The sequence below is a fragment of the Catenulispora sp. GAS73 genome (assembly GCF_041262085.1).
GTDB lineage: Bacteria > Actinomycetota > Actinomycetes > Streptomycetales > Catenulisporaceae > Catenulispora.
In genome coordinates, this window is record NZ_JBGCCM010000029.1 from 1 (window position 1) to 56535 (window position 56535).

Annotated in this window: 54 protein-coding genes, 1 tRNA gene and 2 pseudogenes; 20 read left to right on the forward strand and 37 right to left on the reverse strand. The window is 65.6% G+C overall.

Annotated elements, in window-relative coordinates; all coding sequences use genetic code 11:
• Positions 1 to 505: 505 nt before the first annotated feature.
• From ABH935_RS35370 to ABH935_RS35385, 4 genes are all read left to right on the forward strand, one after another.
• Positions 506 to 1582: a phosphodiester glycosidase family protein gene (locus tag ABH935_RS35370; protein WP_370382322.1), complete on the forward strand. Its 1077-nt coding sequence runs from the start codon at positions 506 to 508 to the stop codon at positions 1580 to 1582.
• Between the two features lie 138 nt (positions 1583 to 1720).
• Positions 1721 to 3385: an energy-dependent translational throttle protein EttA gene (ettA, locus tag ABH935_RS35375; protein ID WP_370382323.1), complete on the forward strand. Its 1665-nt coding sequence runs from the start codon at positions 1721 to 1723 to the stop codon at positions 3383 to 3385.
• On the forward strand, positions 3385 to 3891 hold the full coding sequence (locus tag ABH935_RS35380) for an acyl-CoA thioesterase (RefSeq protein WP_370382324.1): 507 nt from the start codon (positions 3385 to 3387) through the stop codon (positions 3889 to 3891). The genes ettA and ABH935_RS35380 overlap by 1 nt, the downstream gene beginning before the upstream one ends.
• Positions 3888 to 4559: a hypothetical protein gene (locus ABH935_RS35385; RefSeq protein ID WP_370382325.1), complete on the forward strand. Its 672-nt coding sequence runs from the start codon at positions 3888 to 3890 to the stop codon at positions 4557 to 4559. Before ABH935_RS35380 ends, ABH935_RS35385 begins: the two co-directional genes overlap by 4 nt.
• Before the next feature lie 27 nt (positions 4560 to 4586).
• On the opposite strand, the gene ABH935_RS35390 is transcribed toward ABH935_RS35385, so the two are convergent.
• Entirely contained in the window at positions 4587 to 5087 is a 501-nt protein-coding gene (locus ABH935_RS35390; protein ID WP_370382326.1) for a YceI family protein, read from the reverse strand.
• A gap of 105 nt (positions 5088 to 5192) precedes the next feature.
• Here ABH935_RS35390 and ABH935_RS35395 point away from each other — a divergent pair, with 105 nt between their 5' ends.
• Positions 5193 to 5687 carry a MarR family winged helix-turn-helix transcriptional regulator gene (locus ABH935_RS35395; RefSeq protein ID WP_370382327.1) on the forward strand — a complete coding sequence of 165 codons (495 nt, stop codon included), beginning with the start codon at positions 5193 to 5195 and terminating at the stop codon, positions 5685 to 5687.
• 132 nt (positions 5688 to 5819) lie between these two features.
• Here ABH935_RS35395 and ABH935_RS35400 read toward each other — a convergent pair whose 3' ends face one another.
• Both ABH935_RS35400 and ABH935_RS35405 read right to left on the reverse strand, forming a co-directional pair.
• Positions 5820 to 6173, reverse strand: a complete 354-nt coding sequence (locus tag ABH935_RS35400) for a DUF6204 family protein (protein ID WP_370382328.1) — start codon at positions 6171 to 6173, stop codon at positions 5820 to 5822.
• Positions 6174 to 6217: 44 nt separating this feature from the next.
• On the reverse strand, positions 6218 to 6616 hold the full coding sequence (locus ABH935_RS35405) for a globin (RefSeq protein ID WP_370382329.1): 399 nt from the start codon (positions 6614 to 6616) through the stop codon (positions 6218 to 6220).
• An 83-nt stretch (positions 6617 to 6699) separates the two neighbouring features.
• Between ABH935_RS35405 and ABH935_RS35410 the strand changes: the two genes are divergently transcribed.
• On the forward strand, positions 6700 to 8292 hold the full coding sequence (locus tag ABH935_RS35410; protein WP_370382330.1) for a DUF2079 domain-containing protein: 1593 nt from the start codon (positions 6700 to 6702) through the stop codon (positions 8290 to 8292).
• 74 nt (positions 8293 to 8366) lie between these two features.
• The gene (locus tag ABH935_RS35415) at positions 8367 to 8795 is read left to right on the forward strand and encodes an OsmC family peroxiredoxin (RefSeq protein ID WP_370382331.1); all 429 of its coding nucleotides are present in this window, start codon (positions 8367 to 8369) and stop codon (positions 8793 to 8795) included.
• Positions 8796 to 8909: 114 nt separating this feature from the next.
• Here the strand turns inward: ABH935_RS35415 and ABH935_RS35420 are convergent, their stop codons facing one another.
• From ABH935_RS35420 to ABH935_RS35470, 11 genes are all read right to left on the reverse strand, one after another.
• Positions 8910 to 9857: an N-acetylglucosamine kinase gene (locus ABH935_RS35420; protein ID WP_370382332.1), complete on the reverse strand. Its 948-nt coding sequence runs from the start codon at positions 9855 to 9857 to the stop codon at positions 8910 to 8912.
• The gene (locus tag ABH935_RS35425) at positions 9848 to 11125 is read right to left on the reverse strand and encodes a 6-phospho-beta-glucosidase (protein ID WP_370382333.1); all 1278 of its coding nucleotides are present in this window, start codon (positions 11123 to 11125) and stop codon (positions 9848 to 9850) included. The genes ABH935_RS35420 and ABH935_RS35425 overlap by 10 nt, the downstream gene beginning before the upstream one ends.
• Before the next feature lie 40 nt (positions 11126 to 11165).
• The gene (locus ABH935_RS35430; protein ID WP_370382334.1) at positions 11166 to 12347 is read right to left on the reverse strand and encodes an ROK family protein; all 1182 of its coding nucleotides are present in this window, start codon (positions 12345 to 12347) and stop codon (positions 11166 to 11168) included.
• A 121-nt stretch (positions 12348 to 12468) separates the two neighbouring features.
• On the reverse strand, positions 12469 to 12870 hold the full coding sequence (locus tag ABH935_RS35435) for a TIGR03668 family PPOX class F420-dependent oxidoreductase (RefSeq protein WP_370382335.1): 402 nt from the start codon (positions 12868 to 12870) through the stop codon (positions 12469 to 12471).
• A 7-nt stretch (positions 12871 to 12877) separates the two neighbouring features.
• Positions 12878 to 13630, reverse strand: a complete 753-nt coding sequence (locus tag ABH935_RS35440) for a response regulator (RefSeq protein ID WP_370382336.1) — start codon at positions 13628 to 13630, stop codon at positions 12878 to 12880.
• Positions 13623 to 14996, reverse strand: coding sequence for a sensor histidine kinase (locus ABH935_RS35445; RefSeq protein ID WP_370382337.1), 1374 nt, complete (start codon positions 14994 to 14996; stop codon positions 13623 to 13625). Before ABH935_RS35445 ends, ABH935_RS35440 begins: the two co-directional genes overlap by 8 nt.
• Positions 14993 to 15871 (reverse strand): ABC transporter permease, encoded by an 879-nt coding sequence (locus tag ABH935_RS35450; protein ID WP_370382338.1) that lies wholly within the window; start codon positions 15869 to 15871, stop codon positions 14993 to 14995. Before ABH935_RS35450 ends, ABH935_RS35445 begins: the two co-directional genes overlap by 4 nt.
• Complete coding sequence (locus ABH935_RS35455) at positions 15868 to 16722, reverse strand: ABC transporter ATP-binding protein (protein ID WP_370382339.1); 855 nt, start codon at positions 16720 to 16722, stop codon at positions 15868 to 15870. The genes ABH935_RS35450 and ABH935_RS35455 overlap by 4 nt, the downstream gene beginning before the upstream one ends.
• A 61-nt stretch (positions 16723 to 16783) precedes the next feature.
• Positions 16784 to 17713: a mechanosensitive ion channel family protein gene (locus ABH935_RS35460; protein WP_370382340.1), complete on the reverse strand. Its 930-nt coding sequence runs from the start codon at positions 17711 to 17713 to the stop codon at positions 16784 to 16786.
• Positions 17714 to 17877: 164 nt separating this feature from the next.
• On the reverse strand, positions 17878 to 18807 hold the full coding sequence (locus ABH935_RS35465; protein ID WP_370382341.1) for an LLM class F420-dependent oxidoreductase: 930 nt from the start codon (positions 18805 to 18807) through the stop codon (positions 17878 to 17880).
• Between the two features lie 4 nt (positions 18808 to 18811).
• Positions 18812 to 20974: a prolyl oligopeptidase family protein gene (locus ABH935_RS35470; protein WP_370382342.1), complete on the reverse strand. Its 2163-nt coding sequence runs from the start codon at positions 20972 to 20974 to the stop codon at positions 18812 to 18814.
• Between the two features lie 263 nt (positions 20975 to 21237).
• Here ABH935_RS35470 and ABH935_RS35475 point away from each other — a divergent pair, with 263 nt between their 5' ends.
• The 3 genes from ABH935_RS35475 to ABH935_RS35485 all read left to right on the forward strand — a co-directional run bounded on the left by ABH935_RS35475 (position 21238) and on the right by ABH935_RS35485 (position 22671).
• On the forward strand, positions 21238 to 21780 hold the full coding sequence (locus ABH935_RS35475) for an HNH endonuclease (RefSeq protein WP_370382343.1): 543 nt from the start codon (positions 21238 to 21240) through the stop codon (positions 21778 to 21780).
• A 101-nt stretch (positions 21781 to 21881) separates the two neighbouring features.
• Positions 21882 to 22295 carry a hypothetical protein gene (locus ABH935_RS35480; protein ID WP_370382344.1) on the forward strand — a complete coding sequence of 138 codons (414 nt, stop codon included), beginning with the start codon at positions 21882 to 21884 and terminating at the stop codon, positions 22293 to 22295.
• On the forward strand, positions 22282 to 22671 hold the full coding sequence (locus tag ABH935_RS35485; protein ID WP_370382345.1) for a DUF5130 family protein: 390 nt from the start codon (positions 22282 to 22284) through the stop codon (positions 22669 to 22671). The genes ABH935_RS35480 and ABH935_RS35485 overlap by 14 nt, the downstream gene beginning before the upstream one ends.
• Before the next feature lie 170 nt (positions 22672 to 22841).
• On the opposite strand, the gene pepN is transcribed toward ABH935_RS35485, so the two are convergent.
• Positions 22842 to 25418 (reverse strand): aminopeptidase N, encoded by a 2577-nt coding sequence (gene pepN / locus ABH935_RS35490; protein WP_370382346.1) that lies wholly within the window; start codon positions 25416 to 25418, stop codon positions 22842 to 22844.
• A 114-nt stretch (positions 25419 to 25532) separates the two neighbouring features.
• Here pepN and ABH935_RS35495 point away from each other — a divergent pair, with 114 nt between their 5' ends.
• Both ABH935_RS35495 and ABH935_RS35500 read left to right on the forward strand, forming a co-directional pair.
• Positions 25533 to 26165, forward strand: coding sequence for a DsbA family protein (locus ABH935_RS35495; RefSeq protein ID WP_370382347.1), 633 nt, complete (start codon positions 25533 to 25535; stop codon positions 26163 to 26165).
• 170 nt (positions 26166 to 26335) lie between these two features.
• A tRNA-Pro gene (locus tag ABH935_RS35500) sits at positions 26336 to 26412 on the forward strand.
• 583 nt (positions 26413 to 26995) lie between these two features.
• Here ABH935_RS35500 and ABH935_RS35505 read toward each other — a convergent pair.
• The 9 genes and pseudogenes from ABH935_RS35505 to ABH935_RS35545 all read right to left on the reverse strand — a co-directional run.
• Positions 26996 to 28147: pseudogene (locus tag ABH935_RS35505) on the reverse strand (recombinase family protein); the annotation flags it as partial.
• On the reverse strand, positions 28137 to 28550 hold the full coding sequence (locus ABH935_RS35510; protein WP_370382348.1) for a recombinase family protein: 414 nt from the start codon (positions 28548 to 28550) through the stop codon (positions 28137 to 28139). The pseudogene ABH935_RS35505 and the gene ABH935_RS35510, both read right to left, overlap by 11 nt.
• A 212-nt stretch (positions 28551 to 28762) precedes the next feature.
• Complete coding sequence (locus ABH935_RS35515; protein WP_370382349.1) at positions 28763 to 29806, reverse strand: site-specific DNA-methyltransferase; 1044 nt, start codon at positions 29804 to 29806, stop codon at positions 28763 to 28765.
• On the reverse strand, positions 29807 to 30643 hold the full coding sequence (locus ABH935_RS35520) for a replication-relaxation family protein (protein ID WP_370382451.1): 837 nt from the start codon (positions 30641 to 30643) through the stop codon (positions 29807 to 29809).
• A gap of 98 nt (positions 30644 to 30741) precedes the next feature.
• Entirely contained in the window at positions 30742 to 32910 is a 2169-nt protein-coding gene (locus ABH935_RS35525) for a type IV secretory system conjugative DNA transfer family protein (RefSeq protein ID WP_370382350.1), read from the reverse strand.
• Positions 32911 to 33519: 609 nt separating this feature from the next.
• Positions 33520 to 33723, reverse strand: coding sequence for a hypothetical protein (locus ABH935_RS35530; RefSeq protein WP_370382351.1), 204 nt, complete (start codon positions 33721 to 33723; stop codon positions 33520 to 33522).
• Between the two features lie 104 nt (positions 33724 to 33827).
• Complete coding sequence (locus ABH935_RS35535) at positions 33828 to 33974, reverse strand: hypothetical protein (RefSeq protein ID WP_370382352.1); 147 nt, start codon at positions 33972 to 33974, stop codon at positions 33828 to 33830.
• A 4-nt stretch (positions 33975 to 33978) separates the two neighbouring features.
• Complete coding sequence (locus ABH935_RS35540) at positions 33979 to 34221, reverse strand: hypothetical protein (RefSeq protein ID WP_370382353.1); 243 nt, start codon at positions 34219 to 34221, stop codon at positions 33979 to 33981.
• A 301-nt stretch (positions 34222 to 34522) separates the two neighbouring features.
• Complete coding sequence (locus ABH935_RS35545; protein ID WP_370382354.1) at positions 34523 to 35113, reverse strand: hypothetical protein; 591 nt, start codon at positions 35111 to 35113, stop codon at positions 34523 to 34525.
• A 134-nt stretch (positions 35114 to 35247) separates the two neighbouring features.
• Here ABH935_RS35545 and ABH935_RS35550 point away from each other — a divergent pair, with 134 nt between their 5' ends.
• Entirely contained in the window at positions 35248 to 36768 is a 1521-nt protein-coding gene (locus ABH935_RS35550; RefSeq protein ID WP_370382355.1) for a hypothetical protein, read from the forward strand.
• Between the two features lie 8 nt (positions 36769 to 36776).
• Here the strand turns inward: ABH935_RS35550 and ABH935_RS35555 are convergent, their stop codons facing one another.
• The 3 genes from ABH935_RS35555 to ABH935_RS35565 all read right to left on the reverse strand — a co-directional run bounded on the left by ABH935_RS35555 (position 36777) and on the right by ABH935_RS35565 (position 39263).
• On the reverse strand, positions 36777 to 38198 hold the full coding sequence (locus ABH935_RS35555) for a histidine phosphatase family protein (protein ID WP_370382356.1): 1422 nt from the start codon (positions 38196 to 38198) through the stop codon (positions 36777 to 36779).
• 128 nt (positions 38199 to 38326) lie between these two features.
• Positions 38327 to 38938, reverse strand: a complete 612-nt coding sequence (locus ABH935_RS35560; protein WP_370382357.1) for an ATP-binding protein — start codon at positions 38936 to 38938, stop codon at positions 38327 to 38329.
• Positions 38939 to 38960: 22 nt separating this feature from the next.
• Positions 38961 to 39263 (reverse strand): hypothetical protein, encoded by a 303-nt coding sequence (locus ABH935_RS35565; RefSeq protein ID WP_370382358.1) that lies wholly within the window; start codon positions 39261 to 39263, stop codon positions 38961 to 38963.
• A 336-nt stretch (positions 39264 to 39599) separates the two neighbouring features.
• Here ABH935_RS35565 and ABH935_RS35570 point away from each other — a divergent pair, with 336 nt between their 5' ends.
• Complete coding sequence (locus tag ABH935_RS35570) at positions 39600 to 41051, forward strand: DNA-binding protein (RefSeq protein WP_370382359.1); 1452 nt, start codon at positions 39600 to 39602, stop codon at positions 41049 to 41051.
• Positions 41052 to 41110: 59 nt separating this feature from the next.
• Here the strand turns inward: ABH935_RS35570 and ABH935_RS35575 are convergent, their stop codons facing one another.
• The 4 genes from ABH935_RS35575 to ABH935_RS35590 all read right to left on the reverse strand — a co-directional run bounded on the left by ABH935_RS35575 (position 41111) and on the right by ABH935_RS35590 (position 45272).
• Positions 41111 to 41470: a hypothetical protein gene (locus ABH935_RS35575; RefSeq protein WP_370382360.1), complete on the reverse strand. Its 360-nt coding sequence runs from the start codon at positions 41468 to 41470 to the stop codon at positions 41111 to 41113.
• Positions 41471 to 41501: 31 nt separating this feature from the next.
• Entirely contained in the window at positions 41502 to 43205 is a 1704-nt protein-coding gene (locus ABH935_RS35580) for a hypothetical protein (protein ID WP_370382361.1), read from the reverse strand.
• Between the two features lie 698 nt (positions 43206 to 43903).
• Positions 43904 to 44488, reverse strand: coding sequence for a hypothetical protein (locus tag ABH935_RS35585; RefSeq protein ID WP_370382362.1), 585 nt, complete (start codon positions 44486 to 44488; stop codon positions 43904 to 43906).
• A 76-nt stretch (positions 44489 to 44564) separates the two neighbouring features.
• Positions 44565 to 45272 (reverse strand): HAD family hydrolase, encoded by a 708-nt coding sequence (locus tag ABH935_RS35590; RefSeq protein WP_370382363.1) that lies wholly within the window; start codon positions 45270 to 45272, stop codon positions 44565 to 44567.
• A 329-nt stretch (positions 45273 to 45601) separates the two neighbouring features.
• On the opposite strand from ABH935_RS35590, the gene ABH935_RS35595 reads away from it, so the two are divergent.
• The 3 genes from ABH935_RS35595 to ABH935_RS35605 all read left to right on the forward strand — a co-directional run bounded on the left by ABH935_RS35595 (position 45602) and on the right by ABH935_RS35605 (position 50118).
• The gene (locus ABH935_RS35595; RefSeq protein WP_370382364.1) at positions 45602 to 46534 is read left to right on the forward strand and encodes a DNA adenine methylase; all 933 of its coding nucleotides are present in this window, start codon (positions 45602 to 45604) and stop codon (positions 46532 to 46534) included.
• Between the two features lie 75 nt (positions 46535 to 46609).
• Positions 46610 to 48712 (forward strand): helicase HerA domain-containing protein, encoded by a 2103-nt coding sequence (locus tag ABH935_RS35600; protein ID WP_370382365.1) that lies wholly within the window; start codon positions 46610 to 46612, stop codon positions 48710 to 48712.
• Entirely contained in the window at positions 48712 to 50118 is a 1407-nt protein-coding gene (locus tag ABH935_RS35605; protein WP_370382366.1) for a hypothetical protein, read from the forward strand. Before ABH935_RS35600 ends, ABH935_RS35605 begins: the two co-directional genes overlap by 1 nt.
• Before the next feature lie 45 nt (positions 50119 to 50163).
• Here ABH935_RS35605 and ABH935_RS35610 read toward each other — a convergent pair whose 3' ends face one another.
• From ABH935_RS35610 to ABH935_RS35620, 3 genes and pseudogenes are all read right to left on the reverse strand, one after another.
• A complete protein-coding gene (locus tag ABH935_RS35610; RefSeq protein WP_370382367.1) occupies positions 50164 to 50556 on the reverse strand; it encodes a hypothetical protein in 393 nt (130 codons plus the stop codon).
• Entirely contained in the window at positions 50553 to 51842 is a 1290-nt protein-coding gene (locus ABH935_RS35615; RefSeq protein ID WP_370382368.1) for a hypothetical protein, read from the reverse strand. The genes ABH935_RS35610 and ABH935_RS35615 overlap by 4 nt, the downstream gene beginning before the upstream one ends.
• A 134-nt stretch (positions 51843 to 51976) precedes the next feature.
• Positions 51977 to 52255, reverse strand: a pseudogene (locus ABH935_RS35620) (DUF3892 domain-containing protein).
• A 129-nt stretch (positions 52256 to 52384) separates the two neighbouring features.
• Between ABH935_RS35620 and ABH935_RS35625 the strand changes: the two are divergent.
• Positions 52385 to 53236: a helix-turn-helix domain-containing protein gene (locus ABH935_RS35625; protein WP_370382369.1), complete on the forward strand. Its 852-nt coding sequence runs from the start codon at positions 52385 to 52387 to the stop codon at positions 53234 to 53236.
• A 56-nt stretch (positions 53237 to 53292) separates the two neighbouring features.
• Here ABH935_RS35625 and ABH935_RS35630 read toward each other — a convergent pair whose 3' ends face one another.
• From ABH935_RS35630 to ABH935_RS35640, 3 genes are all read right to left on the reverse strand, one after another.
• On the reverse strand, positions 53293 to 53871 hold the full coding sequence (locus ABH935_RS35630; RefSeq protein WP_370382370.1) for a hypothetical protein: 579 nt from the start codon (positions 53869 to 53871) through the stop codon (positions 53293 to 53295).
• 40 nt (positions 53872 to 53911) lie between these two features.
• Positions 53912 to 54274, reverse strand: coding sequence for a hypothetical protein (locus tag ABH935_RS35635; RefSeq protein ID WP_370382371.1), 363 nt, complete (start codon positions 54272 to 54274; stop codon positions 53912 to 53914).
• Positions 54275 to 54796: 522 nt separating this feature from the next.
• On the reverse strand, positions 54797 to 55024 hold the full coding sequence (locus tag ABH935_RS35640; RefSeq protein ID WP_370382372.1) for a hypothetical protein: 228 nt from the start codon (positions 55022 to 55024) through the stop codon (positions 54797 to 54799).
• A gap of 200 nt (positions 55025 to 55224) precedes the next feature.
• On the opposite strand from ABH935_RS35640, the gene ABH935_RS35645 reads away from it, so the two are divergent.
• Together ABH935_RS35645 and ABH935_RS35650 are read left to right on the forward strand one after the other, a co-directional pair.
• Complete coding sequence (locus ABH935_RS35645; RefSeq protein ID WP_370382373.1) at positions 55225 to 55887, forward strand: lecithin retinol acyltransferase family protein; 663 nt, start codon at positions 55225 to 55227, stop codon at positions 55885 to 55887.
• A 270-nt stretch (positions 55888 to 56157) separates the two neighbouring features.
• Positions 56158 to 56397 carry a hypothetical protein gene (locus ABH935_RS35650; RefSeq protein WP_370382374.1) on the forward strand — a complete coding sequence of 80 codons (240 nt, stop codon included), beginning with the start codon at positions 56158 to 56160 and terminating at the stop codon, positions 56395 to 56397.
• Positions 56398 to 56535: the final 138 nt, after the last annotated feature.

Below are 56535 nucleotides of genomic sequence, written 5' to 3' on the forward strand. Positions count from 1 at the left end.
GAGCCGCCGAGCCGCCGAGCCGCCGAGCCGCCGAGCCGCCGAGCCGCCGAGCCGCCGAGCCGCCGAGCCGCCGAGCCGCCGAGCCGCCGAGCCGCGCAGCTCGCATTGGCCGACGTGTCGCGCGCCGGGCCGCCTTCGCAGCCCTCCCCACTGATGTGCCGCTGATTGACGTCCCCGCCGCAGTGCATCGTGCCCGTACCGCGCCCGCGTTGCGCTGCGGCGGGGCCTGCCCGCGCAGCACCGGCTCTTGCCCTGCTGTGCCCGCGCCGCGCCGCGCCGTCCGTGTCCGCGTCGCACGGCTCGTGCCGCACGGCCCGCACCGGCCGCGCCGCGTCTCACCGCCCGCACCGACGCACCGCGCCGCCCGCACCGCGCTGCTCGTGCCTCACCGCCCGCACCACACCGCACCACATCAGCCATTCGGCGTCGTCTGCCCGCGCGGCGCCCAGGGCAAAACACCGCAGTGGGCGACATGAAGCGCACTCAAGCGCGATGGATACCAGCAGTGGCGGTCGGTGCCGCCGTGGCCGCGGCGGTGACTGGTGCCGTGTGGGCGCACTATTCGTCGAGTTCCGCGTCCGGGCAGCCGCTCGCTGCGTCGGCGGCGTCGCGGCACGGTGCGAAGTCCGGCGCGGGCACCCCGGCGCCCGCAGCAGCAGCGCCGGCCCCGCACACCTACCCGCTGCAGGCCCCGCTCGTCGCGCCCGCGTCTCGCGCCTTCCCGAGCGAGGGCCAGTGGCGCGTCCTCGCCACCGACTCGCGCGGCGAGCCCGTGGTGCAGGGCACGCTCCTGCACGCCGCGGGGACCTCGGCGCCGGTGGCGATCGCGTGGATCAAGGAGTCGGCCGCGCGCTTCGAACTGCATCCCGGCTATGCGCAGCCCGGCGGGAGCTGGTCGCAGCCCGACATGCTGCCGCGCGGTCGGCGGGATGGGCTCATCGCCACCTGGAATGGCGGCTTCCTCATGGGGGACTCGCAGGGCGGCTTCTACCTCGACGGGAAGCAGTACGGTCCGCTTGTTCCCGGTGTCGCGGCCGAGGTGTTCCGGCGTGATGGCTCCTTCACCGTCGGGGTGTGGGGTCGCGACGTCAAGCTCGACTCCGACGTCGTCGGGGTGCGGCAGCAGCGGCAGTTGATGATCGACGGCGGCCGGATCGCCGGCGACATCGACTCGCTCTTCACCTGGGGCGTCACTGACGGCGGCGCCACCTATGTCCGCCGGTCCGGGGTCGGGGTCACCGCTGACGGGGACGTCGTCTTCGCGCTCGGTCCGACGATGTCGCCGCGCTCGCTTGCCACCGCGTTGCAGCAGGCCGGGGCGGTGCGGGCGATGGAGCTCGACATCAACATCAGCTGGCCCTCGTTCATGGCCTACGACGCCTCCGCCAACCCCGGCGATCCGCGCCCCTTCAAGTGGGGCGACTATCCGCGCCCCGCCGAGCGGTACTTCAGCCACTCGGCGCGCGATTTCGTCGCGGTCTACGCTCGCGCCACCGGCGCGCAGGGCGGGTGCGTGGATGCGTCCGGGGCGCCGCGTTCGCGACCGGGCGGCGACACGCTCGTTGCACCGCTGGCCTGCTGAAGCGCCGCTACCGAAGAGGTAAGGCGGGGGAATCAGCATGCTGCGAAGAGGAAAACAGCCGGCGTGACCCCGGTCACATCCCTGCCTTCCGAGTGACGGCGTCATAACCATTACCCCGCGGCAACTAAGCTCTAGGTTATGGCGGAGTACATTTACACCCTGCGCAAGGCGCGTAAGGCCCACGGCGACAAGGTCATCCTCGACGACGTGACCCTGTCGTTCCTTCCTGGCGCGAAGATCGGCGTCGTCGGTCCGAACGGTGCGGGTAAGTCCACCGTGCTGAAGATCATGGCCGGGCTGGAGACGGCGTCGAACGGCGACGCCAACCTCGCCCCCGGCGCCTCCGTCGGGATCCTGCTGCAGGAACCTCCGCTGGACGAGACCAAGAACGTCCTGGAGAACGTCCAGGAGGCCGTCAAGGAGACCCTGGACCTGCTCAAGCGGTTCAACGAGATCGCCGAGCAGATGGCCACCGACTACTCCGACGAGCTGCTCGCGGAGATGGGCAAGCTGCAGGACGAGCTCGACCACCGCAACGCCTGGGAGCTGGACTCGCAGATCGAGCAGGCGATGGACGCCCTGCGCTGCCCGCCCGGCGACGCCGACGTCAAGATCCTCTCCGGTGGCGAGAAGCGCCGCGTGGCGCTGTGCAAGCTGCTGCTGGAGGCGCCCGACCTGCTGCTGCTCGACGAGCCCACCAACCACCTCGACGCCGAGTCGGTGAACTGGCTGGAGCAGCACCTGGAGAAGTACGCCGGGACCGTGGTCGCCGTCACCCACGACCGGTACTTCCTGGACAACGTCGCCCAGTGGATCCTGGAGCTCGACCGCGGCCGCGCCTACCCCTACGAGGGCAACTACTCGACGTACCTGGAGACCAAGGCCTCGCGTATGCGGGTCGAGGGGCAGAAGGACGCCAAGCGGCAGAAGCGCCTGAAGGAAGAGCTGGAGTGGGTCCGCTCCAACGCCAAGGCGCGCCAGGTCAAGAGCAAGGCGCGACTGGCTCGGTACGAGGAGATGGCCGCCGAGGCGGACAAGATCCGCAAGCTCGACTTCGAGGAGATCCAGATCCCGCCGGGCCCGCGTCTGGGCAGCGTCGTGATCGAGGTCAACGACCTGGTCAAGGGCTTCGACGACCGGGTCCTGATCGACGACCTGTCCTTCACGCTGCCGCGCAACGGCATCGTCGGCGTCGTCGGCCCGAACGGCGCCGGCAAGACCACGCTGTTCAAGACCATGGTCGGCATGGAGCAGGCGGACGGCGGGTCGGTCAAGATCGGCGAGACCGTCTCGATCTCCTACGTCGACCAGAACCGGGCCGGCATCGACCCGAAGAAGAGCTTGTGGGAGGTCGTCTCCGACGGCCTGGACTACATCAAGGTCGGCCAGGTCGAGATGCCCTCGCGGGCCTACGTCTCGGCGTTCGGCTTCAAGGGCCCGGACCAGCAGAAGCCGGCCGGCGTGCTGTCCGGCGGCGAGCGCAACCGGCTGAATCTGGCGCTGACGCTCAAGCAGGGCGGCAACCTGCTGCTGCTCGACGAGCCGACCAACGACCTGGACGTGGAGACGCTGACCTCGCTGGAGAACGCGCTGCTGGACTTCCCCGGCTGCGCCGTGGTCATCTCCCACGACCGCTGGTTCCTGGACCGGGTCGCCACGCACATCCTGGCGTGGGAGGGCGACTCGAAGTGGTTCTGGTACGAGGGCAACTTCGAGGGCTACGAGAAGAACAAGGCCGAGCGCCTCGGCCCGGAGTCGCTGCGCCCGCACCGTGCCACCTACCGGAAGCTGACGCGCGACTGATGACCGGCACCGCCGAGACGAGCACGACGACCGACACCGCTTCCCCGCGCCCGGGCGCGGGCCCGGCTCCCGAGCACCGGGGGCCGGGGAAGCGGCACGTCTACCTGTGCCCGCTGCGGTGGTCCGACATGGACGCCTACCAGCACGTGAACAACGTGGTCTACCTCCGGTACCTGGAGGAGGCGCGGGTGGACTGGATGTTCCGCCGCGCCTCCGAGGCCGGGGTGAAGGGCTTCGAGACGTTCGGCACGGTCGTGGCAAAGCACGAGATCGAATACCGGCGCCCGCTGGTCTACCGCCCGGAGCCGGTGCGGGTCGAGGTCTGGGTGACCGGCATCCGCGCGGCCAGGTTCACCGTGGCCTACGAGGTCTGCGACGACGAGGGCGTCTACGCGACCGCCAGTTCGGTGCTGGTGCCGTTCGACATCGCCGGGAACCACCTGCGGCGGCTGTCGCAGGTCGAGAAGGACTATCTCGCCGAGTACTACACCCCGGAGCAGGCGTGAACACTCAGGCGTCGGCGCTGCTGCTGGCAGGCGCGGATGAGGCCGCCGACCTCGGCGGATACCTGACCCGGCTGCTGCGGTTCGACAAGGCCGCGGCGGTGCGGGTGGTGGCGTCGGGTTCGGCGATCGGGGTGTACGGACGGCCGCCGTTCGACGTGCTGACGCTGCGCACGGTGGCCCTGGGCCCCGGCGAGCCCGCGGCCGAGCCGGACCTCGCTGCGGATGTGGACGTCACCGTCTCGGCCGGGGACCTGCTCCACGCCATAGCCGACGACGGTTCACTAGCCCTGCCGCGTCCGCTGGCCGGGGCGACCGCGTGGACCGGCTTCCTGCCGCCGCGCGCCGGCTGGCAGACGGTCGGCGAGCTGCCGGTCGCGGAGGTCGAGACCGCCGCGCTGGCCGGCATCGCCGATTTCAAGGTGCGGGCCGAGGCGATTCCGGATCAGCGGCGGACCCGGGCGGCCGTCGACAGCATCGCCGCGGAGATCTGGGATCAGCCGCTGACGTTCGGGCTGCCGGTGCGGGCCGCGCACGCCGCCCGGGCGATGGCTTTCCTCGGGCAGGCGCAGTCCGCGTCGGCGGTGGTGCGCACGGCCGGGCGGTGGCTGCGGCTGGACGCGCCGTTCGGGACGGTCGTGGTGCGGACCGGGTCCGGTCTGCTGGCCTGAGGGTCTGGTCCAGGCTCGCCGGCCTGCTCAGCTCTGTCGCGTGAACCGCAGCTTCACGCCTATCTCGCCCTTGGCGGCGATCATCCCGAGCTGGTTCCACGTCATCCCGAAGTCCGCACGGACGTAGGGGATGGTCGCGGTCAGCGTGACGGAGTCGCCGTGCCGGTCGGCGTGGGCGATGAACTTCAAGGGCTTGACGGTGTCACGGAGCGTCAGCGTCCCCTCGACCTGCACCTCGCTGCTGTCCGGGGTGACCGGGCCGATCCGGTCGGCGACGAACTGGAACGTCGGGTGGCGCTCGGCGTCGAAGAAGTCCTTCGAGTGCAGGTGGGTATCGCGCTTGCCCAGGCGGGTGCCGAGGGAGCCGGAGTCGACGGTGACGGTGCCCGTGCCGGTGCCGTCCTCGTTCAGCACGCCTTCGGCGCGGACGGTCTTGAACACGCCGCGGACCGTGGCCAGGCCCCAGAACGTCTTGTGCCGGACGACCACTTCGTGTCCGGAGGGGTCGAGGGTCCATTTCTCGCTCATGGCGGGCTCCCGGTGGGGTCGGTGGGCGGATAGGTAGCTCGTAATCTTCTCGCCAGCAATTAGCTAGCTGGCGAGATAGTAGCTCGGTGGCCTATCCTGGTCAACGTGAGCGGGACTGATGGGCACAGCGACGGGGACGGGGCCTGCCCCTCGATGGCTGACCTGGCGCTGCTGCGGCAGTGGAACCAGCTTCAGGGGGCGTTCCGGCGGCTGAACGGGCGCCTACTCGACGACGTCGAGGCCAGCACGGGAGTGTCGCCCTCGGCGTTTCAGGCGCTCTGGTACCTGGTCGGCAGCCCGGAGCGCACGGCGAAGATGAGCCAGCTCTCGGCGGTCCTGGGCTTCTCGACGGCCGGCACGACGAAGGTCGCCGACCGGCTCGCCGAGGCCGGGATGATCGAGCGCGGGCCCTCGGCGGCCGACCGCCGGGTGATCCTGGTGACGCTGACCGAGCACGGGATGGCGGTCGCGAGCGAGGCGATCCGCACCTTCCTCGGGGCGCTGCGCGAGCGCGCGGTCGGGCCGATGGGGGAGGACGGGTTCGCGGGGCTGGTGGCGGCGGTGGCCGGGCTTGATCCGGGCGGCGGCGGGGAGTGCTGACGCGGGCTGGCCGGCGGAGCCGACTACTCGGCCGGGCGCTCGGTCAGACGGTGACGCCCCTGGCGTGCCGCCGACTCGCTGGGTTCTCGGGCGTACCGTTGCCGGAGGCGACTTGGAAGTGCAACTCGCGCCCTACCCCGCCGCCCGAGCCTTCCGCTGCCGCTTTGCCAAAGGCATCAGCGCCATGTCCTCCGCGCTGACCTTCAGCCGCTTGTACCCGTACCCCCGCTCGGCGAGCCACTGCTCGGCCTTCGCCTGCGCCCGCTCGCCGGCCGCGACGATGTCCTCCTCGCGCTCGCCGTGCTCCAGGTACCGGAACGTGAAGAACGGCCGCATCGCCAGGTCGTACGTCAGCCGCCCCTCCGCGGTGAACGCCGCGTTCAGCACGTCGTGCTCCGCCGCCTCGGCCAGCAGCGCCGCGCGCTGGTCGTCGGTCAGGGCGTCGAAGGAGCCACGGACCATGACCCGGAAGGTGCGTTCGCTCATGGCGCCGACGATAACCCGCCCCGACCGGCGCCACGAGTGGATTTCTACTCGGCGTTGACCATGCTGTGCGCGGCGCGCACCAGGTAGTCCCACAGCTCCGCCGCGTACAGCGGCGGCAGTTCGAGCTCGTCCACCGCCACCCGCATGTGGACCAGCCACGCGTCGCGCGCCGCGGGGTCGACCTTGAACGGGAAGTGGCGCATGCGCAGGCGCGGATGCCCGCGTTGGTCGGAGTACGTGGTCGGCCCGCCCCAGTACTGCTCCAGGAACATGCGCAGGCGTTCCTCAGCAGGTCCGAGGTCCTCCTCCGGGTACATCGGCCGCAGCAGGGGGTCGGTCGCCACGCCCTCGTAGAAGCGCGCTACCAGCTTCCGGAAGGTCGGCGCGCCGCCGACCGCCTCGTAGAACGTGACGGGTTCTTCGCGATCACTCACGGGCCCCATTGTCCCACCGCTCAGGGGCCGGGTTCTATGCTTCATACATGCCGGGGGAGTCAAAAGCGCTGGATACGGGGTTCGTCAAGCAAATGCGAGGGATTGATCGCGCGGATTTCCCGATACAGACGTCCCGTGAAGAGACGTTGCAGGACCTCGGAGATCTCTCTGTAGAGCCCCTCGAAACGCAAGCCGAGGAGCATCCAGAGACGCAGCTAGAGGAGCCGCAGACCAAGATCGCGCGCTTCGCGCCCTGGCTCATAGCAACCGGCGCCTTCACCCTCTATGCGCTGATCTCCATCCTCCGCTACGAACGCCGCGAATCCATGTCCTGGGATCTCGGCATCTTCACGGAAGCGGTCCGCGGCTACGCGCACTTCCAGGCGCCCATGGTCGGCATCCGAGGCCAGGACATGAACCTCCTCGGCGACCACTGGCACCCGATCCTGATGCTCCTGGGCCCGTTCTTCCGCGTCTTCCCGACGCCGATCACCCTCCTCGTGGGGCAGTCCTTCCTCCTCGCCGTGGCCGCCGTCCCGCTCACCAGGACCGCCATCGACCTCGTGGGCCGCCACCAGGGATACGCCATAGGGATCGCCTACGGACTGTCCTGGGGCGTCGTCCAGGCCGCGAACTTCGACTTCCACGAGGTGGCCTTCGCGGTCCCCCCTATAGCGTTCAGCCTCTGTGCCTACATCCGCGGCGAGTACCGCAAGACCATCCTGTGGGCGCTCCCGCTGCTGTTCGTCAAAGAAGACCTCGCGCTGTTGGTCCCGATCATCATCGCCTTGGTCGTGGCCCGCACCCGCTTCAGCGGCCGCCGGGTCACCCAGGGAGCGACCCTCGTCTCGGGTGTCGCGCTGGGGGTCCTGACGACCTCCTTCCTGGTGAAAGTCGTCATACCGCACTTCAACCCCAAGGGCGTCTACGAGTACTGGAACGAGGGCGGCTGCCTGGACCCCACAGTCCATGCCGGCGTCGGCAAGCTCCTCACCTGCGTGCCCCAACAGTTCATGAACGGCATCGGCGACAAAGAGCGCACAATCTTCATGACGCTCGTCCCGGTCGCCTTCATCGCGCTCCGCTCCCCGCTGGTCCTGCTCGCGGTCCCGGCACTGGTGGCCCGCTTCGTGAACGTCATGCCGTCCTACTGGGGCACGGACTTCCACTACAGCGTCGTGCCGATGGTCGTGGTCTTCGCCGCCGCGGTACACGGCCTGGTCCTGATGAAGGAGTCCCGCGAGCAAGAGCGAGAGCGGCCGCAGACCTGGCTCCGCTCCCTGGGCGACGCCCAACTCAGGCACGGCGCCGTCGCCATGCTCGCGATGGCCGCGGCGCTGACGCAGTCCTTCCCGCTCCAGGACCTGCTGCACCACCAGACCTGGTTCCCCAGCGCACGTGCCCAGGCCATAAAGCGCGCCGAAGCGAAGGTCCCCTCGGGAGTCACCGTGGAGACCACCATCGAGATGCTGCCCGCGCTTGCGGCCCGCACGCAGACGCAGTGGATCGGCAACCCGAACATCATCGATCCGCCCGAATACGAGGCCTTCGACCTGGATCGCACAGGCTGGTACGGGCAGTCCTCCCCGCTGGAATTCGTCCGCACCCGGCATCCGAGTTACGACTACGAAGAGGTGTTCGCCGACAGTGTGAACAACGTTTACGTGTTCAAACGGATCGGCTGAGCACACCCGACGACCGCGTGAGAGGATCGCGTCAGGAGCTTTCGACTGTTGCAAGGAAGAAGGTAGGGACACCCATGGCGACTACGCGCAAGGCCGACACGCACTGGGAGGGCAGCCTCCTCGACGGCAAGGGCAACGTCACGCTGGCCTCGTCGCACAGTGGCACCTTCGACGTCACCTGGGCGTCGCGCGCCACCGAGGCGGCGGACCAGACCAGCCCCGAGGAACTCATCGCGGCCGCGCACGCCACCTGCTACTCGATGGCGCTGTCGCACGGCCTGGCCGGGGCCGGCACCCCGCCGGAGAAGGTCGACACGCACGCCGAGGTCGACTTCCAGCCCGGCGAGGGCATCACCGCCATCCGCCTCGTGGTCCGCGCCTCCGTGCCCGGCCTGAGCGCCGAGGACTTCCAGGCCGCCGCCGAGAACGCCAAGGCGAACTGCCCGGTGTCCAAGGCGCTGGCCGGCGTTCCGTCGATCACGCTGGACGCCGCTCTCGTCTGAGCCGATCGGTTGGCGAGCGGTACAGAGAACGAACAATGACTTGGGCCCCTGTCGCTATGACAGGGGCCCAAGTCATCTCAGGAGACGAACCCCGGCGTGCCGGGGCCCGTACATCTACCGCCGGGCCAGCTCGTCGAGCCCCAGCAGCACCGCGCCGTGGATCGGCCGCTCTTCCGCCACGGTGAGCACCGCGCGCGGCGCCCGCTCGGCGAACCGCCGGTCGATGCCGGCCGTCAGCAGCGGCTGCCGGGCCCGCAGCACCCCGCCGCCGAGCACCACCTCGGCCTCGGAGTCCATCAGGTCCAGCCGACCCATCGCGGCGAACGCCAGCGCGCAGACCTCGTCGGCCAGCCGCTCCACGATCGACAGCGCCACCTCGTCGCCGAGCCCGGCGACCTCGAACACCAGCGGCGCCAGCTCGCCGAACCGGTCGTCGGCGATCCGGCCGAAGTGGATCGCCTCCACCAGCTCGGCCATCGAGGCGCAGCCGAAGTACTCGGCCACCGCCTTGCGCAGCACCGTCGGCGCCCCGCGGCCGTCCTCGGCGCGCACCGCGTACCAGTGCGCGGTCTCGCCGATGCCCGGGCCGCCGCCCCAGTCCCCGGAGACCGTGCCGATCGCCGGGAACCGCGCGTGTCGGCCGTCCGGGGCGATGCCGACGCAGTTCATGCCGGCCCCGCAGACCACGGCCACACCCCAGGGCCGCGACGTCCCCGAGCGCATCAGCGCGAACGAGTCGTTGTCGACGACGGTGCGCTCGGCCCAGCCACGCCCGGCGAACTCCGCGGTCAGCGCCTCGACCTCGACCGGGAAGTCCGCCCCGGCGACGTAGGCGGCCAGCAGCTCGGCCACCGGCTGGTCGGCCGGCAGCCCGAGCTCGGCGCGGATCAGCGCCACGCCCTGTCCGGCCACCGACACCGCCCCGGCCATGCCGTCCAGGTGCGGCGTGAAGCCGCCGACCTGGACGCAGGCCAGGACCGTGCCGTCCGCCGTCGCCAGCGCCACCTCGGTCTTGCTGTTCCCGCCGTCGATCGCCAGGACGGCCGCCCCGGTCACGCCCACGGCAGGAAATCGCGGTTCTTGGCGACCAGCGAGTCGGCCAGCTTGTCCGCCAGGTCGGCCTGGCCGATCAGCGGGTGCGCGAGCATCGCGGTGCGGACCCGGTCCACGCCGCCCTTGATCGCGGCCTCCACGGCCAGCTCCTCGTAGGCGGAAACGTGTCCGATCAGGCCGCGGTACAAGGGCTCGATCGGCGCGCGCAGCGGTGCCGGGCGGACCCCGGAGGCGTCGACGATCGCGGGGACCTCGATCACCGCGTCGTCGGCGAGGAACGGGAAGGTGCCGGCGTTGCGGACGTTGACGACCAGTTCTTCGCCGAGGTCGCCGTGCAGCGAGGCGAGCAGCTCGACGGCCGCCTCGGAGTAGAAAGCGCCGCCGCGCTTGCTCAGCGCCTCCGGCTTGGTGTCCAGCGTCGGGTCGGCGTACTGCGCCAGCAGCTCGGCCTCCACCGCCGCGACCGCCTTGGCCCGGTTCTCGCCCTTGGCCACCTGGTCGATCTGCTCCTTGACCACGATGTCGTGGGCGTAGAAGTAGCGCAGGTAGTAGGAGGGGATCGCGGCGAGCCGGCTGATCAGCTCGGCCGGCAGCTCGATGTCGTGCGCGACCTCGTCCAGCGCCTCGTCGAGGTACTTCGGCAGGAAGTCCGTGCCGTCCAGGTAGAACCCGCGCTCCCATGTCAGGTGGTTGAGACCGACGTGGTCCAGCTTGATCCGCGACGGCTCCACCCCCAGGTGCGCGGCGGCGCGGCGCTGGAAGCCGATGGCCACGTTGCACAGCCCGACCGCGCGGTGCCCGGCGTCCAGCAGCGCGCGGGTGACGATGCCCACCGGGTTGGTGAAGTCGATGATCCAGGCCTGCGGGGCTATTCGCCGGACGCGCTCGGCGATGTCCAGCACCACCGGCACGGTCCGCAGCGCCTTGGCGAAGCCGCCGGCCCCGGTGGTCTCCTGGCCGACGCAGCAGAACTCCAGCGGGAAGGTCTCGTCGACGTTCCGGATGGTCTGCCCGCCGACCCGCAGCTGGATCAGCACCGCGTCCGCGCCCTCGACGCCGGACTCCAGCCCGTCAAGCCCAGAATGTGTGGTGACCGCGCCCGGATGCCCCTGCTTGGCGAAGATCCGGCGGGCCAGCCCGCCGATCAGCTCCACCCGGTCCGCGGCCGGGTCTATCAGGGCGAGTTCGGTGAGCGGCAGGGTGTCGCGCAGCCGCGCGAAGCCGTCCACCAGCTCCGGCGTGTACGTCGATCCTCCGCCTACGACGGCGAGTTTCATGTCAGGCTCCTGTCCCGGTCCATGGCGTCCATACGCGCGGCTACACCCCGCGGTTGAAGAGGTCTTCGCGTACCGTCCGCAGCGCCGCGTGGATGGCTCCGGCCAGGACCGGGTTGCCCTCCACGGTGGACACCGCGAGCGTCGGGCGGGGGACCGCCACCGCGTGCAGCTCGTGCGTGATCAGGTCTTTGAGGAGGTCGCCGCCGGCGCGCAGGGTGCCGCCGGACAGGACCACGAGCGAGGGGTCCAGGACGGCCAGGACCGGGGCCAGCCCGCGCGCGGTGCGCTGGGCCAGGGTGGTCAGCATCGCCGTGTTGCCGGTCTCCACCGCGCGCCGGACGGCCTCGGCGTGGTCGTCCACGCGGATGCCCTGCTCGCGGGCCAGCTGCAGGACGGCCGGGCGGCCGGCGATGTTCTGGAAGGTGTTCTTCACCGGTTTGGCCGAGCGGGCCAGCGGGTCCTGCGGATCCAGGGCGACCGGCATGTAGCCGATCTCGCCCGCGCCGCCGGTCGCGCCGCGCACGAACCGGCCGTCCTGCACGATCGCCAGCCCGATGCCGTTGCCCATCCAGAACACCACGAAGTCGTCGGCGCCGCGGGCCTGGCCCAGGTGCTGCTCGGCGATGGCGGCGAGGTTGACGTCGTTCTCCACCTCGACCCGCACCCCCAGCAGTTCGCGCAGCCGGCTCAGATTGCCGCCGTGCCAGCCCGGCAGGTCGCGGGCGAAGCCGAGCTGCCCGGTCTGCGGGTGCGGGGCGCCCGGGACGCCGATCACCACATGCCGCACCGCCTCCGGGGCGACCCCGGCGGCCTCGGCGGCGCCGTGCAGGGCGTCGCGCACGCGCTCCACGCTGCCGGCCGCGCTGCGCCCGACCACCGGCACCTCGAACTCGCCGACCACCTCGCCGGCCAGGTCGGCGACGGCGGCGGTGACCCGGGTGTGGGTGACGTCGACCCCGCCGGCGTGGCCGGCGCTCGGATTCACGGCGTACAGCTGCGCGCTGGGTCCGGGGCCGCCGGCGGCGGTGCCGGCCGGGACGATCAGGTCGGCGGTCAGCAGCCGGTCGACGAGCTGGCTGGCGGTGGGCTTGGACAGTCCGGTCAGCGCGCCGATCCGGGTGCGGGTGAGCGGTCCGTGCTCCAGGAGCAGCTCCAGGGCCGACCGGTCGTTGATGGACCGCAACAGGCGGGGGGTGCCGGGGGTGGTGTCAGGATTGGCCACGGCGGCATTCTCCTCCCCGCTTCCCGGTGCCGGTGGGCATCTATTAGGAAAGTTTACTAACGAAAAGGCAGGTTAGCGGTCCTGCTCACACTCGTCAAGAGTCTTTCCCCGGCGGGGCCGATCAGGCCGCCGACCACCCCGACCACCTCGCGACGGCCACCGCGACCGCCGGCCCCTGCGGCGGCGTCGCGCGGTACTGCGCGTACTTCCGCTGGAACGCGGCGAGCACGTCGGGCGTCAGCGGGCTGACGCTTGCGGTGCCGTCCGCGCGGGCCCACCACAAGGCGTCCCAGTCGGCGTCGTAGTACTCCGTCAATAAGGAGACGTGCGGGTTCGCCGCGATGTTCCGCAACCGCTTCAGATCCGTGCTGCGCTTGGGCTTGTGGTCCACCACCAGCGCCAAGCCGCCGTCGATCTCGGCGAACACTACCGGGACCAGATGAGGGACGCCTGAGGCGTCCGCGGTGGCCAGGATCGCGTGCGGTTGCCGCAGGAAAACAGTGCGGGCTTCCTCAGGGGTCATGCCCCCATCAGAGCAGGCCCTGGGCCATCGCCTTCGTCACCGCGGCGGTTCGGTCGTCCACGCCGAGCTTGCCGAACACCCGGACCAGGTGGGTCTTCACCGTCGCCTCGCTGATGAACAGCTCGCGCCCGATCTCGGCGTTCGCCATCCCGCGCGCGACCAGCGCCAGCACCTCGCGCTCGCGCGGGGTCAGCGGCTGCGCGGCGGGTTGGCGCATGCGGCTGACCAGCTTGGCGGCCACCGCCGGGGCCAGGACCGTCTCGCCGCGGGCGGCCAGCCGCACCGCCTCGGCCAGGTCCGCGCGCGGGGTGTCCTTGAGCAGGTAGCCGGTCGCGCCGGCCTCGACGGCCCGGACGATGTCGGCGTCGGTGTCGTAGGTGGTCAGGATCAGCACTTTGACGGCCGGGGCCGCGGCGGCCAGCCGGGCCGTGGCCTCGACGCCGTCCATGCCGGCCATCCGCAGGTCCATCAGGACCACGTCGGGCACCAGCTCCAGCGCCAGGCGCACGGCCTCGGCCCCGTCGGCGGCCTCCGCGACCACGTCCAGGTCCGGTTCGGCGGCCAGCATGCCGGTCAGGCCGGCGCGGACCACCGGGTGGTCGTCGACGATCAGGACCCGGAGATTCGGGGGAGCGGAGCCGAGGGGGGACTCAAGGCCGGCTGAGGTCCGTGCTCTGGCCGGGCCTGCCGCCGACCCGGCTGATCCTGTTGCGGCCTGCCCCGCAGCTCCCGCAGCCCCCGCACGCGCGCCGTCACTCATAAGGCACCTCCGCCTCCACTCGGGTCCCGGCGCCGGGCGCGCTGGCGATCGTCAGGGTTCCGCCGACCTGCTCGACGCGCTCGCGCATCGAGCGCAGTCCGAAGCCTTTGCCCGGGGTCTCGGGCATGCCGGCCCCGTCGTCCTCCACGGCCAGTGTCAGCCGCTCGGCGCCGTAGGTCAGCCAGACCGTCACCGTCGCGGCCCGCGCGTGCTTGCGGACGTTCGCCAGCGCCTCCTGCGCGATCCGCAGCGTCACCACCTGGACGTTCGCGGTCAGCGTGCGCGGGCTCCCGCCGATGTCGACCGAGGTGGCCACCCCCAACTCCTCGCCGATCCGCGCCGCCGCCCGCTGCAACGTCGCGTCCAGCGGCAGCCCGGCGGTCGGGTCGCCACGTCCTTCGGTGTGCCAGATCAGGGCCCTGGCCTCGGCCAGGTTCTCGCGCGCGGTCCGGGCGGCCAGGTCCAGGCGCTCGCGGGTGGTGGCCGGATCGGTGTCCAGCGTGGCGTCGGCGGCCTGGATCAGCATCAGCAGGCTGGTGAACCCCTGCGCCAGGGTGTCGTGGATCTCGCGGGCCAGCCGCTCGCGCTCCTCGCGCACTCCGGCTTCGTGGTGGGCCCGCTCCAGTTCCTCGCGGGTGTCCTCCAGCTCGCGGATCAGCGCGCCGCGCCGGTCGTTGTCGTTCAGCATCTCCACGAAGAAGCCGCCGATGAACAGGTTGATCAGCAGCGCCGACCCGGCGGTAAGGACCCAGCCGGCCAGGCCGCCCCAGCTCACGCCGCCCCGGAGCAGGATCGGCAGGGTCAGCACCGCCGCCGCGCCGGCCATGGTCGCCAGGCCCCGGACCCGGAACCCGGTCAGCGGCGAGAACTGGGACAGGACGATGCTCGCCAGGAAGGTCAGGCTGGGATCGACCCAGGTCAGGACGAAGGAGAGCACGGAGACGACGGCCAGGTGGTAGAAGACCGTCTGGCGGGGGGCCCGGTCGAGCAGCCAGGGGTATTCCAGCAGGAGGTACGAGGCCGACATCGCGGCCACCAGGACCAGCAGCCACAGCGGCTGCTTGCCGGTGAACACCAGCACCACGCTGACCAGCAGTGCGAAGTGCCAGGCCACGGCCCACAGCCGGGCGATGCGCGTCCACGAGCGGAAGGACTCGCGGCTGTCCTCGGCCACCGTCGGGCTGGTCTCGGCCCCGGAGCGGCCGGAGCGGTCGGAGCACTCGGAGCGGTCAGCCGGCCCCGCGTCGGCGCCACCGTCGGCCCCGACGCCGATCTGGCTCGCCGCCGCCGGGACACCCGCCTGCGCGGACACCGGGACGGCGACCGGGCCGTCGGGCCCTGTCGCCGTCCCCGCGCGCTCGGTCACCCGTCGTCCCTCCCCCGCCAGCTGAACGTCTTCAGGCACAGCACCAAGCCGATCACACACCAGGCCGCCAGCACCAGGGCGAGCCGCTCGTGCTCCCAGGACCCCGCGGCCTCGACGGCCTTGAACGAGTCCGGCAGGAACACCGACCGCATCCCCTGGCACAGCCACTTGATCGGGAACATCGCGCCGATCTCCTGGACCGGCTTGGGCAGCTGCGAGAACAGGATGAACACCCCCGAGACGAACTGCAGCACCATGATCGGCAGCCACACGATCGCCGAGCCGTTCTCCGACCGGATCAGGCCGCTCAGCCCGATCCCGAGCAGGCTGCACGCCGTGCAGCCGAGCACCAACACCCAGGCGAAGGTGAGCCACGGGCCCGGCGAGGCGGGCAGCTTCAGCCCCATCACCGTCACCCCGACCAGCAGCATCACGGTGACCTGCGCGATCGTCGCGGCGAGCACCGAAGCCACCTTGCCCAGGAAGTACGAGGCGGCGGGCATCGGCGTGGTCCGCAGCCGCTTCAGCGCCTTGGTGTGGCGCTCGGTGGCGACTTGGAACGCCAGGTTCTGCAGCGCGCCGTTGATGACGCACATGCCGATCATCCCGGTCGCGTAGACCTGCTGGTAGGTCGCCGACGTCCCCTCGATCCGGCCCCGGAAGATCGAGCCGAACAGCAGCAGCATCACCACCGGGAGCGCGAAGGTGTAGATCAGCAGCCCGGTGTTGCGGGTCAGCTGCAGCACCTCGACGGCCATCCGGACCCGGCCGATCCGCCAGATCTCGCTCAGCGTGGCGCGTTGTCGTTCCACGGCCTCGGTCGTCCCGGCCGCGGCCCCCACCGTCTCGACCGACTGCCCCGCCATCGCGCTCATCGCGCACTCTCCTCGTCTGCCCCGATCAGCCCCAGATAGATGTCCTCCAGCGACGGCCGCACGACTGACAGCCCCGGGATCTCGCCCCGGAACAGCGTCGAGAGCTCCGCGACGAACCGCGTCGGTTCCGTGGTGTGCTCCTCGCAGCGGCGGCCGTCCTCCTCCCAGGACACGATCGCGGCGGCCCGGTCCCGGCCGCCGAGCCGCTCCGGCGCGTTCACCTCGACCAGCCGGCCCTCGGCCAGCACGCCGACCCGGTCGGCCAGCGCCTCGGCCTCGTCCAGGTAGTGCGTGGTGAGCAGGATGGTGGTCCCGGCGGTGCGCAGCGAGCGGATGAGCTCCCAGAACTGCCGCCGCGCGGCCGGGTCGAAGCCGGTCGTCGGCTCGTCCAGGAACAGCAGCTCCGGACCGCCGACGATGCCGAGCGCCACGTCCAGCCGCCGCCGCTGGCCCCCGGAGAGCCGCGAGGTGAGGGTCCGGGTCTGCTCGGTGAGCCCCACGGCCGCGATCACCTCGGCGGCGTCGCGCGGGGCCGGGTAGTAGGCGCCGAACTGCCGCACGGCCTCCCCGACCCGCAGCGTCGTGAAGTCCTTGGCCTCCTGCAGCACGACCCCGATCCGGGCCTGCCACCGGTGGTCCGCCCGGGCCGGGTCCACGCCCAGCACCGACACCTCGCCCGCGTCGCGCCCCCGCAACCCCTCCAGGATCTCCACGGCGGTGCTCTTGCCCGCGCCGTTCGGTCCCAGCAGCGCGAAGACCTCGCCGACGGCGACGTCCAGATCGACGCCGGCGAGCGCCGCGGCGTCCCCGTAGTTCTTGCGCAGTCCCCTGACGCGCAGTGCTGTGGTCATGCCTCCTACGGTGGCCCCGCAGGCGGGCACGGCACGAGGTGCTACCGGTTGAACCCGGGGGTCAACCGTTCGATGGACTCTTCAGGGGTTGCGGCACGACCGGAAGCGCTTCCTCGGCGCCGTTGGTCCCGCTCGCGGCGGTGAGGCCGACCTTCACCCCGGCCTCGTCGAAGGCGACGAGCAGCCGCGAACGCAGCTCCCGCGCCACCTCGGAGCTGGCGCGCGGAGCGGTGCGCATGCTGACGCGCATCATCATGTGGTCGCCCTCGATGGACTCGATGCCCGCCACGGTCGGCGCCTCGGACAGGAAGCTGTCCTTCCACATCGGGTCCTCGAACAGCTGGTGCGCGGTCTCGACCATGATGTCGCGGACCCGGGAGGGGGCCTCGGTGTAGGAGACCGGCACGTCCACGATGGCGCGCGCGTGCCCCTGCGACTGGTTGCCGATCCGCTTGATCGTGCCGTTGCGCACGTACCAGACCACGCCGTCGATGTCGCGCAGCTGCGTGACCCGCAGCCCGACCTCCTCCACGGTGCCCCTGGCGTCGCCGGCGTCGATGAAGTCGCCGACCCCGTACTGGTCCTCCATGATCATGAATATCCCGGCGAGCAGGTCGGTGACCACGTCCCGGGCGCCGAAGCCGATCGCCACCGACAGGCCGCCGACCGAGGCCAGGATCGGCCCGGTGGAGATGCGCAGCTGCTGAATGATCATCAGCGCCGCGATGATCATGATGGTGACGCTGGCGATGCTGCCGAGCACGCCGCCCAGCGCCCGGGTGCGCTGCATCCGGCGCTCGGCGCCCATCAGCAGCCCGGACTCCAGGAAGCGGCCCGGCTTGGACTCGGCGCGCATCGCGGCCTTGTCCACGGCCCGCTTGATGAAGGTCAGGGTGACCTTCCGGATGATCAGCGAGACGACGATGATCGACACGATCGCGATCGTGTCGGAGACGATCACTCCCGAGTGGTCGCTGAACCAGTTGCTCACATGCACCACCTTCGTTGTCATCGAGTCGGTCGGGCCGGGCGGCGGATCGCCGGGCGATCCGGGCGTCGCGGCCTTGTGCGCTGCGGCGAGAGGGGAAACTGCGACGGACACGTGGTTCGGGGCCTCACGGGGTCATGGAGATGACGTACGAAAACATCGCCACATTAGAGGATGCGTATGAGCGGAAGTACGTCGTTCGCTATCAGCGCGAGGTGATCCAGGTCGTCGAGGTCGAAGGTGCGCAGGTAGACGCGGCGCGCGCCGGCGGCGTGATATTCGCCAAGTTTTTCGACGAGCTGTGCCGGCGTCAGCCGCAGCACGACCTGGTTCGCCGCGGCCTTCCGGCTGATCGCGTCGGCCCGCCGCTCGATCTCCGCGGCGGTCCGTCCGCAGGCCACGACCAGCGTCACGGACAGCGTCAGGGTGCCGGGATCGCGCCCGATCTCCTCACAGGCCTCCCGCACGCGGACATAACTGTCCGCCACCTGGTCGGACGGCCGGAAGTTCGAGTTGTACTCGGACGCGTACACAGCGGCCAGCCGCGGCGTCCGCTTCGGCCCGCGGCCGCCCACGATGATCGGCGGATGCGGGTACTGCGTCGGCTTGGGGAGCGCGGGGGAGTCGGTGAGTTCGTAGTGCTCGCCCTTGAACGAGTACGCCTCGCCGAGCGGCGTCCGCCACAGACCGGTGACTATCCGCAGCTGCTCCTCAAGCAGGTCGAACCGGCGGTCCGGGAACGGGATCCCGTACGCGGCGTGCTCGGCGGCGTCCCAGCCGGTGCCCAGCCCCAGCTCGATCCGGCCGCCGGACATCTGGTCCACCTGCGCGACCTGGATCGCCAACGGCCCCGGGAGGCGGAACGTCACCGGCGTCACCAGGGAGCCCAGACGGATCCGCTTCGTCTCGCGCGCCAACCCGGCCAGCGTGGTCCAGCAGTCGGTGGGCCCCGGCAGACCGTCGGCCGCGCCGCCGGCCCGGTAGTGGTCGGACCGGAAGAAGCCGCCGAAGCCCAGGTCCTCGGCGGCGCGCGCGACCCGCAGCAGGGTGTCGTAGGCGGCACCCTGCTGCGGCTCGGTGAGTACTCGAAGATCCATACGGTCAGACTTCCACGCCCGCCCCCGTGACTTCCAGTCCCAGCTGGGCGGCGAGGAAGGCCCACATGTCGGCGTAGACGCCCACGACCTTGGACACGCTGCGGCCCGCGTGTCCGGCCTCGGACTCGCGGCGCAGCAGTACCGGCCGGTCCGCGATCGGGGCCGAGGTGGCGTGCTGGAGCGCGGCGGCCAGCTTGCGCGCGTGCAGCGGGTCGACGCGGCTGTCGCTGTCGAAGACCGGGAACAGCGTGGCGGGGTAGGCCGTGCCCTCGTGCACGTGGTGGTACGGCGAGTAGGCGATCAGCCAGCCGAACTGTTCGGGGTCCTCGACCGTGCCGTACTCCTCGTTCCACGTGACGCCGAGCCCGAACCGCTCATAGCGGATCATGTCCAGGAGCGGCGCCCAGCAGACCACTGCGGCGTACTTCTCAGGGTGCTGGGTGAGCGCCGCGCCGACCAGCAGCCCGCCGTTGGAACCGCCGAAGATACCGAGCTGGTCGCGGGTCGTGACGCCGTTCTCGACCAGCCAGTCGCCGGCGGCGTGGAAGTCGTCGAAGACGTTCTGCTTGTTCTCCATCATCCCGGCGCGGTGCCACTCCTCGCCCTCCTCCGAGCCGCCGCGCAGGTTCGCGACGGCATACGTGCCGCCGGCCTGCACCCAGGCCAGGATCCGTGCGCTGTAGGCCGGAGTCTGTGGGACGTTGAAGCCGCCGTAGCCGTAGAGGATGGTCGGCTTGGGGCCGGCGGTGTCAGGGCCGCTGTCCGCGTCGCTGCCGGGCTCGCGCTCGCCGCCGTCGATGACGAACATCCGCACCGCGGTGCCGTCCTTGGCCGTGTACGTGACTTGCCGGGTGCGGACCTCGGGGATCTCCACCTCGCCCGGCGTCCCCTCCCACAGCGTGGTCCGGCCGGTGCGGGCGTCGAAGTGGCGGATCTGAGTCGGGGTGGTGAAGTCGGTGTAGGCGAACCAGATCTCGTGGGCGCCATCGGTCCGGGTGCCGAGCCCGGACAGCGTGCCCAGGCCGGGCAGAGGGATCTCGCCGACCTTCTCGCCGGTGCGGGCGTCGTGCAGCGCCAACTCGCCGACCGCGTGCCGGGTGCGCGCCACGACCAGCAGCGGCCGCTCCAGCTCCGGGCCGTCCAGCAGCGTGTAGGAGTCCAGGACTGCCTCGGGGTCCTCTGGGATCAGCTCGCGCCAGTTCTCATACACGAGGTCGCCGGCCGGGGCCACGCAGATCCGGCCGCGCGGTGCCTCCCGGTCGGTCCAGATCAGCGCGCTGCCGGCCAGCGGGGAGTCGGCCTCGCAGATCGCGACCGCGGTCAGGTTGTCCAGCCCGACCTGCACCGGGACCAGCGCGGGGCGCTCGGGGGAGCTCGTGGTCAGGTCGGCGACGTAGAGGTCGTTGCGCGGGGCCGTGCCGGCGTGCATGTCCACGGTCAGCCACCGGCCGTCCCGGGTGACCGAAGCACTGTAGTAGTTGGTCTTGGGCTGGCCCTCGCCGAAGATCTCGATATCGTCCGCGTCCGGGTCGGTCCCGACCTTGTGCAGCTTGACGCGCCGGTGGTACTGCTCGTCGCCTTCGGGAACCGTGTCGGGGTGCGGCTTGCGGACGTAGTAGTACGCCTCGCCGCCGGGCAGCCAGCCCACTTCTGTATAGCGGGCCCGGGTGATCGGGCCGTCGAGCCGTTCAAGGGTGACCACGTCGATCACGTAAAGGACCGACTCCTCGGTCCCGGCCTCCGAGATCAGGTAGGCCAGGCGGTCGCCCTCCTTCGACGGCTGCCAACCGTCCAGCGTCGTGGTGCCGGACGGGTCCAACGCCGCCGGGTCGACCAGCACCCGCTCGGTGCCGTCGGCGTCGACCACGAGCAGCACCGCGTGCTCCTGGCCGGGCAGCCGCCGGGTCAGGAAGCGCCGCTCGCCGCACCAGAAGGGCGCCGAGACGTCCCCGGTGCCCATCAGCGCGGTCAGCCGCTCGGCGAACGCCGGGGTGGCGGTCCAGCCCTGCCGCGCTTCGGCGAACAGCGTGTCCTGCGCCGCGCTCCACGCGACGGTCCTGGAGTCCTCGGGGTCCTCCAGCCAGCGGTAAGGGTCGGGGACGTCACGACCGTGCAGGTGGTCCACCGCGGCGACGCGCTCAGCCTGCGGGTAAACAAAGGACGACATGCCTCAGAAGACTATGTCTTGTGGTCGATCTGTGTTAACCCACTCGTGACACATGATTTTGAAGATGTGCGTGAAATCTGGTAGCGCGGGAACCACAACAGCGGACAGACTGGATCTACCCGTGAGCCGATCCGTGGACACGCGCTCCGACGTGCGATGATGCGCCTGCTGAGGCATCAGCCGCACCGAGGGGTGCGTTGGAAGCGGGGCGGAAACGTTAGCTCCGGCGCGAGCCACGCGTCGGACTCGGTCAGGAGGCACCAGTGCCGCACGCACTTCTTTTGAACGCTTCATATGAGCCGTTATGCGTCGTGAGCCAACGCCGCGCAGTGGTTCTGATCCTCAGCGACAAGGCCGTCACCCTTGAGGGATCCGGCGACCTGCTCCACGCGGCCACCTGGTCGATGCCCGCACCCTCGGTGATCCGTCTGACCCGCTACATCAGGGTCCCGAACCGCCGGGCGGTGCCGCTCACGCGGCGGGCGATCTTCGCTCGCGACGGTGGCCGGTGCGTCTACTGCGACGCGCCCGCGACCAGCATCGACCATGTGATCCCGCGCTCGCGCGGCGGACAGCACGCCTGGGACAACGTCGTCTCGGCCTGCCGGCGCTGCAACCACGTGAAGGCGGACCGTCCTTTGCCGGACCTGGGGTGGCGCATGCGCAAGCCCCCGGCCCAGCCGGCCGGTTCGGCTTGGCGGATCCTGTCCTCAGGAAGACAGGACCCGCGCTGGTCGCCTTACCTTGAGGCGTATGGCGGTGAGGCTAAAGGGTCAGGGCTGGAGGGCGCGTTCGCGGCCGCCTGACCTGAATCTCTATAGCGCACACCGCGCAGGAGCCGCTCCCGGGTTCGCCGGGGGCGGCCCCTGCTTTTCGGGCGTGAGACCACGTCAGATACCGTGGAGACGTGAAACCACCGACCACCCCCGAAGCGCGGACGCGCCGGGCGTTGCGTACGGCGACCCTCGGCTCGCTGGCGGCGGTCCCCCTGCTGCTGGCGTCCCCGGCGTTCGCCCTGCACAGGGACGCGGGCGACGACCCCGGCCCGGGCATGTCCGCCGTCGCCACCATCCTCGTCTACATCGGCATCCCGGCTGCGATCTTCTGCGTGATCGCGCTGCTGGTGATGGCCCCGTCGATCGCCCGTGGCAGCCGCTACCGGCCGCACCAGCTGAGCTGGTGGGCGGCGCCGGTCTGGTTCGGCGGCCCGCGCGACGAGCACGGCGACTCCGCCGAGCGCGCGCTGACCGGCACCTCGCTGAAGGAACTCGTGGCCTACTCCGAGGCCCTGACCGAAGGAGGCGCCAGTGCCCGCTGGTGACGCTTTCACCGCCGGCCAGGAGCAGGACATCGCCAAGGCGATCGCCACCGCCGAGCAGCAGACCGGCCTGACGTTCTCGGTCTACGTCGGCTCCGTCGAGGGCGACCTGCGCGCCCAGGCGGTCCGGCTGCACCGGCAGCTGCCCGACGCTGACGACGCCGTGCTGGTCGTCGTCGACCCGCGCCGCAACCAACTGCAGATCGTGACCGGCGTGGACGCCAAGCGCCGGGTCGACGACCGCGCCGCCGGCCTGGCCGCGGCCGCCATGGCCTCCACCTTCGCGCTCGGCGACCTCGCCGGCGGCCTTGTCAACGGCCTGGGGTCGCTGATGGAGCACGCGCAGAAGGCTCCGGTGCTGCACGCCGACCAGCCGTAAGCGGCTGTAGGCAGCGGTAAGCAGCCCCACGCGGCTGCGTCGGCGCTCGTCCGCGAGCATCTGGCAGCTTGGAAGTCAGGTACGTCAGGTACATCAGAAAGCGGCCCGGGCGGGTCTCCCCGCCCGGGCCGCTTCGTGTCTCCGGGGTCTCCCGGGCCGGCTCACCGGATTCAGGCCGCCGAGCGGTCCTTCTCCTGAGCCTTCAGGCAGCGCCCGATGGTGTCCGCGGCCTCCACGATCAGCCGCCGCAGCGCCGGCACCGGCTGCGCGGTGTCCAGGAACGCCTGCGTGGCGTCCAGCGTGGCCTGCTCGATCACGAAGGTCGGGTACAGGCCGGTCGCGATCTGCGTGGCGATCTCGTGAGTGCGCGAGTCCCAGGCGCCCTCGACCGAGGCGAAGTACTTCGCGACGTACGGCTTGAGCAGCTCCTCGCGCTTGTCCGCGGGCACCGACTGGAAGCCGCCGATCACCGAGGCGACCGTGTGGTTGGCCAGCGTGTCTCCGTCCACCACCGAGGCCCACGCCTCGGCCTTGGCCTCGGCGGTCGGGCGCCCGGCGCGGGCCTGCAGCGCGTAGCGCTCGCCGGCAGCGGTCTTGTCCCGCTCCAGCTCGGCCTCGATCTCCGGGGCGTCCGCCTTGCCGCCGACCACCAGCGCCATCAGCAGCGTCCAGCGCAGCTCGGTGTCGACGGTCAGGCCCGGCAGCGTCTGCGAGCCGTCCAGCAGGCCGGCGACGTAGGCCAGCTGCTCGTCGGTCACCGCGGTGCCGGCGAAGGAGCGGGCCCAGGCGAGCTGGAAGTCCGAGCCGGCCTCGGAGGCCTTCAGGTGCTCCCAGGAGGCGTCGGCGAGCAGGGCCTGGCCGGTCGGGCGCCAGGCCGGGTCGGCGAACAGCTCGACCGAGGACTTGGCCTGCCGCTGCAGCAGCTGCGCCACGCCGATGTCGGACTCCCGGCCGATGCCGCCGAGGACCAGCTTGAGGTAGTCGCGGGCGGCCAGCTCGGCGTTGCGGAGCATGTCCCACGCGGCGCCCCAGCACAGGGTGCGCGGCAGCGACTCGGCGAAGTCGCCGACGTGCCGCACCAGGGTCGCCATCGAGTGCTCGTCCAGGCGGATCTTGGCGTAGGTGAGGTCGTCGTCGTTGAGCAGGACCAGCGCCGGGCGGGCCTTGCCGATCAGGTCGGCGACCTCGGTGCGGGCGCCGGTGACGTCCAGCTCGACCCGGTCGGTGCGCTCCAGGGCGCCGTCCACCAGGTTGTACAGGCCGATGGCCAGGCGGTGCGGCCGGAGTGTCGGGAACTGCTCGGAGAAGCCCTCCTGCTCCACCGTGAACGAGGTGAAGTTACCGGCGGCGTCGACCTCGTAGACCGGCCGCAGGGTGTTCGGCCCGGCGGTCTCCAGCCAGGCCTTCGCCCACTCCTTCAGGTCGCGGCCGGAGGTCTCCTCCAGCGCGCCGAGCAGGTCCGCGAGCGTGGTGTTGCCCCACTGGTGGCGGTTGAAGTAGGAGCGCACGCCCTCGAAGAAGTGGTCGTCGCCGACCCAGGCCACCAGCTGCTTCAGGACCGAGGCGCCCTTGGCGTAGGTGATGCCGTCGAAGTTGACCATCACGTCTTCGAGGTCGCTGATCTCCGCGACGATCGGGTGCGTGCTCGGCAGCTGGTCCTGGCGGTAGCCCCACGACTTCTCGCCGTTGGCGAAGGTGGTCCAGGCGTCCTTGAAGCGGGTCGCGGCGGACTGCGCGTAGAAGGAGGTGAAGGTGGCGAAGGACTCGTTGAGCCACAGGTCGTTCCACCACTGCATGGTGACCAGGTCGCCGAACCACATGTGGGCCATCTCGTGCAGGATGACCTCTGCGCGCTGCTCGTAGGCGGCGTCGGTGACCTTCGAGCGGAAGATCATCTCCTCGCGGAAGGTGACGCAGCCGGCGTTCTCCATGGCCCCGGCGTTGAACTCGGGCACGAAGAGCTGGTCGTACTTGGCGAACGGGTAGTCGCGGTCGAACTTCTCGGTGAAGAAGTCGAAACCCTGCCCGGTGACCTCGAAGATCTCCTCGGGGCGCAGGAACTCGGCCAGCGAGGTGCGCACCGCGACGGACAGCGGGATCTTCTGGCCCCGCCGGGTGGTGTGCTCGGAACGTGCGACGTGGTACTTCCCGCCGACCAGCGCGGTGATGTACGAGGAGATCCGCGGCGTCGGCTCGAACGCCCACACGGCCGTGCCGTCGCCGCGCGACTCCGGCGCCGGGGTGGGGGAGTTCGAGAAGATCTGCCACGAGTCGGGGCCCTGCACGGTGAACGCGAAGGTGGCCTTCAGGTCCGGCTGTTCGAACGCCGCGAACACCCGCCGCGAGTCCGGCACCTCGAACTGCGTGTACAGATACGCCTCGCCGTCCACCGGGTCGATCATCCGGTGCAGGCCCTCGCCGGTGTTCATGTACGCGCAGTCGGCGACCACCAGCAGCTCGTTGTCCGTCTGCAGGTTCGACAGCGCGATGCGGCTGTCCTTGAAGGCCTCGGCCGGATCGACCGGCTGCCCGTTCAGCGTGATCTCCCGCACGTTCGGGGCGATCAGGTCGATGAACGTCGAGGCGCCGGGGGTGGTCGCCCGGAACCGCACCTTGGTGGCCGATGTGTAGGTCTTCGCCTCCGGATCGGGGGCGCGGGTCCAGTCCAGACTCACGTCGTAGGACTGGACCTCCAGCAGCGCCGCGCGCTCCTGGGCTTCTTCGCGGGTCAGATTAGTACCGGGCACCCTTGCACGGCTCCTTGTCGCTTCGAGTCGAAATACTTGCCATCGATCCTTGCACGATCGCCCTCGTGGGCGCCGCCGGGATTAGCCGCAGGTCCGATGGTGTTGGCATGGGACATGAGCTCTCCTACCCCCGAAACGGCCGCCCCCCGCGCCGTGGCCGACTTCTGGTTCGACCCCCTGTGCCCCTGGGCCTGGATGACCTCCCGCTGGATGCTGGAAGTGGAGAAGTCCCGGCCGGTGGACGTGCGCTGGCACGTCATGTCGCTGTCCGTCCTCAACGAGAAGCGCGACCTGCCCGAGAACTACCGCGAGATGATGGACCGCGGCTGGGGCCCGGTCCGCGTGGTCGTCGCCGCGCAGCAGGAGCACGGCGACGAGTACGTGCTCCCGCTCTACACGGCGCTGGGCACCCGGCACCACCCCGGCGGACGCGAGTACACCCGCGAGGTGATCGTCGAGGCGCTGGAGGAGGTCGGCCTGCCGGCCTCCCTGGCCGACGCCGCGGACACCGACCGTTACGACGAGGCGCTGCGCAAGTCCCACTCCGAGGGCATCACCCTGGTCGGCCAGGACGTCGGCACCCCGGTGGTCGCGGTGAACGGCGTGGCCTTCTTCGGCCCGGTCGTGACCCCGGCGCCGAAGGGCGAGGACGCGGGCAAGCTGTGGGACGGCTGCCTGCTGGTGGCCTCCACCCCCGGGTTCTTCGAGCTCAAGCGGACCCGGACTCAGGACCCGATCTTCGACTGAGCGAAGAGCTCGGTAGCGCCCTGGATAGCCCCTGCGTGGGGCGGCCTATGGGGAGGGCGCCATAGAGGTGCGCAACCGGCGGGGACCGCTTACATGGTTCCCGCCGTCCAGCGCCGAAAGCGCCAGGACTGTAGGACTACCTCAGTGCTAATCTGCTGTCGCGAGGACCGCGGGATGTGGCGCAGCTTGGTAGCGCGCGTGCTTTGGGGGCACGATGTCGCAGGTTCAAATCCTGTCATCCCGACCATATAGGTCTCTTTCACACCACCGACCGGGGTAACCCGGTCGGTGGTTTCGTTCTGTGTCCATCTGGCCAGGTCATCCCTTGTATGGCCGGTGGAGGGCAGGTAAGCCTGCCCTCCACCGAGGAGAGGCTGAAACGGTTCGGTGAGTTCTGCCGTTTCGACTGAGCCGTCATCCCCAATGAGCAACCGCTCGAAAAACCCCTGGTTGATCTGCCGTCGCACACGTTCCGGGGCGATGGCGTAGGCCTGCTCACAGTGGCTGGCAGCGGTGAGGGCTGCTTTCAGAACTCCCTCGACCTGGCTGTTGGTGCTCTTCGCGGCCTGGATCTCGCTGTCGGCGTGGGCCAGTTCCCGGGTCAGCCGGTTCATCTCTTGAGCCAGCAGGTCAGCCGGGACTGCTCCGGCGTAGTGCGCTTGGAGCAGCTTCTGCCGTTCGTTTTGAGCGCGTTCCTTGCGCTTGCGAGCCTTCTCCAAGCCGAGCTTGGCCTCGGCACCCTGAGCGGCCAGTTCCACGGACACCGTCTCCCGGATTGCCTCTGCCTCTCTGGGGTGCAGCTGGAGACAGGAGTAGAAGTTCTCGATGCCGTCTTCGATCCGCTCTAAGCGGACGGCTCGACGCGTGCAGTTGTTGGTCTTGGTCTTCTTCTTGACGCAGGCGTAGTAGCTGTAAGTCCCACCGTTGCCGGTGTTCTCGGAGTAGACCAGCCGCCCGCCGCAGCTCGAACAGAAGATCGTCCCCCGCAAGTAATGCGGGTGGACACGATCTTTCTCGCCTCGGTGGGCATGGGCGGCGAGCAAGTCCTGAACCGCGAGCCAGACATCCGGCTCAACGAGAACCGGATGCTTGCCCTCGTAGTGGATGCCCCGGTATGACACGACGCCCATGTAGTAAGGGTTCTGGAGGATGTGGTACATCCCGGTCAAGGTGATCGGGTGACATGTCTTGCTGCCCCGCGGCCGGCTGGTGAGACCCTTGGCCTCAGCGGCCAATGTGAGGTTGATACCGCTCCACTCGCCGGTGGCGTACTGCTCGAAGCACCACCTGATGATCTCCGCCCGCTCCGGGTCGAGTTCCACCCATGAGATGTCCGCTCCATCCCGCATCTCGCGGTGGTTGAGGTAGCCCAGGGGTGCGCGGAAGGGCGTACCGCCCTCCTCGGCCTTGCGAACCAGGCCCTTCATGACCTCCTGGGCAAGGTTGCCGGCGTAGAACTGAGCGATCTCGGCCATGAGCCCGTAGAGCAGCCGGCCGCTGGGCGTGTCGTCGATGTTCTCGGTGCAGGAGATCAGGGTCACGCCGTACTTCTTGAGCATGAGGTTGATCGCGATGTCGTCGGCGCGGTTGCGCGCCAGGCGGTCGATCTTGTGGACGAACACGTAGTCCGGCCGCACCGTCTTGATGTCGTGCAGCATCCGCTGCAACTCATCGCGGTCAGCAGTCTTGGCGGACTCGCCGGCGTCGACATATTCGTGTTCTGGTGCGATGACTGCACCGAGCTGGGAAGCCTTGACCCGGCAGGCGTCGATCTGCACGGGAAGCGAGTAGCCCAGTGCCCCGCCGCCAGTGCGAGCCTGTTCCTTGGTGCTGACGCGGGCGTACAGCATCCCGATCGGCAGCTCACGGGACGGAGGCGTTGCCGCCTTTCCGCCTCGGGGCTTACGTGTTGTGCGCGACTGCGCTGCTTCCAGGGCGGTGCTGTTCCGCGTGTTGTCCCGGATGTTGGTGTCAGACTTCATGGCTCGTTCCTCCTTCGCCCGCGTTGTTCGTGTTGTTGACGGTTGCGATGACGGCTCTACAGCTGTGGACTCGCCGCGTAATGCTGGTAAGTTCCGGCAGCATGCGGCTCAACCGTGCGTAGTCGGAGACCACGACGTATGGTGCATCCCGCTTTTCATCCAGCTCGAATAGCAAATGCTGCAGTGCAGACTGACAGTCATATCGAGCCGGTGTGCCGAGATCGACGTACTCCCGGACAATGGACAGCCCGTGACTTTCGGCAAACCGCAGGCAGGCCGTCCGTTGGAGGACAGCAGCTTGACCATCTTGCGGGTGTGCGCTCCCAACGCGCAGGTATAGGACTGCGCGTGCTTCGCCGGGTCGGCTTGGCTGCCCGTGGCCGCCGTTTTCTTCTTGTGTCATTCTTTCTATCTCCTTTCGTTTCTCTGTATATTTTCTCAGCCCACGTATATGGTGCCAAGGTAGGGCAGGATGTCCTTATGTATTCCGGCGATTGCAGACAGGCGGTTTCTCTCTGGTAGAGACCGCCGTCCATCTGCATGCTGTAGTTTTTCCAGCACTGCCAGGAAAAGGTTCACGGGTCACCGAAGAGCGACCTGTGAACCGGGCGACCCTCAGAATCCCGGCGTCCGCCGTGCCCGGTCTTCGGCGATGCGTTCCTCGGCCATACCAGCGAACTTGGGGTTGAGCTCGATCCCAACCCAGTCACGGCCGAAGCGCTCAGCAGCTACAGCCACCGTTCCCGCCCCGATGAACGGATCAAGCGCCAGCCCCGGTTGCCAGCTGGCACGGCACTCACAGCCAGGATGCAGCGAGCCGCGGATTGCTTGGCCACCGGTCATCGAGTGCTGGGCGCGCAGCCAGGGCGCGCCACAGTTCGTGCAGGCTCGTTCCGGGCAGCTGGCCAGCAACGGGCGACGTACCAGCTCGACCGGGAAGGTGGCGAAGTGTGCACCGTGGTAGCTGGCGGTCGAGACGTTGAAAACGTCGCCGGGGTTCTTGCCCAAGGGGTGGGATTGGACGCCGCGAGCCTTCATGGCACTGAGGCCGTGGTTGAGGTCGACGCGTGGCGTGCTGCCACCGCCCAGCGACGGTACGGCCGAGCGCGGCGGGTAGTTGGGGCGGCTGCCTGCTCGTTGCTGCTTGTCGGCAGTCACGGCCGGCTCACGGATGACATCAAGATCGTAGAAGTAGTGCGGTGAGCGGGTGAAGCAGTACAGGTACTCGTGAGTCGTGCTCAGCCGGTCACGGACATTGGCGGGCATAGCGTTGCGCTTCGCCCAGATCACCTTGTTGCGCAGCAGCCAGCCGGACTGCGTCATCTTCAGTGCGACACGTTCGGGTCCGAGCAGCAAGCACTTCTTTGATGCGCCTTCCCGAATATGCCTGGAGTAGCCGTCGCCGAGGTTGAGCCACAGCACACCGTCCGGACGGAGCACCCGCCCGATGTCGTCGCAGACGGCGGAGATGGTCTCCGCCCACGCCTGGACGGTCGGCTCTGCCCCGATCTGTCCAGGGTGGCCGTAGTCCCGCAACCCCCAGTACGGAGGGCTGGTAATGACGCAGTGCACGGAGGCGTCCGGCAGTTCCGACAGCCGGGTTCGGACGTCGCCGACGAGGATTGTGTTGCGGGGGATGGCGTGGTGGTTGTCGTTCATTTAGGCACCTCCTTCGGTGTCGGTTACGGGGATGTGCGTGAGTGCATGGGCGGCGTGCTCGGTCAGCGTGACCGCGAACAGCCCATGGACAGCCTCAGGGAGTCGAGAAATGGTGCGGGCAATGGCTTGGAGACGTGCGTGGTGCGGCACGCACCACCAGACGCGGGGGAAGAAGCCACTCGCTTGCTGCTCGGCTCCTGAGCGCCAGTAGTCGACGTAGACCTCGTTCTTGCGAGCGATGGTCGGCAGGCTCTCGGTGGCCATGTCTAGCTCCACGAACGAGGCAAGATCGAAAACGCCGACGGTGAGGCGAACATAGGCATCGGGCTTGAGGACGCGTCGAGCGCCGCTGTGCGCCGTGAATGAGCGCCAACAGCCGGGTTCAGCCCGCAGTTCCTCAATGGCGCAGCTGCCGGCGCGCGACTGCTCAGTGAGCTCTACGGCAAGCTCCGAGACGCCGAGAACATGAGCAGCAAAAGCCGACTTCGTCTCGATGTTGCTGCGGTGTCGCCGAGCGGCCAACTGCCCGATATCGAGGACGGCATGGCCGAGGCCACTGAGTCCGTAGCAAAAGCCCTCGCTGCCGGAGCGGACACCACCGACCCTCCGTTCAGCACGAGTGACGACGCCGAGCTCTGTGAGCCGCCGTAGCACCGCCCTGGTTTTACGAGCTTGGGTGGACTGGTCGCCGCCGGGGAAATGCAGTCGTCGGAGTTGACTACCAGACATGAGGCGGAACTCCTGGAGCGAGGCCAGGATGGCGTGGTCACGAGTCCCCAGCCGATCCGCGAGTCGTTCCGCCGGTGCTCGCCGGGACGATGAAGCACCTCCACTCAGGGAGGAGTTTCGGCGGTCGGTACGTCCGGTGTTCGCTGGTTGGGACGAAACGAACTCAGCGCGAACGGTAGGCCGATCGGTAGGTGTGAAGTCAGCTGTCATGACGACTTCCTCCGAGCCCCGATTGGCTCCTCGGGATCGTCGCCGCGCCAGCGCCTGAGGATGGCGGCGTCGATGGCGTCAGGATCGACGCCGTAGTGTTCGGCGGACTTCCGGCGGAGAGCGGCGGGATCGTTCAGGGGACTAGGCAGCGGCAGCGAGACCACCTCGATCGCCCGGCATGGTGCCCCGTCGACGAGGACGCGGGCAACGGCGTGGTACGCCGGTAGCCGTTCCAGGTCGTCAACGGTGACAGGCTTGCCGAGAACGGCAGCGAGCGCCCTGGCGTCACCCTCAGTCGGCCGGAACACGACGCGCGACCTTGCGTTCGCCAGCACTGCCGCCTTGAGTGCCGGGCTCAACTGGTCAAGGTGCTGGTGGGCGATCGTGAACGGTGCGCCTGCGCCGCGGGCTCTCGCCAGCACGTCGGCGAAGTCGAGGCCTGAGGTGTAGAGCTGCCACTCATCCAAGAAAATCGGCACGATGCGTCGCTGATGTGCTGGCTTCGTGGTCTGACGTTGAATGACGTTCCACAGCTGGTTGAGCAGCAGTGTGCCGATGAGCCGTGCGGCCTCACTTCCGATGGCTCCGGCGTTGAGGTTGACGAGCAGGATCGTCGGCCGCTCGAACAGCGACTCCAGCCTGAACTTCGGCTCTGGCTGTCCCAGCAGCCGGCGGATACTTGGCCTACTGCTCAAAACTCTCAATTTGTTGCCAATGGGCGCCACGACTTGAGCCCGTTCGGCGACGCTCAGGCTGTCGAACCAGGCTGCCCACGGAGCCAGTGTTAGAGGATCGCTGACTTGAGCCAGCACCGAGCGACGGAACAGGTCGTTGGTCAGGAACGGCATGACGTCGGTCAAAGCCCCGTCGTCGAGCCGTGCGACGGCAATGAGGGCATGAAGTAGGACGTCAGAACCTCGAGGCCCGATCGCCGATCCGAACAGTTCCTTAAACAGCCCCAACAGCGTGTCGGCTCGGTGCTCGGCACCGCTTCGAGGTCCACGTAGCGGATTGAAGCCGGTGACGGCTACCCCACTGTCCGCTCCTGGATCTATGACGACCACATCGGCGTGCCGGTTCTCGGGCAACAGGCTGAGAATGTCCTGGACAAGATCGCCCTTGGGCTCGATGACGACCAGCGACCGGCCAGCTGCCGCTTCGGCGACAGCCCAGCGCGCCAGCATGGTCGATTTGCCGGAGTTGGTAGGCGCGATGACGTGGGAGTGGGCGGCGTACGACGACAACGGCAGTTGGACGGCTCGCCCCTTTGTCGCCGGATGGCTGCTGACACCCGCAGAACGCATGCCCGGGTCAGCCGTATCGGTGTCAGCCAACAAGGCGGCCGGGGGCGGCGCGAAAGCGTTGCCAGCGCCTGGAACCTCCACGTCGCCGATGTTCCAGCCGGTCAGCACTGCCAGCTCGGCAGCGTTCACGATGCTCGACCAGGTACGCACTCGTCCCATGACCCGCATAGTTTGATGGGCGATCCGTGACGACTGCGGCGATATCCGAACTCGGCCGTGCCGGTCGTTCGCGATGGTGAGAGCCGAGTAGACGGGGCGCGTCAGGCCGGCGGCTCGACGAGGATGGGCGGCCGCGGCGGCCGTCCGAGCCCGGATTGCGAACAAGGGTTCGGCGACCTTGCGCTTGAATGCCTGTCTGTCGGTGCCGTCCGGCTCGGGAGGCGTAGTGAAGCCCAAGAGGTCGAGCGGTGTCTTAACCACCGGATAGTCGGCGAAGAACTGGCCAGGCCCCACGACGACCTGGAGGACGACGGCTTCGCCGTCGCGTAGTTGCTCACGATGCTTTAGCAGCGCCGCGGTGACGCCCTCGGCCACGTCAGTGCGGATGGAATACGCCAGGCTACTGAAGCGGACTTCCCGGCCGGCGATAACGTTGGGACGCTCAGGGCGGTCCGTCCTCACGAGCACCAAGTCCGGGCACTGGGCGGTGAGTTCGCCCGGGAGTCGGTCGGCAAGGCGCTCATCTACCCCAATGAGCCAGCGCGCCCGATCCTTGTGCAGCCACAGTTCGAAGACGACCAACGGCGTGAGGTCGAGGACGCCGAAGCGGGGACGTCCGGCCAGCACCCGCATGACGTTCGTGGTGATGTCATGAGACATGCCTCGTGGTGGAAAGACGTCGTACCAGGTCAAGGAAGTCATACGCTGGCCTCCCCGTCCTTGACCGGCGAACTACTGACGGCTTCGGGCTGCGACGACGCTGCCAGCTGGAGCCGAGCCAGAGTGATGCAGGCACGAGCCAGCGTGCGGAGCGACGGGTGAGGCCGGGCTTCGGCCGTCACATGGACTGGCGCGTCTTGTGGTTGTGTTGACATAGAGAAAACCTCCTTTCGGTAGTGCCGAAGTGGAGGTTTCGTGGGCGCACTAAATACACGTCGCTCTTGACAGGCAAGGACGTCAGGTATTCAATGAAACTTGCACGAATCCCCCACTTCGGGGCTTTGTGAAGACTTAGGCGGGCTGGACGATACCGCGCTTGAGCTGCGGTGCAAGGTAAGATGCGAATTACCTTGTGATGCAAGCGAGTGGCGAGCCAGTCCGCTTTTTACTATGCCGACGCAATGCAAGCTATGCAACGGATATGAGGCTTTTTACAACACCGGCGGTAGGGCTGGACTACTGGTTAGACGCCAGCGGATTGTTGTCTTTCCTACTCAGATACTGGCGCAGCTTGGCGGCGAGCCGCCGGTGGCCTCCTGGCCGCACGGGGCCGGGTTCGCTGAACCCCACCCAGCCCCGTGCATCCGGTCGCTATGCGGCTTCGTCTCGGTCGGAGATGTCGGCCGGCGGGGTGTCGCCCTCGCTGCTGACGATGCCGCATTCCAGCGCGCCGTTGAGTTGATCCCGCCACTCGGTGTGCAGGTTGGACTCCAGCTGCTTCAGCTCGTCGCGCCGGATGTCCTGATCTCGGGCGATGTGCTTGCGGATCTTGGCTGAACGGTAGTTACGACGCACAGCATCTTGGCTCCATTTCTGTTGGTTGTAGGCGTGGTGGTGCCAGGAAGGTCTTGGGGATGAGAGCTGTACGGTCTCGGCCGAGGCCGTACAGCTCTCATTCGTCAGTGGTGCGTCAGGAACACCAGCAGCGTCAGGACGACGATCGCGGCGACACCCCAGAAGAACACTGAGCTCAGAAGCTCGACGGCTGCACGAGCGACGTAGCCGAAGAAGCAGATGACACACAGGAATCCGATGACGTTGTTCATGGATTCACCGCCCCCTGCCGGCGACGATCCACAGCAGGAGCGCCAGGATGGCCAGCGCCCCGATTGCGGGGAGTGCGGGATTGACCAGTCCGAGCAGGTACGTCCACCCGGAAGACAGGGCACTGTTGAAGCTGGCCGGCAGGATCGGGGTCAGGATTGAGCCGATGAGCTTCAGTACGAGGCCAGCGAGCGCTAGCCCGCTGATGGCGATGAGGACGCGGAGGAAAAATCCTCCTGATCTTTTCACTGCGTGGTGGTCTCCTTTCGGGGTTGAGGGGGCGGGGCTGTTTTTGGCAAGGCTCCGCCCAAGACAGATTTTGGGTTTTGATTGCGCCTCTTGGACGCGGGCAATGATGGTTATCTGAAACGCCCGATTAGCTTTGCGGCCTGGACACTTCCAACTTGCTGAGCTTGACGCTACACACCGAAGCAAGCGTCGTTCCAGCGGGAAAGGGCTGCTTAGCGCTAGTGCTTGTGCTAAGCAGCAACGCCACAGGTCAGCGATGTGCTAAGCACATGGGGAGCCACCCGCAAGAGTGAAGATCGCACTAGGCAGCTGGTGGCTGAACGACGGCCAACTTGGCAAGTGCAGCTTCTCCGACGTCGTGTAGGAACTGACCGTTCTCGGCGTAGGCGTAGGACACGAAGAGGTCGTATGCGTCTTGGCGAGTGAGACCCGTTTCGCTGCGGAGATACTCTTCGTCCAGGGCCGGGCTCGCCAAGTGGCGCATGTGGATTGCGAGCCTGTGTTCGGAATCGAACGAGCTCACTCCAGCGTTACTAATTTGTTCGTCAAGCTGCTGTGCCACTGTATGCCTGACATCGGGGTCAACGTCACGGATGAGCTGATCCCACAGTGCTACTCCAGCGCCATGGTCAACAACGGTCAACTTTTCTATCCCCCCGAACGCAAGCCACTCCCGGTCGGCTGGTATCGGACTACCCACAAAGGCGGAATAAACAGCTTTGGCTCGTACGAGATCTTGACGAGGCAGGGTCTCCAGGAACATCGAGATGTCGTGGTTCCAGGATAATCTATGAGCCGCTACGATCTCGCTCGGCGATAGATCTGCGAAACGCTCCGCCGACCATTCCCACGGGATGGCTTCACGCTGAGGCTGTGACGATTCGTAGGACATAGCTTACTACTCAATTAACGATCTAGTTATAACATATTGGACGTCCAAGATCAATAGCCGAGCTGATAGACCCTTGTAGTTGAGCCCAGCTGGATCTGGCTAGAATGCGCACCAGGTTCGAGGGGAGGTGAAGCGTGCCAAAGAAGATCGTTGAAAGCGACGGATGGCGCGAGAGGTTCAAACTCTTGCACCCTCTGCTTGGCGTACGGCGTGATGATCTCTACGGAGACCTGGGCGACGAGCTCCGGGCACTTTGGAAGATCGTCCCAGGCATGACTGTCGATGATCAGCGTAGAGCCGTAGCCAGCGAGCTTAAATTGCTGATGGAGGCCTGGGAGTCGCCAAGCGGCGAAATCACGAGGGACGGCATCCTCCGATCTCTTCGCGTCAGCTACAACGTTTCCGGATTCAAAGAGGTCGAGGGCATTTTCCTTGGACGGCGCCAAAAGTGGCTAGCAGATGGCGGTCACGGATATGAGATCGTCTCAAGTCCGTCAAGTCGAGGCTACGTACGGCTATTCATCGCTCACGCACGGCCACTCATCGAAGCCCAACTCAAAGCCGCTGGCATCATTCCCAATGGCGACACCATCCCCGAGCCGCCCGACGAACCTCCGCTTCCTGTAGAAGTCAAGGACGAGCAAGAATCCACCACGCAAGCAGCGGAGCCATCCACCAACGGCGAAGACTCCTCAAAAGCCGAACCCAATGCGCCATCACAGCATCCTGAGCCAGGTCCTCACACCGAAGAACCTCAACAAACCTTTACGGTCTCGACCGAAGCCGTAGATAAGGTTCTCGATCCGGAAAACTGGTCAACCGCCGAAGACGATGCCCTCGCAGTGCTTGCGTTGGGTGGTGGGCGTCGGGGAATGGAGTGGGCTGGCAAGAATCTATTTAGAGTGCGCGACGACGACGGTAACGACCTTGGTCATGACTACTTACGACATGTCAACGCAATCAAGCTGGCGCGCAAGCGAGGCATCAACCGAGATCAAGTGCTCATCGCCCGCTCCCTATGCGCAGAGCGTGGAAGTCTCGCAATCGAGTCCGGCAGAGTTGACCATGTGGCCTCTGGCTTGTCGAGCAGAATGCAAGGGAAGCGGTATCGACTTAATAAGGAGTACGCACTCCTACAAGCTGACCGCGTTGTCGCCAACGAGTATCAAAGAATCTCGCTCGAAAAAGGTGGGAGGCCCGACCTCGGCGGTGACTGGCTATCACCAGTCGTGATGAATCACGCTGAGGACCTATTGCCCCGACTAGGCCCTCATATGAACGATACGGCTTTGAGCTGCGCCGTCCTCTTCGATGGTCTTCGTAAAGCAACACTCGACCAGCTCATCACGGCGCATCCCTTTGCGATCACCTGTATTAGCTACACGGCTCGTGTGCTGTTCAAACATGGCACCGTTATTGAGCGCTTGGCAATGGCAACCTGGGTGCTTGAACTGGCAACGGCAAGGAATCGAACGTCAGCCCGAGGGAACAGCCAAGAGAGTATCTCGCAACTACTCTTCGATCTGCGGGAGTTTGGCATCTCAACCTCGCGCGATCCGGCAGTTCTTGCTAACCAGCTTGCCGTCGTCGTCGGACCGCTCGCCTACAAGCCCGACTTTACTGGCGCTGACCTCATCGCCCACTCGCGCCTGTAGTCCACCACCTACGGACTCGTAGCCCCGACCGTCCCTGCTTTCGCCTCCATGGCGGCGAAGTCCGCCCGCGTCACCGCAGGCGCGCAATCGGTGTCGCCCTTGGCGAACGCCGCGGGATCAGCGAAGATCTCGGCCTGGACGTGTGACGCTACTTCGAGGTTGCAGGCCAAGACCTGTGTCCCATGGATGTCGTCAATGACCGCATCGGCAGCCACGACGCTGGTTCCAACGTGCATACTCGGGCTGAACGCCAACCCACGGAGAATCTTCGGATCACCGTCTGGGAACTGCGGTGTCCTGAAGCCATCCCCGAGAAGCCACAATTCGATGCGTACCGAACTGCCGGGAGTCAGGGTGAGGCTGACGTAGCCGGGTTCACCGACGCTCCAGCAGCGTTGCTCGCCGTCGGCGTACTTCGCGGCCATGGGAAAAGCCTGCTGACCGAAGTTGAGCGTAAAGGTTCCGCTCATGCTGCTGGTCAGCTTGGCGGTGACGACGAGATGCCACACCAAGGCACGAGCGGGATCGTTCGTGAGCTGTGCGACACAACTCTGTGCCACCGCGCCGGCCGAGGCCAAGCTCACTGGCGTGTGGTCAATGACGTAGCTGGCCTCGACGTGGTCGCCGCTGGAGAACAGGAAGCCAACGGTTGCATCAGAGTCCTGGGACGGCAAGCCGCTTGCACTCGCCGGCGTACTGCCCGCGGAACTGGTCGACGTCGCCGACAGCGGAACTCCGGGCGAGATCAGGGTCGCCGTGGTGGGGCTCGAGCCACCACCACAGCCAGCGGTGAGTGCAACTGCGGCCAGGATCAGAACAGGGAGCGAGCGGGTCATGCGCATGGGGAATCTCCGGAAGTCTGGGGAGTCGTCAGAGTTCGGGGTATGCCACCCATCCGGAAGCAGGTACAGCCACCCGGGCTGCCAGATGTAAGGGCTGGTAACGACGTCTTCCAGCGGGATGTCCGTGAGCAAGTGGTCAAGTGCGAAACGAGTGGCCGAGTGCCCAATCAGGAGGACACGTTCACCGTCGTGAGCAGAAGCAAGGTCATCCAGAAACGAAGCCATGCCACGAACGACGTCGCGGTAGGACTGACCACCGGGAAATGGCTCATCAAGATGCTGACCCTGCACAGCACGCAGTGCCTCCCGAGAACTGCCGTTGAGGTCGCCGTAGTTGCACCCCCGCAGCCGGCCGTCGAGTTGGATCGGCAGCGGCGATCCAGTGAACGCCAGGACCGTGGTCTCGACCGCCCGATGCAGGTCAGAGGTGAAGATCGCCGAGATGCCGTCGTCCCAACGCCGCACGCCGAGTTCGCGGGCTTGGATACGCCCAGTCGAAGACAACTTTCCCGGCACCCACCCCGTGGCGATGTCCGCCTCATTGTCAGTGGTCGTGGCATGGGTCTCGAACACGATCTCAACAGACATGGATGAGCTCCGGCAGTTTCTCAATCGAGCGGAATGGTCGGTCAGCAACGAGTTGGTACACCCGCCCACCTGTGCCTCTATACGGGGGGATTCGCGGCAACAAGTGGGCGGGTGGTCTGTGGGGGTGTTCACGCCGGGCACTTGTCCGTCACGACGCGCAAGGCAGAGGCCTCTACCCAATGCAAAACACCCTCCGGCTCGTCAGGTGTCAGCGTCCGGACAAGGGCGACGGGAACACAGAAGATGTGCAGCTCAGGAACGGCATCCGGAAGACAGCTGGCCGCCTGGTGTGGCGGTTGCACCACGATGCTGAGCGCTAGTTCCTCGCGGACGCGCACCGCGTCGCCTTCGTAGAACTCCGCCTCTATGTCGTCCTTGGGGTACGGGATCTCTGCCCACACGGTTCGACCCTTGCTGTCTCCGATCACGCCCCAGGCCCGAGTCAGCGCAGCAACCACCGGCAACCCCCGGCCGGCTTCGTCGGCCTCCTCCGTGTCCTTGGGACTGGGACTGCCGAGGGAACCTTGATCGTCGACGCGGACATGCCAGGCATCCGTGAACTCCGCTACTTGCAGTACGAAGCTGCCGCCCGGCTTCCCGGAGGCGCTATGGCGAATGGCGTTGCCTGCCAGTTCTGAGGCGACCAGCACGACGTCGTCGACGCCATCTACGTCGCCCAAGACCCTATGGAGGTACTGCCGGACGTCTGAAAGCCGTTCCGGCAGGCCATCGAAGGTCATGACCCGGTAGCTCCTGCACATCTCAGACCCCGGTTCCGTGTGCAGGCTCTTGCAAGATGTACCGGGCTTGGTTCAGGAGTGAGTCCACGATCTCGGAAGCGATATGGGGCTCCCATTGCTGCTCGTGCATGGCCACGCAGTGCAGAGCTGAGACCAGCCCGAGCATGTGGCCTTCCCAGCTGAGCCGTTCTTCCTCGGATTTCGGAACCAACGTCCGGGGATCGGAGTCCATGAGCGCGGTCAAATGGAGCAGTGCGCCGTAGCTGTCGCTGAGGTAGAGACGGTTGGCCAGCGCGTGGATGCGGGATTTGGGGGTGGTGACCATGGCGTCAGGGGGCTTTGATGTCGCCGACGACGGCGGAGACTGCGGGAGGAGACGAGACGCCTGGGCAATTGAGAGAGGCGGCACGAACCAGGACGATGTCATGAATATCGGGCTCCTTAGGTGGACGGGCAAGGCAAGCCGTGTAACATGCCTGCCTGTCAACCTTTGCCCAGGTCAGAGGGGGTTCCCATGCCAATCCTGTATGTCCGCTATACGCGTCGGGTATGACCGGTTGCGGACGGTCGTGGTAGCCCGCCAGTCTGGTGTCTAGAAGGCGGCCGACGGCCTCCAGATATATTCCGACCTTGACACGCTTGCAAGGGGCTTTAGAAGGCCATGCCGACGCCACCGAAATCACGCGACTGCGCGCGTTGCAGGAGCCGTCTGGCAACCGACAACGCCGATCAGCTCTGTGCTGCCTGTCGGCGGAAGGCGGCTGACGACCTCGTGAAGCCGCCCCAGGTGCCGCGGTCCTTCTGGCATGACGACCAGATGCGCGAGGCCTTGGACAGCTGGCACTTCGGGAGGATCTTCAGCGCCTACCGCCTGCACCCATTCCACGGCCGGGCGTTGTCACAGGAACTCGTCGCCGGGTGGCTGAACATCACCCAAGCCCAGCTCAGCCGTATCGAAGGCGGGCGGGCGCCGGAGGAACTCAGTAAGCTGACGCACTGGGCAACAACGCTCGGCATCCCGTCGGATCTGTTGTGGTTCAAGGTGCGGGAAGAACGACGGCACGCTGAGGGGGCCGTGCCTCATCAGACGAGCGCGGTGCAGGTTCGTCCGTTGCACCGCAAGGGCGATCCGCCGCTGGCGCTTGCTGCTGCTGGTCTCATGTCCAGCCTGACCGGCCATCTGCCCGGAGCCAACGCCGAAGAACCCATGCGCCCGATCGGGGCGTTCGACGGGCTGTCGCTGGCGGAGAGCGCATCGCAGGTTTTGACCCTGTTCCTCCAGCTCGATGCCCAGCTCGGCGGCGACGTGCTGTACGCGCCGCTGAGTCAATACGTAGCGCGTATGGCGCTGGCGGTCGAGGCAGACCCCAGTGACGGATTGCTGGCATTCGGGCAGCTCAGTCAGATGGCCGGCTGGCTGGCCGTCGACGGCAACCGCCATGGAGCAGCGCGGCGCTACCTGACGACCGCCGCCTACGTCGGCCATGAAGCAGACGATCCAGGACTGGCCGCCAGTGCCACGGCCTACATGAGCCTGCATGCCATGTACCGCGGCCAACTTGAACCAGCGTTAGCGCTCGCTCGTACCGCCCGTGCCACTGACGAGTCGGCCCTGACGCCGTTGACACGCACCATGCTCGCCACCCGCGAAGCTCGTGCCCACGCCGGCCTCGGCCATGAGCGGAACAGTCTGCACGCGCTGGATGAGATGCGTACTGCGTTTGAGCAGAACGGTGAAGCAGAAGAACCGCTGTGGCTCTCCTACGTCGACGCGGTGGAAGTCGCTGCTCAAGAAGGTGCCTGCTACCTCGGCTTGGGACGAGCCAAGGAAGCGGAAACCGTACTGGCGGGTGCCTTGACGCTGCTCGATGAGCAGGCTCCCCATCGGGTTCGAGACCGGGTGCACTACCTGTCCCGTTTGGCGAAAGCTCACCTGCTGCGGCCAGATGTTGAGCAGGCGTGCTTCGTCGCTACGGAAGCGCTGGAACTGAGCGCAGCCATTGGGTCGGCGAGGGTGGCTGAACGGCTCGGCGAGTTCCGGGAAGCTCTCGCACCGTTTGCTGGCACGCGGGCAGGGCGGGAGTTCGAGGAGCGTATGCGTTCGATGGGTTGAGCAGGTAGGTCGAGATAGTCGCCATGTAGCTGCACGTGACAGTAGTTTTTCCGAATTTTTCACTCGCCTTGCGGTTCGTCGGCGCCTTCATCGTGGCTGCGGATGGCATCCAGGATCTCGTCGTAGGGACGGGCGATGTTTTCTGCGAGGCTCTGGACGTCGGCCTCGCTCATCGTTGCAAACATGGTGGCGACCGCTCCAACACCTCCTCCTTCTCGGAGTCGCTCTTGAAGCGCTTGTGATTCGGCCAGGCTGTTTGTGAAGCGCGTGTCTTGCGCACTCACCTCACCGGTTTCGACGATCCAGTTGCCGCCGCGTTCGGCGACTACAGCTTCCTGCTGCCTGGTTTCGCTGTTTGCTGGTGCTGCGCGGCGGGATCGACGGGATCCACTGCGACGCCTTGGCTGTTCAGAATGCATAGCTGCTGTACTCACTTAACTCACCCCCATTTTAATCTAGGCCGTAGAGATCTGCAATAGAGTCAAATTTAGCGACTGCTTTCATGTACCGCCTTGTCCTGATGGCCGTAATGCAGGTCAGATATATTGCGAGTGTTGTACTGATGACTGCAAGTACGAGCCAGTACGGGCTGACCTTGTTGAGATGAGCGTGGCCGCCGAAGAACGTGAAGGTCCAGCGGCTTGTCATGTGTTGATTCGCGCGAAGTAGGAACAAAACTGCGCTGGAAAACGAAATGACGCCAGTCAGGGTTAGCCCGAACCGTGCAGTGAGCGAGGTGCGCAGGAGGCTCTCGCTATCGGTGGTGTAGCCCAAGAACGAAGCTGCAAACGCCGGCGAAGCAAGTAGCAGCGCTGGGATGTCTGAACTCGCTTGAGTGCCACTAGAAGCTGTGAGGAACGTGAATACAACCGCAAGCGCAGCACTAGCCCAGGACACTAGCGCAGCTCCACCGAGTGCCCCAGGAGGAGTCTCAGCGAACCTGACGACTGTCGCGAGACTTTCGGGTGGGGCACTGCGGAAGTCGCGCATGTACAGGTGGCCGTATGGAAGCCCTCGGTTGTGCCGTAGGCGGATGTACGGACGGGGGTGCAGCTTTTCGAAGTCCTCTTGTTTGACGGCCTTGTTGTCTGACATTGGACGCGTGAGGTAGTGGTTCGCAACATACTGCCCACCAGTGCCGCGCATCCGAAAGTGGTAGCTGGTCGCGTAGTACGGCAACCAGAGGGGCACAGTAAAGCGGTACGGTCGCAGCCCTGAAAGTAGACGCAGTTTGTCTCTAAGTTGCTCGTATTGGGCGTAGCATGGAAGGTTCTTCGTGTATTCGATGATGGCTCTGTCGTCGGTCGCCTCGGGAACTGCTGCCGCGATTACATAGTGGCTGGCCAAGAATCGTACGACTTTAAGCAGCGTCTCGCGGGCTACTTCGTCCCTCACGGCGTGCTGCCCCAGAACGGTATCTACGCTCTCCATCAAACCGCGCGCGACGTGTTCGGCGTCAAAGACGATTCTGAGAAGAAGCGCGAGAACGTTCTGATGAAACTCGGACGATTCTGTAACGCCACCGACTTCTTTGGGATCGATGTACGCTTTCCAGAAAAGATTCGTTACGACGATCGCGGTCAGTGCGCGAGTCTCATGCTGAGATAGCGTCGCCAAAGTCGCGCCGTCGGCTCCGCGAACTTCAAGATTGTCCAACAGGGCGCCCTTTTGCATCCTCATAAACGGCACGATGCAGGGGCCAAGGTTTCGTTGATCAACAGAACCGGAGGCCTGGCGCAGATCGAAAGTAACGCGAACATTTAGCTCAAGCGCGCTTTCCTGGACGCTGGCGTCTTCCACGGCGCGAGCAATACAAAGCTCAGGGTGGGTCAATATCGACGTAAAGATCTCGATTATATCATCGTCATGACGCCTTTTCAGCTGCGCTGTCTTTTTGAGTATGTCGATCGGATCTTCTGCTGCCGTGACTGGCGGTCCTGGAGAGTTGTCCGGGTTCGAGTGGCGATGGATCTCAACTGCTAGCATGCTGGCCCAGGCCGCGCCGATGATAAACAACCCGAGCGCGCTCCACCTGTAGGCAGACGTATGCCGCACTCCAAGAAACCGGTGCCCATCAACGCAGACGTAGGCGATGAGTAGTACAGCAATGAACGTCATGATCGCGAGAAGCAGGCGCTTGACGCGCAACGACATGATCCCCCCAGCGGCGCCTAGATCGCGCCATGCAAATGTATCTGACCGACTACTATGCGCATGCGGGGACCGTAGTCTTTGCTCGGAGGTATTGCAAGGCCTTAGGGTGAACGCTCGACCGACATGCGCTGTAGCTGCGCAAACGGTGCGACCTTGTGTCCAAAGTTCGGTACGCCAGTGGTGGCTGACGTTCATGTCAATGACTCTCCAAGAGCTTTAGGCGGGATTGATCCAGAACCAAACCCGCGTTCGTCGGAAGACAATACCTTGTGACAATTAAGATCGCGACCAGTGGGCCGTCGCTGCTGCCGAGGTGATCATCTTTGTTGCGACCGACACCTCGCCGCGTTATTAGAACGAGCGCGAAGCCTGCAAGGTTCACATATGCCCTCATTCGAGTGAGTTGATCAAAGCAATAGGTTGATATGTGGGTACCGTCGAATGCCACGTGAGAGGAGTAGTCGATCTATTGTCGATCATCAAGGCGGGTTATCACGCGAAGGGAACATCCGCCTTTCGGCCATACCTGACGTAGTTGCTACGGTCGGCCGAGTACCTCGCAGGCTCCTACGAGATCTGGCACCACTACATCTGCGCCGACCTGCGCAAGATTGTCCATGCTGTTCGAACCAGTAGCGACGCCGACCGCTAGGGTGACATCCGTGCCTCGGACGGCCGCGCAACGACCCTAACTGCGCCTACGCGCCCCGCTCAGGTTCAGCCGCCCCGCTCGTTGGGTTAGATATTGCCGATGGCTTCGGGGTAGGCGTGAGAACATCAGCCTTCTTCTGCCACAGTGGCGCCGATGAACGAGCCTTCGCTGGCGCGCGCTTCCTGAGCAGGAGGTAGAGATTTTCGAAGTACTCTTGCCAGCGAGTGGGATCTGACATTCCGGCACGCCTGGCACGCTCAGCTTGGACGAGCGGTTCCATGCGTTCCCAGCACTCAAGGACAGACCCACCGAGGTAGCCTGCGACTGGATCGATGGGCACGACCCCGTGTGCCACGAGAACTCCAAGGTTGTCGTAGTACCAGCCGAGGGCGCGCACCAACTGCCGATCGTCCTCGGCGAGCGCGGCCAGGCCCTGGCTCACGTCGATTGACGGTAGGCGGGCATAGACAAAGTGTCTCGCCGCCGCAAGCTGGTCGGTGCGGTGTTCCTTGAAGAGCTCAACGAGGGTCGAGAGGCTGTTCGCATGGCGTGCCAGCCCTAGCTGTCTGACCGAACTCCATCCCGACAGCGCAAGTGCTACAAGCGAGACGACCAACGCCGCAGCGGTCATGCCCCCTCCGAGATCACTCAGATATGACGCTCGAAGCTAGACCTGCCCGCCCAACTCAGACAGCAACCATGGGCTGCTACGGTGCTTGGCGCAGTCGGATTGCAGCGTGCACCTGGGCGATGTCCTCCAGGCTTGGCAACACAATATCTGCGCCGGCCGCAGCAAGCTCTTCGATGCCGCTTGACCCAGTAGCAACCCCGATCGGCAGCGCACCGTTGTCCAAGGCACCACGGATGTCATGCGGGGTGTCCCCGATGACCACGGCGTGCTCGGCCTTGAAGCCGCGGTGGTACGTGGCCTCAGCTCGTTCTACGGCCAAACGCACCAGTTCCGCGCGGTCGCTGCCGTCATCTCCGTAGCCTCCGATCGCAAAGTCGATGTGCTGATGCAGCCCGAAGGCTTCCAGCTTGGTGAGCGCAATGCTCCGAATGTTGCCGGTTACGACCGACTGCACAGTGTTGCCACCTGCGAACGACGCAATGGCCTCGGCCGCCCCAGGAAGCGCTGCGCCGTGCTGCCGCATGGCTGGCTCCAAGGAACGGGCGGCCTCACCAAGCGCAGCGTAGAAGGCATCGAAGGAAGTGTTCGGGTCTACACCATTGAGGGACAGTGTTTCCGTGATGATGGCCCGCTCCGTCCGTCCGGTCATATCAGCCAGATGCTCCATCTGCCGGCCAACCACCTGCTCAAAGGCTCGGGCATAGATGTCGCGGCTGACGCCGCGGATGCTCACGAGCGTGTGGTCGATGTCCCAGAGGATGAGGAGCGGGGTGCGGAGGGCCATACAGGGATGGTGGCATGACGGACCGCGTTAAGGCAGGCATCAGCCCTTTTGCGGCACTCGTCAGCTTCACGCTTCCTCATATCGTCGGACCAGCCGAGTGTCGACCATTGAGGGGCGCGTGTATGTTCGATAGCTTAGATACTAGTGAAGTCCAGGCGGGGCAAGCCCGTCAAATGGTGCGTCGCCCGATGCCGCGATGATGGGACCGCTAGGCTTGCGTTCCAGCGCTGAGGCAGGTCGACAGGGATGAGGGGGATGCGCCGGTGGGCGTTGCAGGCGATCAGCCCCCTCGGCCTAAGCCACGTAGGAAACCTTGGACGTCGCAGGATGTGGTTGACAAGCCCGGAGAGTTGAGCGACAAGCGGTTCTTCAGCCAGAGCGTCGTAAGCCCGCTTCGCTATCCGGGCGCGAAGAGGCAGCTGACACCGGTAATCCAGGAGCTGATCCGTGCCAATGTGCCGCCACCTCGACTATTCGTTGAGCCCTTCTGCGGCGGGGCGTCAACTGCTCTGAAGGTAGCCGGCGAGGAGTTCGTCGATCACATCATCTTGGCGGATGCGGATCCTCTTGTTGCTGCGTTCTGGTACACGGCGGCTTTCGACACCAAGTGGCTCATCGCTTCCATGTGGGAGGAGCCGGTAACGCTCGAGCGTTGGGACTGGTGGCGGCTGGGTACTCCACGAGGCCGTCGCGACCGAGCTTTGAAGTGCTTGTTTCTGAACCGCACGACGTTCTCAGGGATCCTGCACGGGCGCGCGGGCCCAATCGGTGGACGGGCGCAGGCGTCGCAATACAAGATCGACTGCCGCTTCGGCAAGGAAGGCTTGGAGCGACGGCTGCGTGCAGTGGGCGACCTCGCGACGACGGGGCGGCTCTTAGACGTTTGGAACACCGACTGGCGTCTCACCCTGTCCCGTCTGCGTCGTGAGTACGGTCACCTCGATCCCAATGAGATCGCGGTCTATCTAGATCCGCCGTACGTGGAGAAGGCGCCGTTCCTGTACGAGTGGTCGTTCGAGTCTGATGAGCACGCATCGCTGGCGCAAGCACTGTGCCGGCCGAGTCGATTCCGCTGGTTGTTGTCCTACGACGACAACGCCACGATCCGTGATTTGTATCGTGGCGCCTCGGGTGTGACCAGCCTGGCCGTGCCGCACCGCTACACCGCGGCCGGTTCATCGAGTCGAGCGGTCCGAGATGAGCTCCTTGTTACAAATTATCCCGACCTTCCAGCTTCGGAACGGTACCGAGCTGTCGATTGACCTACAACGAGTGGGCAGGTGCTGCTACCAATAGTTAGGTATCGCAGTGCTCGAATAGATTCGGAGTAGGCGCCGATGACCATGCTCACGGGAATAGCCGGCCAGGCTGCTGTTGAGGCGAACCCCCTCACCGGCTTGCTCAGGGGAGCCAGACGGCTCGGTGGCGTCTACCACCTCGACTACGAGCGGGCCATCATCATCACCGATGATCTCTTGAAGCGTGACGCTGGCGGGGTGCCGCGCCACGGGTTTCTCCTGGCGGCGGCAACGGCCCCGAATCGTGAGCATGATGAGCCGTTGGATGAAGACGAGATCATCCTCCTCCGCGTTCGTGGTGTCGCCCAGCTCCCCAACCAGTCTGAAGTGGTGGCCACGCGCATGGCCGCAATGCGCGATGCGGATCTTCGTGACCGGAAGCCCTCCGAGATACTAGACACCCTTACAGAGGGCCAGATCCAGATGTCAGCTTTTGAGTGCGACGTGCTGGGCACCTTCTACCCCGAGCCAGTGGCCGGCCAAGCCTTCATCCAGTATGGCGCGGACGTCGACAACGTCTACGCTGGTGCCCGCTACTTCGTCTACACGCCGTCGGCAGAGACTTTGAAGTTCCTCGCCTCGTATCCGCAGCGGACGAAGGATGAGGTGGAGCGAAAGATCGCGCCGGCGCTGATAGAGCTCGGCCACGTTCGCTTTGCCGCGACCCGTAGACGCGCTTCTGCGGCGGGCCTCGCTGAGGTACCTGTCAACGTGCGCGTGACGGACTTCATCGCGCGCAAGACTGCCGTCCTGGGCATGACCCGAGCCGGCAAGTCCAACACCAACAAGACCATTTGCACAGCCGTCTTCGAGTACTCCCAGACAACGAAGAAACCAATCGGCCAGCTGATCTTTGATCCGCAGGGCGAGTACGCGTCGGTGAACCAGCAGGACAAGACCGGCCTCAGGCTGCTTGGCGAGGATTGGGTGCGGATTTACAAGCTGCGCGCCAACCCAGATGACAAGCAGGAGCGCTCGCTGACGATCAACTTCTACGATGAGTCGCACTTGTCGGCAGTACGCGGGCTTATCGAGGAGTGCATCGGGGATCTCGAAGCGGGCTACGTGCACGCCTTCAAGGCTGCTGAGATCGAAGACCCCGATGCTGACGACTACCCGGGCGGCAATCAGGACACCGCCTACCTGGGAGCGCGCAATCGGGCCCGATGCGGACGGTTCGCTCTGTACGCACTGCTCGCCAAGGCTGGCTTCAAGGTGCCGAGCAACTGGCGCGGCATTCGGTTCCAGATGGCCGGCGCAGTGGCTGATACCGTCCTCCAAGACTATGGGGCTTCGACGCTAGCCAAGGATGGTGGTGGCTACGTGACGGTCAAGACCATGGATGGGCTCAAGAGCACCATGGACTGGTTGTGCCGTCACATCCAAGCGGCTGAGAAGGCTACGGACCGGAAACCGTACACCGGCCCGGACATCACTAAGTGGCGGGACTGCGCGCCGTTCATGGCGATACGCGCTGCGTACGACGGCAGCGGCGGCGGCACGGCGATTCTTAACCGGCTGAAGGGCAGCACCGATTTTCACGACCCAAAGGCGGCAGCCAACCTCCTTCCGCAGGTAGAAGCCGACCTCAAACGAGGCATGCTGGTCATCGTTGACCTGTCATACGGATCCGAGCGCGTGGCGACGATGCTCTCCGAGCGGCTTGTTCGCGGCCTTCTGGACTCGGCTAATAAGCGCTTCCGCAACAACGAAGATCCGCTTCCGATGCAGATCGTAGTCGAGGAGGCCCATCGACTCTTCGACCGGGAGAAGGCCAACAAGAACGAGGCGGACCCGTGGGTCCGGCTGTCCAAGGAGTCTGCGAAGTACGAGATAGGTCTCATCTATGCAACACAAGAGGTCTCTTCGGTCGATCGCCGGATCCTGTCCAATACGCACAATTGGGTGATCGCGCATCTGAACTCTGACTACGAGACCCGCGAGCTCGCGCATTACTACGACTACGCCGTGTTCTCCGACGAGATCCGGCGCTCAGAAGAGCCAGGCTTTGCCCGTATGAAGACCTTCTCGGGCAAGTACATCGTGCCCATCCAGATCGCCAAGTTCGACCACGAGATGATCAACCGCGCTCGAAAGGCATCTGGCCAGGGCACCATCGACCCACCGAAGCAGGCGAGCTGATGCCCTACTCCAACGAACGAGCTTCGCGCCTCGGTCACCTTCCGACCGCCGAAAGTCCTCTGATCGTCGAGGCACTGTCGCGTTGGGAAACACCCGCGCTAGACGCTGGAGACCCTGCGGCAATAGCGGATCGTTGCGTCGCGCTCGATGATCTCAAGCCTGACCGGCAACAAGGTCCGTCGTTCGTGATCTCCTTCGACGGTTCTGACCAAGAGGTCGAGGCACGTCGCCAGTACCCTTCCGTTCGAGTGGGTTACATACAGATAGCCGGCGTGCTGGTCCGCGTCGATGAGTTCCTCAACGCCCGGGTCGATGGCCTCGTGGACGCCCGCAAGGTGCAGCAGGCCCAGACGCGCCAAACCATACAGAGTGTCCTGCCCAGCTCCCAGGTCACGCGCCCCCACATGTCGGGGGTGGAGTCCTGGCGCGTTGAGCTGTACGAGACCTTTAAGCGGCAGGCCATTGCCGACTTCGGGAGCCCGTACTCTCTGGTTGACTCACTGCTACGACTGCACGGCAAACCAGGGGAGGCGGAAGCTGACGTCCGTCCCGAGCTCGGCCGTTGCCCGGATTGCCAAGCCCCCAACCAGATCGTTGGTATAGATCCGACAGCGTGTTCAGCATGCGGTGGTGCTCTCTACCCGACCGACCTGCTGCGGACGCACGAGGAGTATGCAGACGAAGGTTCCAACGTAAATATCCTTACCCGCGTCATGAACGTTGCCGAGCGTCTCCTTGCCCTGTCCTATATCGACAACTTCGCGCGTCACGCGCCAAACGCGCTCGGCGTTGGCCTCTTCATCACTGATGGGCCGCTTGCGTTCTTCGGCCCAACCGCACCGCTGAAGCGTCGCATGGTTGAGTACTGGGGCCGATTGTGCCGGTGGCTCGAGCAGCAGGGATACGCCGTCCCACTGCTGGTAGGCATAGAGAAGAGTGGGATCTTCGTCGACCACGCGATGGCGCTGGCAAGCCAGATCCCACCACAGCACGTCATGACGTTGAGCAATGCGTACATCAGCGAGAAGATCCGTCGCCGTCCTGGTGCCGATACCTACGGCAAGGACGAGTTCTACGGCCGGCGATTCTTCTACAAGACGAGCACCGATCAGATGCTTGTGGTCACCGTCCCGCGCGTACCCGCGGGGCAGCCCTACGAGCGGGGGCCGGATGGTGCTAACCCCTGTGAGGCCATTGAGAACTACCCAACGCTGCGAACGACGCTCGAGGCGCTAGACCGCTTCCAGACCCGGCTGTACCCGAACGCCGTTATCCCGCTCGCCCTTGCACACTCGGCCGCCTCCCTGCCTCTTGGTACTGGCCGGGACGTGCTTACCCTCCTCGCACAGCGTGGGCTGCAACTCGACCGAGACAGCATCGGGTTTGGTCGAACACCGGTGTACTAACCGAGTCGAAGTCGCGTCGTGAGCCCTGAACCCCAGGTGGCAGCTCTAGTCGACCCGCTCGCCCCTGCCATAACCTCGCTCGCGATAGAGGTGTTTGAGAAAGTCGGACTCTGCTGGGGTGGGAGACCGGCTGAGCCAACCATCTTGGCTGATGCGTCGACGCATGGCATGGGCCGCGTGCTCATCAGGAGTTCCGTCGCGGGTAACGACCTCTAGGACAACCCTCGCCGTCGGTTCATCGGGCTCCTCGAGGAGCCGGACTCCCCACGTATCGACCATGCCCAGCTCGATGTAGCCATGCCAGTTCCGCCGTTGCTTTTGAGCTCGTTCCTGTTTCCAACCACGGACCTGGCCTTTCGTCCACACGATTGCGGCAGTTACCGCTGAAAGGCCAGTGGCCATGGTCCCGATGTCGCTGCCATCAGTAAGCCAGCTCACGATGAAGCCTCTCCTTCTTCGACACGCGTGGGCCGCCCTGAACCTTCTGCATCCGAAACCTCAAACGAGGCAGGTGGGCCCCAGGGCGACCAATCCCGCCACCACTTCTCAGGTGCAGTGGCCCGCAAATAGTCGTACGTCGGCTTGGCGTGTTCGGTAGCCAGAAGGGTCTGCCGTACCTTCGATCGTTTGGAGAGGTTCCGTTCGCTGCTGAACGTCAAGAGCTCGGTCAGCGCCGACCGAATGCTCCACTCCAAGCCGTCCACCTCACTCGCAGTGAAGTCTGGGACCTCCTCGCCGTGCACCGCGTTCGACCGCACCTCGTCGTAGAACTCATACAAGCGGTTCGGGCTGGGGAAGCCGCCATTGACGACCTGTCCGAGCAGCGTTCGGTAGTACACGAGCATCGGCGCCTTCAGTCCGGCCGATCTGTCGCCGAGCATGGACTCCAAGGCCGAGAAAAGGAACGCGACCCTGTGGATCGGGTCGGTCGTGAGGCGTGCCGAATCAATCCAGCTCAGAGCAAGTCGCGCTTGCCGGCCAATTTCTGTGGCGTCGTCGTAGCGAATGGGCAGTAGAGCAAAGCCGGCCAGCATCTCGGCGGGCGGTCGGACAAACTCGAGGGTGGCTGCACTGTCGCGGTGACGATGAAACCCGTGCCCTATTCCGTCAATGGCGTACCACTGCGCGAGCTTGAAGCGCAGCTGTACTTCGTTGAAGAGCTCTTGGTTGGCCAGGCTGGTACGGAGTAGCCGCAGGGCATGCAGTACACGCTCCCGCCCACGATCGACCATCCGGTCCATATCCGTGCCGGATACCTCGACGCATGCCAACGAGCCACAAGCGGCATCCAGACGGAAGCGGCGACCAGCGTCGGTGTCCTCTGCTGGCAGCGGCTGGAACGTGACCTCAAAGACTTCGAACTGCTGGTCCACGGTGAGGTGCTCTACGCCAAACCGCACAGTAGCAGTGCCTAGCTCCAGGTGATGCTCCTTGACGAAGGCAGCCACATGATCTTTGCCGCGTTCGACAGCTGCATGGCACACGAAGTCCCACACCGCGGCATCAGCGTCGCCCGAGAGGTGCTCGTAGTGAAGATCCGTGCGCAGGGCGGCGACGACTTCCGCGATTCGGCGGGAAATCTCAGGCCCGACGTGCAGCGCATCGCCGTCGCCAGCGCGTAGGTCGTCCGGGAGCTTCTGGGTCCGGCCATAGGGCAAGCCTGCGTCCGCTGGCTCGGACCGCACTGCAAGTTGAAGCTGCTTAAGGAGCTTTCTGATATCCATCTTGGTAGCCCACGGAGAGTATGTGATCGTTCGAGACAATCCAGAGCGTTATGTATAAATGCCTAGACACGTGTCGCTGCTGCAAAGGTGGGGTGAGGCTCAGCCCCGTCTTTCCTCTCACCCCCAGTCCGCCACTACTTGTTCGGCAGCGCCAGCAGGTTGTCCGTCCACTTGCCGTCGGCGTGGGTGCGCAGGTACTTCGCGCCGAACTGCGGCTTCACAACACCCACAGAGACGCGGTTGCCGTAGCCGTCCTGGACGTAAGCCGAACCCGACTTGTTCTAGATCCAGTCGACAAGCTCAGCTGTCGAGTTGTCGCCGGTGTCATTCGCGGCGTCCACCCACCAGAGGCGGACGATGTGCTCGTGACCGGTACCGCCAGCCAGGCGCTTGTGGGTCATGCGGATTGCCATGGTGATCGCTCTCTATCCGGGCATGGCTGCCCCTAGACTGCGGTAGCGCAGCTCAACCAGCTGCATTACCGTTGTGTTGAGTGACCTTACCGTATTGGTAGGTCCAGCTGTCCAGTTCGGAGACCCCAAATGAGTTCCACCGCCGCAGAAGTTGGCCAGCGGATCCGTGCAGCTCGGGCAAAACGCGGCTTGTCGCAGGCCGAACTTGCAGCCCGGATGACGGGGCAACCGACCCCGACCGCGCTCTCGTACTGGGAGTCAGGGCGGCGGAGCGTCGGCCTCGACGATCTCGTCGAGATCGCACGAGTATTGAGCGTGGCAGTATCGGATCTGCTACCCGACCCGCATCGGCGACGACCAGTTGTGGCGCTCTTGCGTGCAGTGGCAGAAGACATCGATGGTCGGCAGCTGGCCGACGAGATCGAAGCGTTCGCTGCGGCAGCAGAGAAGTTGCCCCGACCCAGGGTTCAATGGGAGGTTGCGCCAGCTTCTCCACGTGACACTGCTGAAGCGCTCCTCATCGCTGCTGGCGTTAAGGATCCACCGGTCTCTGTCCGGAAGCTAGTTTCTGGATGTGGCATTGTGATCCAGGATTGGGACTTCAGTGACGTTGACGGATTGATGGTCGACCTCGAAGCCGGGCCTGTCATTTGGGTTAATGATAGGCATAGCGAAACGCGCCGGCGTTTTACGCTGGCTCACGAGCTCGGCCACAAGCTCTTGCAGCACTTCGATCGCTTCCACGTTGAGTTTGGAAACGACCTTTCACAGCGTGCTACTGGTAACCATCCCGAATACGATTGGCGGGCAGAGCGAGCGGCAAATGATTTTGCTGCTAATTTGCTTATGCCTGCGACTATGGTTCGAGAAGCGTTTGTCCAGACACGGGAAGTGTCGGAGCTGGCTCGGACGTTTAAGGTAAGTCCAGGTGCAATGAAGTTCAGGCTTATTAACCTCCGGCTTACAGGGTCAGCCACTTGAGCACAAGGTAGCGCTTGGCGCTCTTCGATGATTTTTAGGGCGGGTATTGGCCTGGTCTAGGAGTCACCTAACACGAGATCCGCCGGGTTCACATCGAATCCAATGGCTGAAATAGCCTCGCGAAGTTCACGGTCGTGGCGTTCAGTTTTAGCCTCGATTGAGGATCGCAGTTGGTGGACCATCGACAGGTATCGCAAGTTGATGGGCTGAAGCGAGACGTGCACTGGATGCAAAGCCTCGTTGTCCAGGTTTAGAGAGTATTTTAGATCGCGCAGGAAGCGCTCAGCTTGATACAATTCTAGCGCTTCCCGATGCTGCTCGAAGAGTGTCAGATCGAAGTTCGATAGCGCCGGGCTAAAGAGTGCATCACCAACTGCTTGTTCCTCCGCGTTTAGGCTGAGCGAAGCGTCGAATTGCTCGATCAGGGCAGGCACGTCGTGCCCCTTCGGGGTCTTCCCGTCATCGTTGATGAGCGCCGCCTTCAAGTAAACCTCGAGGCTGTGTCCCATGGAGAACAGGCGCGACGTCACGAGCTTGCCTTTCAGCTGATTGTGCGCGCACAACAGGTATTGCAGTAGAAACTCATCGCCGATTTGAAGAAACGTTTGCTGCACGTGATCTTTCTTGCTGCTCACTACTTCGGCTCCTATGGTCTCAACTTGGGTCCATGTCTGATCACACTCTACGCTTACCCTTTGGTTTCGAGACTTCAGTTTCAGCTGTTACGCTTGTAGCTGAAGCTCGTTGCCCAAGTACTCCCGCAAGGGAAACCCGGCGTTCATCGAGTCGACGCTGTTCGGCTTCTATTTCGGCCATAGCTTGGGCTCCAAGGGTCTCGTCTGCAAGCTTGGCTGTGATCCACATGCCGATAGCTTCAACACCGACTTCGTTTACGTTCTGGCCGGTGAGGTTCTGTATTGCCTCTACTTGTTCACGCATGCTGACGGGAATCCGTGGTGCGAAGACCTTTGTGGCTTCTTCAGCTTCGGCGATTGCGGCTGGAGCTTGTGGTTCTGTGCTCGACTGTTGTGCTTCCATACGACCCTCCTGCTGTTTATCCTCCTTATTTAAGAGGAAGTAGGGATGAAGTGCAAGAGGGGATTGACGCGGCCTAGATGTTGTGAGTAAATGCCTCGGACATGGCAAGAGAATCATTAGCTAAACTCAAACCCCTTGACTACCCTGAAGCCCGCAGCCCTCATGGAAGGGATGTGGGAGCAGTACCCAACGTGGCAGGAAGTTATCTTCCTCGGCTCTCTGCGCTGGTCATTCACGGCCAACGACTTCCGAGAGATTTCCCTAGAACTCGACGAACTACTGGCGTACCCAGAACCTGAACTCAAGCGTTGGCTCTCCAAGATCTGTAGCGGCCTACCAAACGGTACGCCAGACCCAAACCTCACCGCCGATGAGTTCGTCCGCCGAACTCGCTCCCTTGTCCTTAACCTTGCTGACCGGTGGATACGGGAGGGGAAACCGAGGCGGCGGTAGGTAGGAACCCCTCTTTGGGCGGCGCGCTGTCGAAAGGAGGCCCCCTTGTAGGTCCGCAGCGTAGAGGCCTCAGGACTCCAGCGTCGGCTCGAAGTCCGGATACTGGATTCGCACTGACGCAACCGCATGCTCCATCACCAGGTCCGGCGAGTCAGGCACCTCGCTGCCTGGCTTCAAGCTATGTGCACGCGTGATCTTGTAGGTCGAGCGCAGTACGTTCTGGGCTGAACCTCGGTCGCCGCGCGGGATGTGGCGAAGTTCCTCGGAGATGATCTCACGTATCTCGTCCGCATTCATGGGACACCTCTTTTTTGTTCAGCGAGTGGATCGAAGATCTAGAATTGAGTAACGATCTTGTTCAAGCGTAGCGAGCGGCACTGACAGTTTTCGGTGATCCACTACCGACTGACTCTACGAGGCTGGAACCATAGGCCGCTGTACGCGTGGAGGCGGGTAGCCTTGGAGGCTCCGCTTCCCATACGCAGGTGGGTCTCTCCATGAAGCAGAACGATGATCTCAGCAGCGCCTCATCTGGCCGCTTCGAGCCGGGTGACCACCTTGCGGTACGTCGTATTGGCTACATGCATCACGGCGTTTACATTTCTGACGACCGTGTGATCCAGTTTGGTGGCCGGATTCTCGACAAACCTAACGCCACGATCGGAGCCGTCACACTGGCCGAGTTCGAGCGTGATGGCACTGCCCGAGTTGTCGAGCATGGCAAGCCAGAGCGTTTCGTACAGCAACTCCCTGAGGCCGCCAGCAGTGAAGCGATCATAGAGGCCGCAGAGTGGCTGCTGGCGAACCACGAGCCGCGGCGCAATCGGTACAACCTCATCGGGAACAACTGCGAGCACATGGCCAACTTTTGCGTCGCTGGCGGATACACCGAGAGCCACCAGGTCCGTTGGTACTTTCGGATCAAGGCTGTGCTCGGAGAGGTCCTGTTGCTGTACATCGGGTACCGCAGCCGGCGAAACAGGCCGCTGACGTGGCCATTGGCTATCTTCGCCGTTGCCTTCACTGCGCTCGGAGTCATCCCTGTATTTATGTATAACTGGCATATCCGCCGGTTCTGGAAACACATGGGTCCGAAATGGCGAGCGTACCAGCAGGCAAGAGCACGTGACGCTCAGACAGGCGAGCCGGAATCGACGTGACGTGCCACAGCCAGGGGCGTGAGAGCGGGTTCAGTCCAGAGCTTCTCCAGCCACAGGCATACCGCTCCGGCCGCCCCTCCGGATCACGACTCCTGCGTCCGCCAACCGCTTCCGGATCGTCTTCTTGGTCGTGCCGAACTCCAGTGCAACCTGCACGAGCGTCCGACCAGATTGGTAGAGCTCAACGGCCTGCTTGAGGTCGCCAGAGCTGAACCGAGTCTCCCGTGTGTCGATCCCCCGACTCTTCAGGTGCCTGCCGACAGTGGAACGGTGGATACCGAACTGAACAGCCAGCTCAGCAACGCTTCTGCCGGCCTCCCACCCACGGACGAGCTCGTCCACTTTGTCGTCTGGAAGCTGCGGAGCTGTGCGGCAAATCCGAACTGCGCGTTGCTCAACGGGTTCAAGACTCTCTGGCCAGGTTGCAGCACGTTCCAGCAGGCGTTTTACCTGTTTTGGGTGGTGTGCAAGGGCCTCGGTGACTCCGACATGACGCGGAAGGCCCGGTGACCTGACGGTCCCGGGCCTTCGCCGTAGTTCTCCGTGTCCCCCATCACCAGTCCCGCGGTCGTGAAACGTCTCGCGCGCGCATTGCCTTCGCCGGACCGAGGCGGTTCGCGGAGGGGGAGCCGCCGTCGTAGAGGGAGC

Excerpts from the sequence above, each read along its gene's own strand:
- ettA (WP_370382323.1), top strand. The coding sequence starts at position 1,721 with ATGGCGGAGTACATTTACACCCTGCGCAAGGCGCGTAAGGCCCACGGC.
- ABH935_RS35380 (WP_370382324.1), top strand. The coding sequence starts at position 3,385 with ATGACCGGCACCGCCGAGACGAGCACGACGACCGACACCGCTTCCCCG.
- ABH935_RS35390 (WP_370382326.1), bottom strand. The coding sequence starts at position 5,087 with ATGAGCGAGAAATGGACCCTCGACCCCTCCGGACACGAAGTGGTCGTC.
- ABH935_RS35400 (WP_370382328.1), bottom strand. The coding sequence starts at position 6,173 with ATGAGCGAACGCACCTTCCGGGTCATGGTCCGTGGCTCCTTCGACGCC.
- ABH935_RS35405 (WP_370382329.1), bottom strand. The coding sequence starts at position 6,616 with ATGGGGCCCGTGAGTGATCGCGAAGAACCCGTCACGTTCTACGAGGCG.
- ABH935_RS35410 (WP_370382330.1), top strand. The coding sequence starts at position 6,700 with ATGCGAGGGATTGATCGCGCGGATTTCCCGATACAGACGTCCCGTGAA.
- ABH935_RS35415 (WP_370382331.1), top strand. The coding sequence starts at position 8,367 with ATGGCGACTACGCGCAAGGCCGACACGCACTGGGAGGGCAGCCTCCTC.
- ABH935_RS35425 (WP_370382333.1), bottom strand. The coding sequence starts at position 11,125 with ATGAAACTCGCCGTCGTAGGCGGAGGATCGACGTACACGCCGGAGCTG.
- ABH935_RS35435 (WP_370382335.1), bottom strand. The coding sequence starts at position 12,870 with ATGACCCCTGAGGAAGCCCGCACTGTTTTCCTGCGGCAACCGCACGCG.
- ABH935_RS35440 (WP_370382336.1), bottom strand. The coding sequence starts at position 13,630 with ATGAGTGACGGCGCGCGTGCGGGGGCTGCGGGAGCTGCGGGGCAGGCC.
- ABH935_RS35450 (WP_370382338.1), bottom strand. The coding sequence starts at position 15,871 with ATGAGCGCGATGGCGGGGCAGTCGGTCGAGACGGTGGGGGCCGCGGCC.
- ABH935_RS35455 (WP_370382339.1), bottom strand. The coding sequence starts at position 16,722 with ATGACCACAGCACTGCGCGTCAGGGGACTGCGCAAGAACTACGGGGAC.
- ABH935_RS35465 (WP_370382341.1), bottom strand. The coding sequence starts at position 18,807 with ATGGATCTTCGAGTACTCACCGAGCCGCAGCAGGGTGCCGCCTACGAC.
- ABH935_RS35470 (WP_370382342.1), bottom strand. The coding sequence starts at position 20,974 with ATGTCGTCCTTTGTTTACCCGCAGGCTGAGCGCGTCGCCGCGGTGGAC.
- ABH935_RS35495 (WP_370382347.1), top strand. The coding sequence starts at position 25,533 with ATGAGCTCTCCTACCCCCGAAACGGCCGCCCCCCGCGCCGTGGCCGAC.
- ABH935_RS35510 (WP_370382348.1), bottom strand. The coding sequence starts at position 28,550 with ATGACACAAGAAGAAAACGGCGGCCACGGGCAGCCAAGCCGACCCGGC.
- ABH935_RS35515 (WP_370382349.1), bottom strand. The coding sequence starts at position 29,806 with ATGAACGACAACCACCACGCCATCCCCCGCAACACAATCCTCGTCGGC.
- ABH935_RS35525 (WP_370382350.1), bottom strand. The coding sequence starts at position 32,910 with ATGACTTCCTTGACCTGGTACGACGTCTTTCCACCACGAGGCATGTCT.
- ABH935_RS35535 (WP_370382352.1), bottom strand. The coding sequence starts at position 33,974 with ATGAACAACGTCATCGGATTCCTGTGTGTCATCTGCTTCTTCGGCTAC.
- ABH935_RS35545 (WP_370382354.1), bottom strand. The coding sequence starts at position 35,113 with ATGTCCTACGAATCGTCACAGCCTCAGCGTGAAGCCATCCCGTGGGAA.
- ABH935_RS35555 (WP_370382356.1), bottom strand. The coding sequence starts at position 38,198 with ATGTCTGTTGAGATCGTGTTCGAGACCCATGCCACGACCACTGACAAT.
- ABH935_RS35560 (WP_370382357.1), bottom strand. The coding sequence starts at position 38,938 with ATGACCTTCGATGGCCTGCCGGAACGGCTTTCAGACGTCCGGCAGTAC.
- ABH935_RS35565 (WP_370382358.1), bottom strand. The coding sequence starts at position 39,263 with ATGGTCACCACCCCCAAATCCCGCATCCACGCGCTGGCCAACCGTCTC.
- ABH935_RS35570 (WP_370382359.1), top strand. The coding sequence starts at position 39,600 with ATGCCGACGCCACCGAAATCACGCGACTGCGCGCGTTGCAGGAGCCGT.
- ABH935_RS35575 (WP_370382360.1), bottom strand. The coding sequence starts at position 41,470 with ATGCATTCTGAACAGCCAAGGCGTCGCAGTGGATCCCGTCGATCCCGC.
- ABH935_RS35580 (WP_370382361.1), bottom strand. The coding sequence starts at position 43,205 with ATGTCGTTGCGCGTCAAGCGCCTGCTTCTCGCGATCATGACGTTCATT.
- ABH935_RS35585 (WP_370382362.1), bottom strand. The coding sequence starts at position 44,488 with ATGACCGCTGCGGCGTTGGTCGTCTCGCTTGTAGCACTTGCGCTGTCG.
- ABH935_RS35590 (WP_370382363.1), bottom strand. The coding sequence starts at position 45,272 with ATGGCCCTCCGCACCCCGCTCCTCATCCTCTGGGACATCGACCACACG.
- ABH935_RS35600 (WP_370382365.1), top strand. The coding sequence starts at position 46,610 with ATGACCATGCTCACGGGAATAGCCGGCCAGGCTGCTGTTGAGGCGAAC.
- ABH935_RS35605 (WP_370382366.1), top strand. The coding sequence starts at position 48,712 with ATGCCCTACTCCAACGAACGAGCTTCGCGCCTCGGTCACCTTCCGACC.
- ABH935_RS35615 (WP_370382368.1), bottom strand. The coding sequence starts at position 51,842 with ATGGATATCAGAAAGCTCCTTAAGCAGCTTCAACTTGCAGTGCGGTCC.
- ABH935_RS35625 (WP_370382369.1), top strand. The coding sequence starts at position 52,385 with ATGAGTTCCACCGCCGCAGAAGTTGGCCAGCGGATCCGTGCAGCTCGG.
- ABH935_RS35635 (WP_370382371.1), bottom strand. The coding sequence starts at position 54,274 with ATGGAAGCACAACAGTCGAGCACAGAACCACAAGCTCCAGCCGCAATC.
- ABH935_RS35640 (WP_370382372.1), bottom strand. The coding sequence starts at position 55,024 with ATGAATGCGGACGAGATACGTGAGATCATCTCCGAGGAACTTCGCCAC.
- ABH935_RS35645 (WP_370382373.1), top strand. The coding sequence starts at position 55,225 with ATGAAGCAGAACGATGATCTCAGCAGCGCCTCATCTGGCCGCTTCGAG.